51 protein-coding genes and 1 tRNA gene (2 of these 52 cut by a window edge) are annotated in these 57,671 nt (G+C 38.9%); 42 read left to right on the top strand and 10 right to left on the bottom strand.

Going from position 1 to position 57,671, the window contains the following annotated elements; all coding sequences use genetic code 11:
• The 5 genes from EFT72_RS06250 to EFT72_RS06230 form a co-directional block, all read left to right on the top strand.
• Nucleotides 1-957: the 3' portion of a helix-turn-helix domain-containing protein gene (locus EFT72_RS06250; RefSeq protein WP_124066053.1), read on the top strand. It extends 132 nt beyond the left edge of the window; the window shows 957 of its 1,089 coding nt (coding positions 133-1,089); its start codon lies off the left edge, out of view; its stop codon occupies nt 955-957.
• A gap of 488 nt (nt 958-1,445) precedes the next feature.
• The gene (ftsE, locus tag EFT72_RS06245) at nt 1,446-2,132 is read left to right on the top strand and encodes a cell division ATP-binding protein FtsE (protein WP_124066052.1); all 687 of its coding nucleotides are present in this window, start codon (nt 1,446-1,448) and stop codon (nt 2,130-2,132) included.
• Nucleotides 2,122-3,030, top strand: a complete 909-nt coding sequence (gene ftsX, locus EFT72_RS06240; protein WP_124066051.1) for a permease-like cell division protein FtsX — start codon at nt 2,122-2,124, stop codon at nt 3,028-3,030. The genes ftsE and ftsX overlap by 11 nt, the downstream gene beginning before the upstream one ends.
• 12 nt (nt 3,031-3,042) lie before the next feature.
• Nucleotides 3,043-4,245 (top strand): M23 family metallopeptidase, encoded by a 1,203-nt coding sequence (locus EFT72_RS06235; RefSeq protein ID WP_124066050.1) that lies wholly within the window; start codon nt 3,043-3,045, stop codon nt 4,243-4,245.
• Nucleotides 4,246-4,267: 22 nt separating this feature from the next.
• Nucleotides 4,268-5,569: a S41 family peptidase gene (locus EFT72_RS06230; RefSeq protein ID WP_124066049.1), complete on the top strand. Its 1,302-nt coding sequence runs from the start codon at nt 4,268-4,270 to the stop codon at nt 5,567-5,569.
• Nucleotides 5,570-5,651: 82 nt separating this feature from the next.
• Here the strand turns inward: EFT72_RS06230 and EFT72_RS06225 are convergent, their stop codons facing one another.
• Entirely contained in the window at nt 5,652-6,674 is a 1,023-nt protein-coding gene (locus EFT72_RS06225) for a beta-eliminating lyase-related protein (protein ID WP_124066048.1), read from the bottom strand.
• Nucleotides 6,675-6,836: 162 nt separating this feature from the next.
• On the opposite strand from EFT72_RS06225, the gene uvrB reads away from it, so the two are divergent.
• From uvrB to EFT72_RS06200, 6 genes are read left to right on the top strand one after another with little or no spacing between them, the layout of a single operon-like run.
• Nucleotides 6,837-8,825 carry an excinuclease ABC subunit UvrB gene (uvrB, locus tag EFT72_RS06220; RefSeq protein ID WP_347561850.1) on the top strand — a complete coding sequence of 663 codons (1,989 nt, stop codon included), beginning with the start codon at nt 6,837-6,839 and terminating at the stop codon, nt 8,823-8,825.
• A gap of 26 nt (nt 8,826-8,851) precedes the next feature.
• The gene (locus tag EFT72_RS19775) at nt 8,852-8,974 is read left to right on the top strand and encodes a hypothetical protein (protein WP_279221979.1); all 123 of its coding nucleotides are present in this window, start codon (nt 8,852-8,854) and stop codon (nt 8,972-8,974) included.
• Entirely contained in the window at nt 8,961-9,197 is a 237-nt protein-coding gene (locus EFT72_RS06215) for a FeoA domain-containing protein (RefSeq protein ID WP_124066046.1), read from the top strand. The genes EFT72_RS19775 and EFT72_RS06215 overlap by 14 nt, the downstream gene beginning before the upstream one ends.
• The gene (feoB, locus tag EFT72_RS06210) at nt 9,187-11,184 is read left to right on the top strand and encodes a ferrous iron transport protein B (protein WP_124066045.1); all 1,998 of its coding nucleotides are present in this window, start codon (nt 9,187-9,189) and stop codon (nt 11,182-11,184) included. Before EFT72_RS06215 ends, feoB begins: the two co-directional genes overlap by 11 nt.
• Nucleotides 11,185-11,202: 18 nt before the next feature.
• Nucleotides 11,203-11,979, top strand: coding sequence for a threonine/serine exporter family protein (locus EFT72_RS06205; RefSeq protein ID WP_124066044.1), 777 nt, complete (start codon nt 11,203-11,205; stop codon nt 11,977-11,979).
• Nucleotides 11,976-12,395, top strand: coding sequence for a threonine/serine exporter family protein (locus EFT72_RS06200; RefSeq protein ID WP_124066043.1), 420 nt, complete (start codon nt 11,976-11,978; stop codon nt 12,393-12,395). Before EFT72_RS06205 ends, EFT72_RS06200 begins: the two co-directional genes overlap by 4 nt.
• Here EFT72_RS06200 and EFT72_RS06195 read toward each other — a convergent pair.
• The gene (locus tag EFT72_RS06195) at nt 12,358-13,323 is read right to left on the bottom strand and encodes a DUF5688 family protein (RefSeq protein ID WP_124066042.1); all 966 of its coding nucleotides are present in this window, start codon (nt 13,321-13,323) and stop codon (nt 12,358-12,360) included. The two genes, EFT72_RS06200 and EFT72_RS06195, sit on opposite strands and share 38 nt — an antisense overlap.
• 264 nt (nt 13,324-13,587) lie before the next feature.
• Between EFT72_RS06195 and EFT72_RS06190 the strand changes: the two genes are divergently transcribed.
• From EFT72_RS06190 to EFT72_RS06170, 5 genes are all read left to right on the top strand, one after another.
• Entirely contained in the window at nt 13,588-15,828 is a 2,241-nt protein-coding gene (locus EFT72_RS06190) for an efflux RND transporter permease subunit (protein ID WP_243109959.1), read from the top strand.
• Nucleotides 15,815-17,932 carry a hypothetical protein gene (locus tag EFT72_RS06185; RefSeq protein WP_124066040.1) on the top strand — a complete coding sequence of 706 codons (2,118 nt, stop codon included), beginning with the start codon at nt 15,815-15,817 and terminating at the stop codon, nt 17,930-17,932. The genes EFT72_RS06190 and EFT72_RS06185 overlap by 14 nt, the downstream gene beginning before the upstream one ends.
• Before the next feature lie 229 nt (nt 17,933-18,161).
• Nucleotides 18,162-19,109, top strand: a complete 948-nt coding sequence (locus EFT72_RS06180; RefSeq protein ID WP_124066039.1) for an ABC transporter permease subunit — start codon at nt 18,162-18,164, stop codon at nt 19,107-19,109.
• Between the two features lie 13 nt (nt 19,110-19,122).
• The gene (locus EFT72_RS06175; RefSeq protein WP_124066038.1) at nt 19,123-20,037 is read left to right on the top strand and encodes a carbohydrate ABC transporter permease; all 915 of its coding nucleotides are present in this window, start codon (nt 19,123-19,125) and stop codon (nt 20,035-20,037) included.
• A gap of 22 nt (nt 20,038-20,059) precedes the next feature.
• Nucleotides 20,060-21,817, top strand: a complete 1,758-nt coding sequence (locus tag EFT72_RS06170; protein ID WP_124066037.1) for an extracellular solute-binding protein — start codon at nt 20,060-20,062, stop codon at nt 21,815-21,817.
• 27 nt (nt 21,818-21,844) lie between these two features.
• Here the strand turns inward: EFT72_RS06170 and EFT72_RS06165 are convergent, their stop codons facing one another.
• Entirely contained in the window at nt 21,845-23,386 is a 1,542-nt protein-coding gene (locus EFT72_RS06165; RefSeq protein ID WP_243109958.1) for a response regulator, read from the bottom strand.
• Nucleotides 23,383-25,200: a sensor histidine kinase gene (locus tag EFT72_RS06160; RefSeq protein WP_164473094.1), complete on the bottom strand. Its 1,818-nt coding sequence runs from the start codon at nt 25,198-25,200 to the stop codon at nt 23,383-23,385. The genes EFT72_RS06165 and EFT72_RS06160 overlap by 4 nt, the downstream gene beginning before the upstream one ends.
• A 1,319-nt stretch (nt 25,201-26,519) precedes the next feature.
• On the opposite strand from EFT72_RS06160, the gene EFT72_RS06155 reads away from it, so the two are divergent.
• Entirely contained in the window at nt 26,520-26,792 is a 273-nt protein-coding gene (locus EFT72_RS06155; RefSeq protein WP_124066034.1) for a hypothetical protein, read from the top strand.
• A 693-nt stretch (nt 26,793-27,485) separates the two neighbouring features.
• On the top strand, nt 27,486-27,803 hold the full coding sequence (locus EFT72_RS06150; RefSeq protein WP_124066033.1) for a hypothetical protein: 318 nt from the start codon (nt 27,486-27,488) through the stop codon (nt 27,801-27,803).
• 568 nt (nt 27,804-28,371) lie between these two features.
• Here EFT72_RS06150 and EFT72_RS06145 read toward each other — a convergent pair.
• Together EFT72_RS06145 and EFT72_RS06140 are read right to left on the bottom strand one after the other, a co-directional pair.
• A complete protein-coding gene (locus tag EFT72_RS06145) occupies nt 28,372-28,659 on the bottom strand; it encodes an ATP-binding protein (RefSeq protein WP_279221978.1) in 288 nt (95 codons plus the stop codon).
• A gap of 287 nt (nt 28,660-28,946) precedes the next feature.
• Nucleotides 28,947-29,981 carry an ISNCY family transposase gene (locus tag EFT72_RS06140; RefSeq protein ID WP_279221980.1) on the bottom strand — a complete coding sequence of 345 codons (1,035 nt, stop codon included), beginning with the start codon at nt 29,979-29,981 and terminating at the stop codon, nt 28,947-28,949.
• A gap of 769 nt (nt 29,982-30,750) precedes the next feature.
• Between EFT72_RS06140 and EFT72_RS19195 the strand changes: the two genes are divergently transcribed.
• The 4 genes from EFT72_RS19195 to EFT72_RS06125 all read left to right on the top strand — a co-directional run bounded on the left by EFT72_RS19195 (nt 30,751) and on the right by EFT72_RS06125 (nt 32,240).
• Nucleotides 30,751-30,927: a hypothetical protein gene (locus EFT72_RS19195; RefSeq protein ID WP_164473093.1), complete on the top strand. Its 177-nt coding sequence runs from the start codon at nt 30,751-30,753 to the stop codon at nt 30,925-30,927.
• A gap of 59 nt (nt 30,928-30,986) precedes the next feature.
• Nucleotides 30,987-31,211, top strand: a complete 225-nt coding sequence (locus tag EFT72_RS06135; protein WP_124066031.1) for a hypothetical protein — start codon at nt 30,987-30,989, stop codon at nt 31,209-31,211.
• A gap of 68 nt (nt 31,212-31,279) precedes the next feature.
• Nucleotides 31,280-31,480 carry a hypothetical protein gene (locus tag EFT72_RS06130; RefSeq protein WP_124066030.1) on the top strand — a complete coding sequence of 67 codons (201 nt, stop codon included), beginning with the start codon at nt 31,280-31,282 and terminating at the stop codon, nt 31,478-31,480.
• Nucleotides 31,481-31,781: 301 nt separating this feature from the next.
• Entirely contained in the window at nt 31,782-32,240 is a 459-nt protein-coding gene (locus tag EFT72_RS06125; protein WP_243109957.1) for a tyrosine-type recombinase/integrase, read from the top strand.
• A gap of 170 nt (nt 32,241-32,410) precedes the next feature.
• Here EFT72_RS06125 and EFT72_RS06120 read toward each other — a convergent pair.
• A tRNA-Arg gene (locus tag EFT72_RS06120) sits at nt 32,411-32,482 on the bottom strand.
• A 113-nt stretch (nt 32,483-32,595) separates the two neighbouring features.
• Here EFT72_RS06120 and EFT72_RS06115 point away from each other — a divergent pair.
• The 15 genes from EFT72_RS06115 to EFT72_RS06045 all read left to right on the top strand — a co-directional run bounded on the left by EFT72_RS06115 (nt 32,596) and on the right by EFT72_RS06045 (nt 49,631).
• Nucleotides 32,596-33,345, top strand: coding sequence for a hypothetical protein (locus EFT72_RS06115; RefSeq protein ID WP_124066029.1), 750 nt, complete (start codon nt 32,596-32,598; stop codon nt 33,343-33,345).
• Between the two features lie 67 nt (nt 33,346-33,412).
• A complete protein-coding gene (gene queA / locus EFT72_RS06110) occupies nt 33,413-34,477 on the top strand; it encodes a tRNA preQ1(34) S-adenosylmethionine ribosyltransferase-isomerase QueA (protein WP_124066028.1) in 1,065 nt (354 codons plus the stop codon).
• Nucleotides 34,474-36,183 (top strand): ABC-ATPase domain-containing protein, encoded by a 1,710-nt coding sequence (locus EFT72_RS06105; RefSeq protein ID WP_124066027.1) that lies wholly within the window; start codon nt 34,474-34,476, stop codon nt 36,181-36,183. The genes queA and EFT72_RS06105 overlap by 4 nt, the downstream gene beginning before the upstream one ends.
• A 20-nt stretch (nt 36,184-36,203) precedes the next feature.
• The gene (locus EFT72_RS06100) at nt 36,204-36,881 is read left to right on the top strand and encodes a redox-sensing transcriptional repressor Rex (RefSeq protein ID WP_124066026.1); all 678 of its coding nucleotides are present in this window, start codon (nt 36,204-36,206) and stop codon (nt 36,879-36,881) included.
• 2 nt (nt 36,882-36,883) lie between these two features.
• The gene (locus EFT72_RS06095) at nt 36,884-37,801 is read left to right on the top strand and encodes a LysR family transcriptional regulator (RefSeq protein WP_124066025.1); all 918 of its coding nucleotides are present in this window, start codon (nt 36,884-36,886) and stop codon (nt 37,799-37,801) included.
• Between the two features lie 121 nt (nt 37,802-37,922).
• The gene (locus tag EFT72_RS06090; protein WP_124066024.1) at nt 37,923-39,113 is read left to right on the top strand and encodes an iron-containing alcohol dehydrogenase; all 1,191 of its coding nucleotides are present in this window, start codon (nt 37,923-37,925) and stop codon (nt 39,111-39,113) included.
• A 145-nt stretch (nt 39,114-39,258) separates the two neighbouring features.
• Complete coding sequence (locus tag EFT72_RS06085) at nt 39,259-40,056, top strand: sirohydrochlorin cobaltochelatase (RefSeq protein ID WP_124066023.1); 798 nt, start codon at nt 39,259-39,261, stop codon at nt 40,054-40,056.
• Nucleotides 40,053-41,054: an FAD:protein FMN transferase gene (locus EFT72_RS06080; RefSeq protein ID WP_124066022.1), complete on the top strand. Its 1,002-nt coding sequence runs from the start codon at nt 40,053-40,055 to the stop codon at nt 41,052-41,054. The genes EFT72_RS06085 and EFT72_RS06080 overlap by 4 nt, the downstream gene beginning before the upstream one ends.
• Nucleotides 41,055-41,120: 66 nt before the next feature.
• Nucleotides 41,121-41,546, top strand: a complete 426-nt coding sequence (locus EFT72_RS06075; RefSeq protein ID WP_124066021.1) for a GtrA family protein — start codon at nt 41,121-41,123, stop codon at nt 41,544-41,546.
• A 15-nt stretch (nt 41,547-41,561) separates the two neighbouring features.
• Nucleotides 41,562-44,453 carry a YfhO family protein gene (locus EFT72_RS06070; protein WP_124066020.1) on the top strand — a complete coding sequence of 964 codons (2,892 nt, stop codon included), beginning with the start codon at nt 41,562-41,564 and terminating at the stop codon, nt 44,451-44,453.
• Nucleotides 44,454-44,476: 23 nt separating this feature from the next.
• Nucleotides 44,477-45,850, top strand: a complete 1,374-nt coding sequence (gene argH, locus EFT72_RS06065; protein WP_124066019.1) for an argininosuccinate lyase — start codon at nt 44,477-44,479, stop codon at nt 45,848-45,850.
• A gap of 218 nt (nt 45,851-46,068) precedes the next feature.
• Nucleotides 46,069-47,154, top strand: coding sequence for a TRAP transporter substrate-binding protein (locus EFT72_RS06060; RefSeq protein WP_124066018.1), 1,086 nt, complete (start codon nt 46,069-46,071; stop codon nt 47,152-47,154).
• A gap of 68 nt (nt 47,155-47,222) precedes the next feature.
• Nucleotides 47,223-47,744 carry a TRAP transporter small permease gene (locus tag EFT72_RS06055; protein WP_124066017.1) on the top strand — a complete coding sequence of 174 codons (522 nt, stop codon included), beginning with the start codon at nt 47,223-47,225 and terminating at the stop codon, nt 47,742-47,744.
• A 2-nt stretch (nt 47,745-47,746) separates the two neighbouring features.
• Nucleotides 47,747-49,039, top strand: coding sequence for a TRAP transporter large permease (locus EFT72_RS06050; RefSeq protein ID WP_124066016.1), 1,293 nt, complete (start codon nt 47,747-47,749; stop codon nt 49,037-49,039).
• Nucleotides 49,040-49,154: 115 nt separating this feature from the next.
• Nucleotides 49,155-49,631, top strand: coding sequence for a YcxB family protein (locus EFT72_RS06045; RefSeq protein WP_124066015.1), 477 nt, complete (start codon nt 49,155-49,157; stop codon nt 49,629-49,631).
• Nucleotides 49,632-49,651: 20 nt separating this feature from the next.
• Here the strand turns inward: EFT72_RS06045 and sdaAA are convergent, their stop codons facing one another.
• The 3 genes from sdaAA to EFT72_RS06030 are packed head-to-tail and all read right to left on the bottom strand — an operon-like array spanning nt 49,652 to nt 52,052.
• Entirely contained in the window at nt 49,652-50,545 is an 894-nt protein-coding gene (sdaAA, locus tag EFT72_RS06040; protein WP_124066014.1) for an L-serine ammonia-lyase, iron-sulfur-dependent, subunit alpha, read from the bottom strand.
• Between the two features lie 12 nt (nt 50,546-50,557).
• Nucleotides 50,558-51,217, bottom strand: coding sequence for an L-serine ammonia-lyase, iron-sulfur-dependent subunit beta (gene sdaAB, locus EFT72_RS06035; RefSeq protein ID WP_124066013.1), 660 nt, complete (start codon nt 51,215-51,217; stop codon nt 50,558-50,560).
• Between the two features lie 34 nt (nt 51,218-51,251).
• On the bottom strand, nt 51,252-52,052 hold the full coding sequence (locus EFT72_RS06030) for a histidinol-phosphatase HisJ family protein (protein WP_124066012.1): 801 nt from the start codon (nt 52,050-52,052) through the stop codon (nt 51,252-51,254).
• A gap of 225 nt (nt 52,053-52,277) precedes the next feature.
• Here EFT72_RS06030 and EFT72_RS06025 point away from each other — a divergent pair, with 225 nt between their 5' ends.
• The 5 genes from EFT72_RS06025 to gpmI form a co-directional block, all read left to right on the top strand.
• Nucleotides 52,278-53,951, top strand: coding sequence for a Na/Pi cotransporter family protein (locus tag EFT72_RS06025; RefSeq protein ID WP_124066011.1), 1,674 nt, complete (start codon nt 52,278-52,280; stop codon nt 53,949-53,951).
• Nucleotides 53,952-54,078: 127 nt separating this feature from the next.
• On the top strand, nt 54,079-55,110 hold the full coding sequence (gene gap, locus EFT72_RS06020; protein ID WP_124066010.1) for a type I glyceraldehyde-3-phosphate dehydrogenase: 1,032 nt from the start codon (nt 54,079-54,081) through the stop codon (nt 55,108-55,110).
• 145 nt (nt 55,111-55,255) lie between these two features.
• Complete coding sequence (locus tag EFT72_RS06015) at nt 55,256-56,467, top strand: phosphoglycerate kinase (RefSeq protein WP_124066009.1); 1,212 nt, start codon at nt 55,256-55,258, stop codon at nt 56,465-56,467.
• A gap of 20 nt (nt 56,468-56,487) precedes the next feature.
• Complete coding sequence (gene tpiA / locus EFT72_RS06010; protein ID WP_124066008.1) at nt 56,488-57,240, top strand: triose-phosphate isomerase; 753 nt, start codon at nt 56,488-56,490, stop codon at nt 57,238-57,240.
• 111 nt (nt 57,241-57,351) lie between these two features.
• Nucleotides 57,352-57,671, top strand: partial view of a 2,3-bisphosphoglycerate-independent phosphoglycerate mutase gene (gpmI, locus tag EFT72_RS06005; RefSeq protein ID WP_124066007.1) — the beginning only. The gene runs 1,219 nt beyond the window's last position; only the first 320 of its 1,539 coding nucleotides appear in the window; its start codon is at nt 57,352-57,354; its stop codon lies beyond the right edge, outside the window.

The following is a 57,671-nucleotide window of genomic DNA, read 5'->3' as shown; positions in this document are numbered from 1 at the left end:
TCAATCCTGGCATTCGTGGAATCTCCGGCTGACAGTCAGGTGATCCAGGGATATCAGTTTTTTAAAGTGTTCGATGAGCACCAATTGGAATACATTCTCCTTGCAAGAGGTGGAAGTGAAGACGTTTATATGGTAGGGAAATTAGCTTCCTTCCAAATTCAGAGTCTTTTAGTTGCATATAAAGAAAGATTTGACAAAGACAATTTTATAAAGAATCTTTTATTGGACAATCTACTGTTAGTGGATATATATAACAGAGCAAAAAAACTTCATATTGAAACCAATATCAGAAGGGTTGTTTTCATAATAGAAACACAGCATGAAAAAGATGTGAATGCATTGGAAACAGTTCGAAACTTATTTGCAGCAAAGACGAAAGACTTTGTTACTGCTGTTGACGAGAAGAATATTATCTTAGTAAAAGAAGTAAAAGAAGGCGAGACTTACGACGATCTTGAAAAGACAGCCAATACCATTCTTGACATGCTTAATACAGAGGCGATGACTCAGGTACACGTAGCATTTGGTACGATCGTTAACGAGATCAAAGAAGTTTCCAGATCCTATAAGGAAGCCAAGATGGCAATGGATGTAGGTAAAATCTTCTATAGCAATAAAAATGTAGTTGCCTATAGCAAATTGGGAATTGGTCGTTTGATTTATCAGCTTCCTCTGCCTTTATGCCGTATGTTTATCAAAGAAATTTTTGATGGGAAATCACCAGATGATTTTGATGATGAGACATTAACGACGATTAATAAATTCTTTGAAAATAGTCTGAATGTGTCCGAGACATCCAGACAGCTTTATATTCATAGAAATACCCTTGTTTACCGTCTGGACAAACTTCAAAAAAGTACTGGACTTGATTTACGTGTATTCGAAGATGCAATCACATTTAAGATTGCACTTATGGTAGTAAAATATATGAAATACATGGAAAACCAAGACTATTAAAGTTGGCAATGAGCATTGCGAAAAGTGGCACTAATACAGATGCGTTGTGCTTGCACACAAGCATCTGTATTAGTGACAATTTTCATAGGGCGAAGCCCGAAAACCGAGATGAAGCGTAGCGGAATCGAGGTTGCGCAAGGCGGAAAAGAAGCAACGTCGAGATGAAGCGTAGCGGAATCGAGGTTGCGCAATGCGGAAAAGAAGCAGTGCCGAGATGAAGCGTAGTGGAATCGAGGTTGCGCAATGCGGAAAAGAAGCAGTGCCGAGATGAAGCGTAGTGGAATCGAGGTTGCGCAAGGCGGAAAAGAAGCAACGTCGAGATGAAGCGTAGCGGAATCGAGGTTGCGCAATGCGGAAAAGAAGCAGTGCCGAGATGAAGCGTAGTGGAATCGAGGTTGCGCAATAGGAAAAGCAAGGAATGAAGCGGAGCATAGCTAACTATCTCTCATAAGAAAAAGTATGTGAGTACTAATATTCAGAGGACTAAAATGATTGAATTATGGAATGTAAGTAAAACATATGAAGCCGGGAATAAAGCACTTAAAAATATCAGTATGACAGTGGCTGACGGAGAATTTGTGTTTATCGTTGGCCGCAGCGGTTCTGGGAAATCGACTCTTTTGAAAATGTTACTAAAAGAAGTAGAACCCACCTCCGGCAAAATAATTGTTAATGATATGAATTTGGGCAAGATGCCAAGGCGTTTCATACCAAAATACAGACGTAAACTGGGAATGATTTTCCAGGATTTCCGTCTATTAAAGGATCGGAATGTCTATGAGAATGTTGCTTTTGCACAAAGAGTCATCGGTGCATCTACAAGAAGTATAAAAGAGTCGGTTCCCGCTATGTTAAAGATGGTGGGTCTTTCCTCTAAATACAAATTTAATCCCCAGCAATTATCTGGGGGAGAGCAGCAGCGAGTGGCAATCGCCAGGGCATTGATAAACCGCCCTGAAATTTTGCTGGCAGATGAACCAACTGGAAATCTAGACGGACATAACTCCGGAGAGATCATGAAGCTTTTAAGTGAGATTAATAAACGGGGAACTACAGTAATTGTTGTTACTCATAGCCAGGAAATCGTAGATCGGATGAAAAAACGGGTTATTGTGATGGACCGTGGAACCATTGTAAGCGATGAGAAAAAAGGCGGTTATACATATGAGGATTAGTACATTTTTTTATTGCATGAAACAGGGGATTGTTAATATCTGTAAAAATATTCTATTTTCAATGGCATCCATTGCTACGGTTTCTGCCTGTATCTTTTTATTTTGCCTTTTCTTCTCAATTGTAATCAATTTACAGTATATGGTCAAAAATACAGAAAGTACTGTTGGGATTACTGTCTTTTTTCAACAAGGGCTTGATATAAATAAGATCAAAGAAATTGGAAATGAAATCAAGGCAAGAGAAGAAGTAAAAGAGGTAACGTTTACCTCAGCAGACGAAGCCTGGGAAGAGGCAAAGAAGGAATATTTCGGGGATATGCAGGATTTAGCAGAGGGATTTGAAGCTGAGAATCCATTGGCGAATTCATCTTCCTATTCCATATTTTTAAATGATTTGGTCGATCAAGGTCAAATTGTCCAGTGGTTAAAGGGGCTAGATGGAGTAAGGAAAGTAAATTACTCCAAAACTGCAGCAGAAGGACTTAATAGTCTAAATCATGTGATTGGGATTTTATCTATGCTGATCATCGGCGTCTTGCTGGCAGTTGCTATCTTTCTTATAAGTAACACCATTTCGGTTGCAGCGGCATTTAGAAAGACCGAGAATGAAATTATGAAATTGATTGGTGCAACCAATTACATGATTCGGGCACCCTTTGTAGTGGAAGGAGTCATAATTGGTCTGGTGGGGGCCTCCATCCCTTTGATCGCGATCTACTTTTTATATCGGTCAGCTGTTGAATATGTAATAACCAGATTTCAAATTTTATCAGGGCTTTTTCAATTCCTTCCGGTGGAAGCCATTTTTCCGTATATGGCTGCAACTGCCATATCCCTTGGACTGGGAATCGGATTTTTTGTCAGCTTTTTTACCATACGCAAACATTTGAAAGTTTAAGAGGAACTCTTCATGAAATTAGGAAGTTGGCTGTTGGGAGGATTCATTGGATGCCTGATTGCCATATCATGTATATTTCCTTCCTATGCGACAAAGACTGAGATGAACGATGCAAAGAAAAAGGCTGGTTCCATGGAAGAAGAAAAAAAGGAACTGGAGACTACACTGAAACAACTTGACCAGTTAAAATCAAACGTTGCCAAATATGTAGAGAAACTAGATGTTGAGCTTAATTCTCTGAACAAGCAGTTGTCTGCACTAAATTCTCAGATATCCACAAAAGAAGAAGAACGAGCGATTGCCCAGTCAGATTTAGAGGTTGCAAAAAATCTGGAGAAAAAGCAGTACCGGGACATGAAGCTTCGAATTCAGTATATGTATGAAAAGGGTGAGACGAATTATTTAGACTTATTGTTTCGGTCTCAAGATCTCACCCAACTTTTTAACCGGGTGGAATATATACGGTCTATCGCGGCATATGATAGAAAAATGTTAGAGGAATTTAAACGTTCCAAAGAAGAGGTTAAGAAGAGAGAAGCAGTTTTAGAGAAAGAGCATAAAAAACTAATGGAGCTCCGATTGTCCGCAGAGGAAAAGAAAGGCGATATGGAGCGTTTGTTGGTAGCAAAAAACAATGAACTTTCAGGCTATGAAATCCGCATTGACAAAGGCAAGGATCACTTGAGTACACTGGAAAAAGACATTGCTGCTCAGGAACAGAAAATGAAAGAAATAGAGGCTTTGATAAAAAAGAAAGAGGAAGAAGCGCAGAAGGCGGCCCAACAAGCTGGAAAAAGGTATAATACAGTAGGGATCGGGAATATTAATCTTGAATGGCCCTGTCCATCTTCTAGTAGAATCACTTCTGGTTTTGGAGATAGAGAATCACCTACGGAGGGAGCATCCTCCAATCATCAGGGAATTGACATCGGAGCAGCGGTGGGAGTTAATATCATAGCATCTGCATCAGGAACTGTCACCATATCTACATACAGTTATTCTGCTGGTAACTATATCATGATACATCATGGTGGAGGCATTTATACCGTTTATATGCACAGTTCTGAACGTTTGGTTTCAGCAGGTGATGAAGTGTCTCAGGGGCAGGTAATTGCAAAAGTGGGATCAACCGGATATTCGACTGGATCACATCTCCATTTTGGGATCAGAGTCAATGGCATTTATGTAAATCCGATGAATTATGTAAGCCCATAAAGAGCTAGATAGGAGAATAACAGTGGATAGTAAGAATAAATTTTGGAAAGGTGCTCTAGTCGGGGCATTGCTGACAGCTTTGGCTGGCCTTGTAATTGTGGGAATGTCTTTGGGGATCTTTTTGATTGGAAGAGCCGCAATGGATGGAAAGGGGCAGACCGCTGAATCCATTCATGCGGATAATCAGGAACGCAATCTTAACATGGATCGTATCAATGCTAAGATTCAGACCATACAAAGTGTAATTGATAAGTATTACCTTTTTGACGAAGATAAGACAAAGGTAGAAGACGGGATTTATAAAGGAATGCTTTATGGACTAGGGGATCCCTATACTGTGTATTATACGGCTGAGGAATATCAGAAACTTATGGAAGATACTTCTGGAGAATATTGCGGAATCGGAGTAATGGTGAGCCAGAATGTAAAGACTGGACTCATCACAGTTACGAAAGTTTTTGGAGGAACTCCAGGAGCGGAGGCAGGAATGTTACCTGGCGATGTGCTCTATAAAGTGGGCGATAAGGAAGTATCCGGTATGGACGTAGAACTAGTAATAAAGGACCATATCAAAGGAGAAGAGGGAACACCTGTTACCTTAACCGTTTTAAGGAAGGATACTCGGAAATATATTGATATGACAATGGAACGAAGACAGATCACGGTTCCTACGGTAGAATATGAGATGCTGGCAGATCATGTGGGTTACATTGCGGTAAGCCAGTTTGATACGGTGACTCCAGACCAGTTTAAAGGTGCAATTGATGATTTAGAAAAGCAGGGAATGAAAAAAATGATCGTTGATCTTAGAAATAATCCTGGTGGTCTGGTAGATTCTGTCGTGTCTATGCTAGATTACATTCTCCCTGACAATCTTTCTATAAAAGGAGATCCTAATCTTGTTCGTACCAAAAAGAACAAAACACTTTTGGTCTATATGGCAGATAAAAATGGAAATGGGGAACAGTATTATACTTCGGATAGGCATGAAGTGGATCTACCGATGGCAATCCTGGTAAACGGGCAATCAGCCAGCGCATCCGAAGTTTTTTCCGGGGCATTAAAAGCGTATGGAAAAGCAAAGTTAGTTGGAACGAAGACGTTTGGAAAAGGTATTGTCCAAACATCATTTCCATTAGATAAAGGAACTGCCATTAAGCTTACAATTGCTCATTATTATACGCCAAGTGGATTTGATCTTCATGGAAAAGGATTGGAACCAGATGTTAAGGTTGAATTAGACGAATCACTGGAAAGTAAAATCAAAATTGAACATGATGAAGATAATCAGTTGAAAGAAGCGATAAAAACATTACAGCATTAAAATGTAAAAATATAAGCCCTCCGCAGTCATGGTCTTGACGGCGGGAGGGCTTTTTATCTTAAATGTAATCTTTCATTCTGTTTTAGCAGGAGTGAAGTACTTTTATAAACTCGCGGCAGGACGCTTCTTTGGTAGCCCAGGATGTTACCAGACGGATTGCACAATGGCTGTCATCCATACGTTCCTGTATGGAAAAAAGAAATTCTTTTTCCAATTTAGCGATTATATCGTCTGAAAATACTGGAAATAGCTGATTGGTATTCGAGTGGTAGGCAAAGGAATAACCACATTCTTCAATTCCTTTTTTTAGGATTATCGCCATCTCATTGGCGTGGGCAGCCAGATCGTAGAACAACTGATCGGTAAACAGTTCTTCAAACTGGATACCAAGGAGCCAGCCTTTGGCAAGCAGAGCACCGCGCTGTTTTACCATAAATCGAAAGTTTGGTTTTAGTTCTGGGTGACAGATAATAAGAGCCTCTCCAAACAATGCACCAGCCTTTGTTCCTCCGATGTAAAAAACATCTGTTAGTCTGGCAATATCTTGCAGGGTCAGATCATTCTCAGGGCTTGTAAGTGCAGAAGCAATACGAGCACCGTCAAGGAACAGATATAAATCATTCTGACGGCAAAAATGATGAATGGCCTCCAGTTCTGATTTGGTATATTGAGTTCCTATTTCAGTAGAATTTGAAATATAAACCATTTTTGGCTGTACCATATGTTCATCTGTGTGTAAATCCATAGCTTTTTGAATCTCTGCTGGAGAAAGTTTCCCATCTTTGCAAGGCATAGCCAGTACCTTATGACCCGTTGCTTCTATGGCGCCTGTTTCATGGACATTAATATGCCCTTTGTCCGTGCAGATAACAGCTTGCCATGGACGAAGTGCGGTACCGATGGTAATTAAGTTCGTTTGCGTACCGCCTACAATAAAATGAATATCCACATCATAGCGGTGAATCTCTTCTTGAATTAGTTCCCTGGCATGACTGCAGTGGTCATCCATACCATAGCCTGTATTTTGAACTAAGTTTGATTTTATCATAGCATCCAGTATTTTCGGATGTGCCCCTTCGCTGTAGTCATTTTGAAAGCTATACATATCATATCCTCCTACTGTAAGTTTGTATAAGAAGTATGATATAACAAAAAAGGACAAATTACAATTTATTTCTCTTTTTTTAGATGAACAGATGTTCTGTTTGGGCTATACAATTTTCTAGCCCTGTGTTATAATCAGTCAAAACAGATCTTGGAGGTGAAAATCATGGAGTTTAAACTGCAATCAGAATACAAACCCACTGGTGACCAGCCAAAAGCCATAGAGCAGCTTGTTCAAGGGTTTGAAGAAGGGAATCAGTTCCAGACATTACTTGGAGTGACCGGTTCCGGAAAGACGTTTACCATGGCAAACGTCATACAGAAAGTTCAAAAACCAACCCTTATTATCGCACACAATAAAACTCTGGCGGCTCAGCTTTATAGTGAATTTAAAGAGTTTTTTCCCGAAAATGCGGTGGAATATTTTGTATCTTATTACGATTATTATCAGCCGGAAGCCTATGTTCCTTCTACAGACACTTACATTGAAAAAGATTCGGCAATCAATGATGAGATAGACAAGCTGCGCCATTCGGCTACGGCTGCACTTTCAGAACGGGAAGATGTAATCATTGTTGCCTCTGTTTCCTGTATATATGGTCTTGGAAGTCCGATTGATTATCAGGAAATGGTGATTTCCTTAAGACCTGGGATGGAAAAAGATCGTGATGATGTGATTCATAAGTTGATTGATATCCAGTATAGCCGGAATGACATGGATTTTAAGCGGGGAACCTTTCGTGTCAGGGGAGATGTAGTTGAGATATTCCCGTCATACTCTGGAAGTGAGGCTTATCGGATTGAATTTTTCGGAGATGAGGTGGACCGGATCACTGAAATCGATACTCTGACGGGAGAAATCAGATCAGAACTTGGTCATGTGGCGATTTTCCCTGCTTCCCACTATGTAGTATCTAAGGACAAGATGGAATTGGCGACTGAAACGATTTTAACAGAATTAAAGGATCAGGTGGAACATTTTAAAAGTGAGGATAAGTTATTAGAAGCCCAGAGAATAGCAGAACGGACTAATTTTGATGTGGAGATGATGAAGGAAACAGGATTTTGTTCTGGAATTGAAAATTACTCTAGGCATTTAACCGGCAGCAAACCGGGAGAACCTTCCTATACTTTAATTGATTATTTTCCGGAAGATTTTTTGATTATAGTAGATGAATCCCATATTACCCTGCCACAGATAAGGGGAATGTTTGCCGGAGACCGGTCGAGGAAGACTACTTTGGTGAATTTTGGCTTTCGACTACCGTCGGCTTTAGATAACCGTCCTCTTAATTTTGGAGAGTTTGAGACAAAGATCAATCAGATGATGTTTGTTTCGGCAACTCCATCTGTTTATGAGGCAGAGCATGAACTGCTTCGGGTGGAACAGATCATTCGTCCCACGGGCCTTTTAGACCCTGTGATTGATGTGCGACCGGTAAAAGGACAGATTGATGACCTCGTATCTGAAGTGAATAAGGAAATTGAAAAGAAGAACAAAGTTTTAATCACAACTTTGACGAAGCGTATGGCAGAGGATCTTACGGATTATATGAGGGATGTGGGAATCCGGATTAAGTATCTTCACTCGGATATTGACACACTGGAACGATCTGAAATAATCCGGGATATGCGGTTGGATGTCTTTGATGTATTAGTGGGAATCAATCTATTGCGGGAAGGACTTGATATACCTGAAATCACGTTGGTTGCCATATTAGATGCAGACAAAGAAGGTTTTTTGCGTTCCGAGACGTCATTGATTCAGACGGTAGGCAGGGCGGCAAGAAACTCGGATGGACATGTTATTATGTATGCAGATAAAATAACGGACTCCATGAAAGTGGCTATAGGGGAAACCAACCGAAGAAGAGAAATCCAGATGAAATATAACGAAGATCATGGGATTACTCCCACCACCATTAAAAAAGCTGTTCGAGATCTGATTGCCATATCTAAGTCAGTCATAAAAAAAGAGAAGGACTTTAAAAAGGATCCGGAATCTATGGATGCCAAGGAACTGGAAAAACTTTCCAAAGAGCTTACAAAGAGGATGCATCAGGCAGCAGCAGAGCTTAATTTTGAAGAGGCGGCTTTGCTTCGTGATCGTATGGTTCTCATAAAGAAGATGCTGCAGGAGCTAAAAGATTAAAACTGTTTGGTGAGGATTGCCGGTTCATGTTGACAATGATTCTCATCAAGTGTAAAATTTCTATGGATGCGGTCTGGTTCGAGATAGAATCTGACAAACTGAATTATAAAACAGGTGCATCCAGAGGAGATAATTATGAAGCTTTATGAAGGACAGATTGATAAAACCTATCTTGTTTCCAGCATTATGGTAAAAGACGTCATAGGGAGAAGGCTGGAAGCGTTGGGTGTGAATGAGATGACCCCCATAACCCTGATGAATAAAAAGGGAAGTGGAACCGTAATCATTAAAGTGAGAGGAACAAGACTGGCTTTAGGGAGAAAAATCTCAGAAGGAATTGAGATTAAGGAGGCTGTCAGTCATGGGAGATGAGAATAAGTTGATACGGGTAGGGTTTGTGGGTAACCCAAATTGTGGTAAAACCACGCTGTTTAATGCGTTTACCGGTGCAAAACTTAAGGTAGCCAATTGGCCTGGAGTTACGGTGGAACGAATAGAGGGTATGGCAACGTATAAAGGAAGGCCGATTAAGGTGATCGATACACCCGGAATCTATAGTCTGACCTCTTATACAATAGAAGAAATTGTTACTAGAAGATGTCTGGAAGATGGGGAAGTGGATGTAATAGTCAATGTGGTGGACGCTTCCTCTCTTGAGCGGAACCTTTATTTGACGCTTCAGCTGCTTGAGTTGAAAAAGCCGGTGATCCTGGCTCTTAACATGATGGATATAGTGGAAGACAGAGGGATGGAGATCGATCTTCACCGTCTTCCTGAAATGCTTGGTTCCATTCCCGTGGTCCCAGTGTCCGCGAGAAAGAGAACGGGTCTTGATGTTCTATTACATGCAGTGGTTCATCATTATGAGGAAGGCCCTCAGGGAGTGGTAATCCAATATACGCCGAATATAGAGAATAAGCTTTCTAAGATTGAAACTGTCTTGAAAGCACAGTACGGAAAACTTGATAATCTGCGTTGGCATGCAATTAAATTTATGGAATATGATGAAGCTGTGTTCGATGACCACCCAGTGGATTTAAGTTCAATCATTGATCATAACTATGAAAAAGAAATTAACAATCAGAAATACGAATATATCGAGGAAATTATAGAAGAATGTCTGGTTAATAAGGATCAAAAGTCTGCGACCACCGATTTTTTTGATCGTTTTTTTACACACCCCATCTTTGGGGTTCCTATATTTCTGGGAATTATGGCACTGGTTTTCTTTTTCACATTTACAGTAGGGGATTTTTTGAAAGGGTATTTTGAAGGATCTCTGGATCTGCTTTCTTCTTTTGTTCGAGATTTCATGGGACAGATCGGTGCAGCCCATTGGATTATTTCTCTGGTAGTCGATGGGATTATAGCAGGGGTCGGAGGGATATTGACATTTCTTCCTAATATTTTTATCCTTTTCCTAGCTTTGGCATTCTTAGAAGATAGCGGATACATGGCAAGAGTTGCTTATGTGATGAATGAAATTATGGGACGGGTAGGATTATCCGGGAAAGCGTTTCTACCTATGCTGTTGGGATTTGGGTGTACGGTTCCTGCAGTGATGGCAACAAGGGCTCTGCCGAGCAAAAAAGACCGGTTGAGGACTATTTTAGTTACGCCGTTTATGTCTTGTTCGGCACGACTGCCGATCTATGTTTTGTTTTCTCAAATGTTTTTTAGAAAACATGCTCTTTTGGTGGCGTATTCTTTGTATTTGATTGGTTTGCTGGTTGCAATTGCGGTAGCCCATGTGACTCACCATATGGGAAAAGAGGGGGAAGAGGATACTCTTTTGATTGAACTCCCAGAGTATAAAACGCCCAATGCAAGAACCGTGACAATTTATGTATGGGATAAGGTAAAGGATTACTTAGGCAAGGCAGGAACTACGATATTTCTTGCTTCCTTTGTTCTTTGGTTTTTGTTAAATAGTGGTCCGTCCGGATTCGTGACAGAGGTGTCTCAGAGTTTTGCAGCTACCATAGGTCGTTTTCTGGTGCCTTTATTAAGACCCGCAGGTCTTGGAGACTGGAGAATCGCAGTGGCGTTGATTTCAGGGCTTTCTGCCAAGGAAGTGGTAATTTCCAGCTTTGCTGTTTTGTTTGGCATCGGCAATATCAACTCCGCAGCAGGTATGGGAGATCTTTTCCAATCCCTTGGCAATGTTGGCTTTGGAGGAGTGAATGCGTATGCTTTAATGATATTTTGTTTGCTCTATTCTCCTTGCATCGCAGCAGTTGTTACGATTAAAAGAGAAACAGATTCTGCCAAATTGACATTCTTTATGGTGTTGTTTCAGCTTTTTATGGCATGGTCAGCTGCTGTGCTGGTCTATCAGATCGGTAGTTTATTTGGATAAAACATAGAGGGTAAGAATATGAATGATAAATTGCTTGTGGAAACTGCAGTACTTGCAGGAGAGATTATGTTGATAAGTGGTGCCGAAATTTTTCGTGTGGAAAATACCATTGACCATATATTACGCAAAGCAGGTCGTGAAACAGCAGAGGCGATTGTTTTTTCCACAGGTATTTTTGCCTCTCTCAATGATTCTACGATCGAAGCAATAACGGTAGCAAGAAGAGTTACCATTCGGTCAACTAATTTAAATCGGATTTATCTGGTTAATGATATATCCAGAAAATTTTGTGAGGAACTGATTACAGTTGAAGAGGCATATGGAAAGCTGAAAGAAATAAAAAACATTGTGCAATATCATAGAAGAGTAAAAGATATCGGCGTTATGGGAGTCGCTGTATTTTTTACTCTTTTGTTGGGGGGAAGTGCAAAAGATTGTCTGGCCGCTGCTGTGACAGGTGCCGTTTTAGCAGGAGCCATGGAGGTGTCTGCGAAAATCCGGTTGAATGATTTTTGTGCCAATGGTTTTTGTGCGTTTTTACTTGCTTTTATCACTTTGCTAGTGGGTAAGTGGGTAATTCCAGGGATTAATTCTGATATGATAATCATCGGTGCAATTATGCCTTTGGTGCCAGGTGTAATTTTTACAACTGCGATTCGGGATATACTTAATGGGGATTATGCATCTGGGGCGGCTCGAGTTTTGGAAGCTGTTGTAATCGCACTATCAATTGCTGTGGGGGTAGGTGCAGCGATGGGATTGTTCCAGTGGGGAATAGGAGGAAGGCTGATATGATTCTACAGACGATTGGTGCATTTCTTGCAGTGATAAGCTTTTCTTTGATTTTGGAACTTCCTAAAAAGCATCTTCTTTTAGCAGGGGGGATCGGAGCAGTTGGCTGGTTATCCTATCTATTGGTGGTAGCCGCAGTCGGTTCTGTCACCACTGCGGCTTTTATTTCTAGTCTTTTTGTCGCACTATCCAGCCATTTATCTGCTCGGATCTTTAAGGTTCCGGTAACTGTTTTTTTGGTAGCAGGAATCCTCCCTTCCGTTCCAGGTGCATCCATCTATCGGTGTGTTTCCTATATGATCCAGAACAATACGGATCTCTCCAGCCATTACCTTGTGGAAACATTACAGATTTCAGGAGCCATTGCCATGGCAATATTTATTATGGATTCGTTGTTTCGATTGATACAGAAGAAGTAAATGCAAGGGTTAACTGATCCTTAGATAGGGAATAGAGATAGATGTGATTGGACAGGCGGTCTTCGTTTGGAACTTCTTCTTGATTAATGGAATGTACTGTTTCAGCCAGTTCATGGTAGGATATTTTTTTATCGGCTGGGATTATAAGGACTTCGTGGATGCTAGAGGGCAATATAATTAAGTCCTTGCCAAGGTGAGATGCGAAGTCTTTTAGTATACCTTCATAAAACATACAGACAGATCCATTGGTACCAACGTCATTGGTTAAGACATACATGGGTGGATACAATGACGTGCTGTCGAATATATCATCAATATCTTTCTCAACTATTTTTAGATCTGGGGATCTTTTTGTGATGTCACGAATCATCTCGGGAAGTGAAGTGATTCTTGCAGGGAAGAGACGTGGTGTGTTAGACTTGGCCATCTGATATAGATCATCTGTGGATAAGTTCCACATCTTTTGATGGCGTTTGTGGATTAAAGCGGTAAATAGATGATCAGAAGTTTCTGTTATAGATAAATAAAAAATAAGTGATAAATCCAGATTTGGGATCGAAATATGAGGAAGGTCTTCTAGGCGCTTTCGATTTGCTGTTTCATTAATTAGACGATAGATGATGGTGTCTGTAATTCGTTCGGGTTCTAGAAAAACTTCTGCTGAAGGGATTTTTGGAAGGTCGTTATTTTGCAGCAAGGTCAATAAGTTATGAGTGATTGTTTCCAAAGGAGTTCCGCTTAAAAAAGAATGATAGTAGGAGTTTAAATAGACAAAAGGAACCAGAGGTTCTTCTTTTTTTTTGATGGAAATTCCATCATAGGTCAACCCATTATTTTTTGTTACAGTCTGAATGGTGACATTGTAATCAGGCTCAAGCCGTTCCTTTAACGAATTTTGAACTGATTTTAGAAATTGTTCGTATACCATGGTATACCTCCTTAGATTTGTTATATGTAAATCGTAGTAAACGAGTCACATCATATAGATATGGGATAGATTGTAAATAGAAATGATTGGTATGATACTAGTTTCATTATAGTCAAGGTTTTAAAAAAAGGCAATATTTATTAGACATATTTCGACTTTTGTCGAAAAATCATTCAACTGAGAAGATTTGTATAATTACAAAATAGTAAAATCGTATTAAGGTAGGACTGAAATGATAGAAAAGACTAAAAAAGGGTGAGGACAGTGAATACAAAAGAAAAGATAAAAAAAAGACCGCATCACGATGTGATTGATCTGATTGTCGAAAAAGGCAGATGGATTGAAAAAATATTTGCGGTTGTTGTCATTATTTCTGCGATATGCACATGCTTCGTCCAGGTAAATTATGATCTAAGCGAATACCTACCAGACTGGGCTCCAGCGAAGCAGGGGTTAAACGTGATGGAAGAGGAGTTTGGATATCCTGGAACGGCACGGGTCATGGTTGGGCCAGTTACTCTTTACGAGGCAAAGGCATTCAAAGACAGGTTTGCTGATATTGATGGCGTGGACATGGTTATGTGGGCAGATACCACAACAGATGTTTATAAAGCGGATATATTTATTAATTATAAGGATATCGAAGATTATTACAAAGATGGTTATGCAGTAATGGATATTATATTTAAAGAAGGAGATTCGAGCAGCCTTACAAAATCTGCAATCCATGACATGCAGAAACTGACTGGGGGAAAAGGATTTTTTACAGGATCTGCCGTTCAGAATAAGTCTTTAAATGAGACACTGACCAGAGAAATCAGTATTGCTATGGCGATGGGTGTGGTTATGATTGCGCTGATATTGTGCCTAACAACGACTTCTTGGTTTGAACCGGTTCTGTTTTTGATGATCATGGGAATAGCGATTATCATTAATATGGGAACGAATTTGTTTATTGGCACCATATCTTTTATAACATTTAGTGTGGCGGCCATTCTACAGCTTGCGGTGGCGATGGATTATTCGGTATTCCTTCTTGATACATTTACCAAGGAACGAGAGAAGGGAGATGATCCAAAGGCAGCAATGGTTCGTGCCCTTCGTAAGTCATTGCCATCTATACTTGCAAGCGGCGCAACTACGGTCATCGGATTTTTAGCTCTTATGCTGATGCGTTTCTCCATTGGAAAGGATTTGGGCTTTGTCTTAGCAAAAGGAATTGTCATCAGTTTGTTAACAGTTCTACTTCTTATGCCATCGTTGCTTCTTCGCTGGGGAGATCGGATTAAGAAGACAGAACATAAATCCTTTATGCCATCCTTTTACAGACTGGGCAGAATGGTACATAAAGTTCGTTACGTGGTTTTGGCATTTGTTCTTTTACTTATGATACCAGCTTATGTTGCTCAGAATATGAATGCGTTTACATTTGGAAACGGAGCGTTAGGTTCCAGCCCTGGTACCAAGGTATATAGGGATGAGCAGCAGATAAATAGCAGGTTTGGAAAAAGTAATCTGATACTTGCGGTTGTTCCAAATACCAATATGGTATCAGAAAAAAAACTGACGGATGATTTGACCGATTTAAATTATGTACGTTCAGCAACTTCATTGGCTGGTAAATTGCCGGAGGGAATTCCGGAAAAGATCCTGCCCAAAAGTCTCACTAGTTTAATGCATACGGAGGATTACAGCCGTATTATGATTTACGTTAAATCATCGGATGAAAGTGATTTCGCATTTCAGTGCTCGGATGAAATCAGAGGGATCGTGAATGGTTATTATCCTGAGGAGGCATACGTTACGGGTGTAATTCCTTCCACTCAGAATATAAAATCAATTATTACTGAGGATTATAATTTTGTTAATGTTCTCTCAATTTTAGGGGTTGGACTTGTGGTCATGCTTTCTTTCCAATCTTTAATAATTCCTATTGTGGTGTTGATCCCCATAGAAGTGGCAGTATTCTTTAATATGGCGATTCCTTATTTCACAGGGGAGAGTATTTTATATCTTGGTTATATCATTGTTAGTTGCTTACAGCTTGGTGCTACGGTGGATTATTCCATATTAATGACCAACAATTATATGGAAATAAAGAAAGAATATCCAGAAAAATCCAGAGCCGTTATGCACACGGTTTCAAAAAGTGCACTTTCGATTCTCACATCAGGAACAATACTTACGATTGTTGGATATGGACTTTACTTTGTATCATCCGTGTCTGCCATAGCGGGACTGGGGCATTTGATTGGTCGTGGTGCACTGATTAGTGTATTAATGGTACTGTTTCTCCTTCCAGTGCTTCTTACCTTGGCTGATCCCATTCTTATGTGGGAATCTCGGCAAAAGATTAAGTTTCTTGCCTTCCTTCAGGAAACGAAAGAAAAAGGAATCAGAAACTCGATTCAGAAACAGCTAAAAAAATCAGTAAAGATGGAGCTTCAGAAGAAAGACAAAGAGAAACAAGTGAAGAAAGAAGGGATGGACAATGAAGATAAATAAAAACACAACATATCGTTTTATTTCAGCAATCGTTATTACCTCAATGCTTAGTGTTAACACGGTGGGAATTGTATTTGCAGGTCCACCTTCCGTTTCTACGGATGAAGCTTTGTATGTTAATTTAGATTATTATGGAAAAGAAGTCAATTCAAGCATTGTAAAAGGGGTTACGTTAAATGGAATTCAAAAGTTTACGGATTACGGAACTTATACCGATGTTACCAATATGTCAAATTATGCAAAGCCTGAGGTCAAAGAAAATGGTGTTACGTGGCAATTGCCAGAAGATGCCAAAGATCGTTTCTATTATGAATGTCAGTTAAATAACAAAGAAGTGGTGCTTCCATGGGATTTTGACGTATCTTATAAGTTAAATGGAGTGCCTAGTAAAGCAAAGGATCTTCTGCATGCAGACGGACTGGTGGAGATGGATGTTCATTGTATTCCGAATGAAAAAGCAAATTCTTATTATCGGAATAATATGATGCTACAAGTAATTTCCATGGTGGATATGGAAAATGTCAATTCTGTAGAAGCACCGGGATCTCAGACCCAGTCGGTAGGAACGTACAAAGTAGTTCTGTTTGCAGCAGTTCCTGGTGAGGAAAAAACGTTTCATATTGAGATCAGCTCCCATGATTTTGAGTCCACTGGTATTGTGATGATGATGGTTCCTGGAACTTTGGACCAGATCAATGAAATTGCAGATATCAAGGAAGCTAGAGATACATTCCGGGATTCTACGGACCAAATTCTAGACGGTATGAACGAGATGTTGGATACGCTACATAACTTAAATGATGGAATGAATGTTGCTAAAAAAGGGCTGAAGCAGCTACAGGGGGCCAGAGAAAACTTTGATGCTTCTAAGGATGATATCATAGCCAATGCAGATGCAAGCATTGATGGCCTAGAGGCGGCAAACCAGAAGATCAGCCTTCTTGCACCGGATATCAATGCCAACAAACAGGGGCTTGATGAAATCAATGGTAAGGTGAATGGTTTGGTGGAAACACTACAGGATTCTGGAGAAGATTTTTACCATTTATCGGATTCCTTAAGGGATCTAAAAGATTCGATTCGTGATTTGCAATCAGAGATTGACAACTCCGAAGCAGCTGACATAAAAGATGATATCGCAGACATTGAAGGCCAGTTACAAGGCATTGAAGGGACAATTGATAAACTGTCCTCTGTCACTAAAGGTGGAGAGTCATTGAGTCAGGAAGATTTAGAAGAACAGGCACAAAAGATGGGGCAGCTGATGGGAGATATCAATGAAGTGCTTGATGATTTGGAGTTTGCACTTGGGAAAGATGCGGTCAGCAAATTAAGAACTCAGTTGGGTGAAATTGCCTCAGACGGTATGGATGGAAGCAATTCCGCTGCCTTAATTAAAACAGCTCAGGAACTAAGTAAAATTTTAAAATCCATGCGGAGTATTCTTTCAGGTGTACGACAAACGATTTCCGGAATTGATGTAGAAGGCGGACTGAAAAACGGAAGATCCATTTCCAATGATCTGGCATCTATCTCCAACAACATTGATACGACGATTGGTGATCTTGTTAATTTAAATAAGACTAAAAATGACAACAAAGCGGCGTTTGATCTGATGCTTAATGATACAGCGGCATCTGTGGAACAAATTAGTTCCTCAACCAATCAGGTTGTATCTTTGTTTCGAACTGTACAAAATACGATTAAAACCAATCGGGGTGCAGTGGAGAATGGAACCAAAGATACACTAAATGGACTGATTGACATATTGGCGAAAACAGCTGAGACTTCCAATACTACTGGCAAATTAAAGGATGCCAATGAAAGTTTAAGAAATAGTTTAAAGGATCAGCTGGATAAAATCGGAGATGACACCAATGTACTTGAAATGAATGCAGAGGAGGCGCTTGTTTCATTTACTTCGGATAAGAACCCAACGCCTTCCAGTATTCAGATTATATTGCGGACACAGGAAATCACAGAAGATGATATCAATGATAATGCAGTGGACATTGAACCAGCTTCTGTGGACATAGGAGTTTGGCAGAGAATTGTGAATGTGTTTAAAACAATTTGGAATGGAATTACCGGTATTTTTTCTTAACGATATCAATAGAAGGATCCCCCTATACTTGTAGAAATGCAGGATAGGGGGTTTTTTACTGTAAAAAAACGCACAATGATACCTCGTCAATTAGGGATCTTAAAGAAAATCACAGTAATATCTGATTTTATCTGTAAAACAGTCATGAATTCCTGGTATTATTTTTTCTTTCATCTATGCTACTATCTAGTTATATGCAAAAGAAGTATTTGGAAAGGGGCTGCAGCATATGAAACAAATAGGGACATTGAGCAGAGAGTCAAGGGGGTGGAAAAGGAAGGACTGGAATGGATTTCTTTACTTTCTTATGATTTTACCTTTTATTCTATTGGTTTTTCTATTTTCCTATTTTCCGTTACATGGGTGGGTCTATGCGTTCTTTGATTATAAGCCTCCAAGAAGTCTGTTTCAGTGCGATTTTGTAGGAAGTCAGTGGTTTCGGATGCTTTTTCGCAACAAAATCCAAATGAAACAGCTTCTGCAAGTTATGAAGAATACATTTGCAATGAGTTTTTTGAACATTCTAACCTCATTTTTACCGGTGGCATTTGCTGTGTTTTTAAATGAAATAAAATGCAAACGGTTTAAGGCTTTTGTACAGACTTTTACCACACTTCCAAATTTTATCAGTTGGGTACTTGTTTATTCCGTGGCGTTTAGCCTTTTTTCTTCCAGTGGCATGATGAATACCATGATGCAGAACTGGGGACTGGTAAAAGAGCCACTGAAATTTCTAGACAGCGATTCACACACCTATTTATGGATGATGTCCTGGAATGTCTGGAAGAATTTAGGCTGGGGAGCCATTATCTATCTGGCTGCCATAGCAGGAATTGATCAAGAGCTTTATGAAGCTGGCAGAATCGATGGGGCCAACCGGTTTCAACTTATGAAATTCATTACTGTTCCAGCTCTGCTTCCTACTTTTTTTATTATGTTGATGTTAAGTGTTGCAAACTTTCTAAATAATGGGTTGGACCAATACTATGTATTTCAAAATTCTTTTAATAAAGAACACATCCAGGTGTTGGATTTATATGTATACAACATAGGAATGACAGGAAGCAGTTATTCACTTGCTACCGCTATTAGTATGTTAAAAAGCATCATAAGCGTGGTGCTGTTAACCATTGTCAATCTGGGGTCCAAACAGGTGCGGGGAGAGTCCATCATATAGAAAGGAGGTAAGTATGAAGTCGGAAAGTAGAAGCAGACAAATAGGAAAGGACCGGATATTTACCACAGTCAACTATATGTTATTTGGATTGTTTACCGTAATCTGTATTTATCCTTTTTATTATCTGGTGATCAATACCATAAGCGCCAATGACTTAAGTGCGGCAGGAGAGATCAATTTAATACCACAAGGCATCCATTTTGAAAACTATAAAAGTTTGATTGTAATAAGAGGACTTTTACGAGCTACGATAATTTCTTTTTCAAAAATGATAATTGGAACAGGATTGACGGTAGCCGGTTCAGCATTCCTTGGATATATGTTTACGCAGGATAAGATGTGGAAGCGAAAGTTCTGGTACCGGTTTGTTATTATAACTATGTACTTTAATGCAGGGCTCATTCCCATGTTTTTGACCATGAAAAATCTGCATCTGACCAATACTTTTTGGGTCTATGTGATTCCTACAATCGTGCAGCCTTTTTCTATCATACTGGTAAAAACCTATGTGGAGTCCATTCCAAAAGAATTGCAGGAGGCTGCCCAGATTGATGGGGCTGGAATTATAATGATTTTTTTGAAAATTATTTTGCCCGCCTGTACGCCCATTCTTGCTACCGTTGCAATCTTTGCAGCCGTTAATCAGTGGAATAGCTATCAGGACACCTTAATATATATCACCGATCAAAAACTTTATTCCTTACAATATTTGCTTTATACCTATATCAATCAGGCAAATTCCCTGGCAGCTATGGTGAAAAATAGTTCTGGTACTGCGCTTAGTTCTACTGTTATGGCAACAAGGGAGACTGGAACTTCGATCCGCATGACCGTTTCTGTTATGGTAGTATTGCCTATCCTATGTATTTACCCTATGTTTCAAAGATTTTTTGTGAAAGGGATCATGATTGGAGCTGTAAAAGGCTAGTTTATCAATGGAGGAAGATTTTATGAAAAAGTTATTCCGTGTGTGTTTCTGTGTTTCTTTGGTTATAGTCTCACTAGTTGGATGTGTAAAAGCAGGGGAACGGATTACGAATCGCTCAGGTGGAACAGATACCAGTGATAAGGGGATGATTACGGTGGATGTATTTGCTGAACAGGCAAATTACCAGGGCATTCAAAGTGGGTGGTTTGCAAAAACAGTAAAAGATAAGTTCAATATGGAATTAAATATCATTGCAAGAAACGTGGCAGGTGGAGGGGAAACCCTTTACCAGACACGTTCGGCGGCAGGAGATTTGGGAGAATTGATCCTATTAAGTAATTCCAACGGAAAACTAGAGGATCTAGTGACATCGGGACTCATCATGGATTGTACGGAGCTTATGAAGAACAAAGATATCATGAAAAATTATAAAGGGACAATCGATAAGCTAAACAAAACCATATCAAAGGAAGGCGTTTGGGCATTTCCTAGTTCCATCTCATCCCAGCCGGCGACAGAGCCAAGTGAAGGGCTAGAACCAACCTTTGGACCTTATATCCGTTGGGATTACTATAAAGAGCTTGGTTATCCTTCCATGGATTCTCTCGAAGATCTTTTAACTGTGCTAGAAGATATGCAGAATTTGGCACGAAAGAAAGAGGGGAATGATAATATATATGCCATCTCTCTGTTTAAGGACTGGGATGATAGTATGATGAACAATGCCAAACAGCTTTGCTGTTTTTATGGCTACGACGAATTAGGATTTTTACTGGTTAAGGCAGATGGATCGGATTATTCTAGTATCATTGAGTCGGATTCTATCTACACAAAGGTCTTGCACTTTCTTTATGAAGCGAATCAAAGAGGTTTGATTGATGCAGACTCGACGACACAAAATTACGATATGCTTCAGAATAAGTATAAAAAAGGAGAAATTCTGTACTGTCCATGGCCCTGGTTGTCACAGAATGTGTTTAATACTCAGGAGAATAAAGATGCAGGGAAGGGGTATATGCTGGCAACCATTCATGATATGAAGATTTTCTCCTATGGAAATTGTCCGGAAGGAAATTCGAAACAGGTCATTGCCATTGGGAGTCATGCGAAAGATCCCAAACGTTTGGCCGATTTTATCGATTGGCTTTATTCCCCAGAGGGAATTGAAATAAATGCACAGGCTAATGGGGCAGCAGGTATTAAGGGGCTAACCTGGGAATTGGGAGATGACAAAAAACCGAAGTTAACCCCGTTTGGGAAATCTGCTCTGCCCACCAATGAGGTGGATGTGCCAGAAGAATACGGGGGTGGAAACTGGAAAGATGGAATATCTGCTTTAAATTTCAAACCCATAAATCTGGGGGATATAGATCCTAACACAGGAGAGGCTTATGACTGGCAGTTATGGAAACATACAATTGAAGATAATGTGAATCCTCTTAGTAAAGATTGGAGCAGCCATAACCAAGCAGATACAACTATGGAATATTTAAAGAAAAAGGATCTCATAATTGTGTCTCCCGGTTCTAGTTATACCACCCCAGAAGAGGATTCCAATCTTGCAACCATAAGAGGACAGTGTAAAGCAATCATTGTAGAAAATTCATGGAAAATGATCTTTGCAAATAATGAAGAGGAATACAATTCATTATTAAACAATATGCAGGAAACTGCAAAGGGGCTTGGATATGAGGAAGTATTAAACGTAGACAAAAAGAATGCCTTAGATCAAAATGCCCAGAGAGAGGCATCTGCAAAGGCATATCCTTCAAAAAAATAAACAGTATGATCCGTGGGACCAGTTTCTTTAATTACCAATTATAGTTTTTCGGTATTCTGCAGGACTGGTCCCCGTATATTTTTTAAATTTTTTATGGAAATAGTCTACGTTTTTATAACCAACCATCTCTGCGATCGTGTAAACTTTTAACTCATCCTGTGTTAATAGTTTTTTTGATTCCTCAATTCGAAACTGGTCTAAATAAGTATTAAAATTCATACCAGTTCTTTTATATAAAAGTTTTCCAAGGTAAGAACTGGTATATCCATATAATGGGGCAATGGTATCTAGTTTGATGGGTTCTTGATAATTATGCTGGATGTAAGATAAAACTTCATCTATAATCGTTTCACCAGATGGAATCCCAATACACGAAATCCATAATTTAAACTGTTGGGCTAAAAATGAGATGATTTCGTACAGATAATTCTTTCTTTCCAACAAATCAATTACAGATGCATTGGCGATAAATGGGATATCCTCGTAGGGATACCTCTGCATAATATTCTGCTTTACCAGAATATAAATATCGATAAGCACATGCTTGATGTCTGATATTTCTGCTGTTGTATGGGTCAAAAAGGTGGTTAGCTGTTTCAAATATGTGGTAAGGAATGTTAGATTATTTGACTGTATGTAATTAGAGAATTGTGCGGCATAGTTTTGTGCCATGGATTCAGGAATTGTGTTGGTGAAATTGTCCTCTAATATATCCTCGTATCCCATGATATGTTGGTTTTCACAGCAAAAAAACCGTCGCTTGTTTAATTGGCAGACATCTTCATAAGAGCGGTGAATATCCTGGATCCGGGCGGCCTTTTGTCCATATGCCAGAAAGACAGAATCAAGGGGAGATCCTTTCTGGGGACCATTAAGATAATGCCTGCGCAGATTCTTAAATTTTGTTAGGGCATAATCTCCTTTTAGCAATATAAATTTCTGTTGGTTATTCTCAATGATATTAAAGGTGTGATTGTCTTGATTGGTTACTCGGATCAAATCGGAAAAATCCCAGGTGGGTTGAAACAGATTTTGATTGTAATTTTCATAAGAGACCACCTGATAGACATTTGTGTTTAAGTGTAGTTCATCCAGATTAAGGGAGGAATAATCACAGGTGTTTAAAAGAATCTCCTTTAGAATTTCCTGTTTTGCTTTTAACCGGTAATGTTCGTAAGAGGATTGTTTCTTTGTTTCTTCTCCAATCAACTTGGCGATGGAGCCAACGGCTTTTAAAAGTTCTTCTTCTTCAATTGGTTTCGTTAGATAGAAGGTTACACCATATCGCATGGCTGTTTGAGCCAATTTAAAATCAGAAATTCCACTTAATAGGATAAACTTTCCTGGATAACCCTTTGAAACTGCTTTTTGGATTACTTCGATTCCTGTCATAAGTGGCATTTTTATATCCAGTAAAACTAGATCTGGACTGAGTTCTAAGATTTTTTTCAATGTATCCATACCGTCCATGGAAGTATCGCAGATGGAAAAACCCAACTGGTTCCAATTGATGATATGTTTTAAACCGTTTAAAACGATGCTTTCATCATCTGCAATTAATACATTCATAATGAATCCTCCATACTAAAATCAACTGGTATTTTAATCGTGACCAATGTTCCGAAATTTTGTTTGCTTTGAATTACCAACCCGTATTCTTGTCCGTAGAATAGTTTGATGCGGTTGTTGATGTTATAGAGTCCAATTCCTTGTTCTCTGTTTTTTGGTGGAGTCTTTAGTTTAGTCATTACTTCAAAAATGGTTGTCTTAGACATTCCTGCGCCGTTGTCGTAGATAGAGACCTTCAGCCCATTTGATTGATATTTTCTGATTTTAATAAGAAGGTACCCTTTTTTGCCAGTGGGTTCTATGCCGTGAGAGATTGAATTTTCGATGATAGGCTGCATAAGAAGAGGCAAAATCCGGTAACACTTCGGATCTATGGATGCATCCATATCTATGGTGTAATTGAGTCTTTCTCCAAAACGAAATTTTTGGATGGCCAGATAATTTTTTATGTAATCAATTTCCTGATTTAGAGTCACTAATGTTGTTTTTGTGTTATTTAAGACATAACGCAAGGATTTTCCTAGGAGCTTGATGGCTGTGGCCACCTCTTGATTTCCATCGGTAAATGCTTTCATTCGGATGGTTTCCAGGGTATTGTAAAGAAAATGTGGATTGATCTGATTGATCAGTAGTTTGTATTCCATTTGCTGCTGTTGATTGTAGAAGGTTTGTTCTTTCATCTGTGCGGCGTAGATATCTCCTTGCGCTTTCTTGATTTTACGCACCATGTTTTTTAAATCAGAGAAGGTGGCAGATAATTCGTCATCCCCTAAAACAGAGTCAATGATTTCATAATCGTTGTTACTAACTTTATGCATTGCCAGACGTAGAGTTCTGATTCTGGCACTGAAATAGCCCGTAAAAAACACAAAGAGAAGTCCCGGTAGAAAAAGAGCAAACAGCATAATCAAAAGAAAAGAAAATTCCATATGCCGGATGTTGGACATTGCATTGGGATTAACGGAGAGAATATAAATCTTATCATCTGTGCGGTAGGGTTTAAGACTCAAAAGAGAGGAAAGATGAGTGGAACCCTCAAGTTCAAACAAATCAGTATGGTTGTAATTCGGTTTCTGATGGTCGATATCCACCGGAAAATCCTCCCCCTCCTGGTGGCGGATGGTACTATAAAAAACGGGATCTTGATTTACCGAAATATAAATATGGGAGCTGTTATCTTTTATTAAATTTCTTAGATGGTCGTTTGATAGCGTAAGGACCAGTATCGCATAGGAACCCGTCCGGGGCATGGGGATATGGCAGTAATAGGCGAGTTCCCAGTAGGAACTTCCCACCTGATTTTTTCTTAGGGTACTTTGAAAGAAATTTCCTGAAGTTACACTGGCTTTTTGATACCAGTCCTGTGTGCGCACCGTTTTATCGATAGGAAAGAAGAAACGATTGTCTGAGTAGCTATGAAGCAAGTTCGATTGAGTATAGAGCCGAATGCTTGATATGGAAGCATTGGAAGCGAGAATCTGCTTGAAACGGGGGTATCGGCTGCAGGCTTTCATCGCCTCTTGATCGGAAGGGTAATGGGCAGTCATCAGCTTGTTTAAATCCGTATCAGAGGATAGAGATTCATAGATCTCATAGAGAGGGAGGGTTGTTGTTAGGATGATAGAACGCACGCGTATCCCATCGGATTCTGATAAATACTTGTAGTTTTGCAACATTTGCCTGCGTGAAAAATAATAGACCATTCCACCGATTATGGAGACTGGGATCAAGATGGCAAAAATAAAGATCGTAATCAATTGCCGTCTGACGTTCTGCTTCGTAAAAAAATTAATGTAAATCTTCTCCAAAGTCATAGTAAGTCCCATCCCTTTTTTCTAATTATATTCCACGAATGGATTTGTATCAAGTAATTGATGCTGAATTCCCATACCATGTGTTATTACTATCCTATGTGAGGAGGGGAGATGCTATGAAAGCTCTCTGCTATAGGTTGATACGATTGATATAATGATGAGAATTTAGATAATAAATTAGTATTACTAAATAAAAAACGATTGACACATTAATATTAAAGCGATAAATTAGATATATTAATCAAATACTTGTTGTAATTACAAAAAATAAGGTGTCTTAATCAGGCGAGTAAAAAAATAATGAAAGAATTTACCGGTATAAAAATATGGATGATATAATTAGGATAGTTTTAGTGATAATAAATGCTATTGTTGCTTTTGGTATTATTTTAATTACAGATTTATTATTGGAAAAGCTTACTAACAATAAAAAAAGTTTGTTAAATAAATCTGGAATTAGGATGATAGTATCATACTCAATTGGTATAATGATATATATTTTAATACTTAAAATTTTTATATAAGGTGGCATACTTCAAAGCACCTTATGCAGACTATTAGGTGGGCTTATCTGTAAAAATGTAATCCTACTTTTATTGTATGAAAAACCACCTGCCTATAGTAATTACAATAGTATGATATCTTCTTTAGGGGGAGGAATCATAATTGATTGGAAAATCAAATTTTAGGGAATGGACAAAACTAGTATAATATTTAGATTTGCTAATTGAAATTAGGTTTAGAGAAAAGGAAAAGCAGAATATTTATGAAAAATAATAAAATATGTTTCGTTTATATTGGTATTAGCATGATTTCAATTGTACTAATATTAGGTATGGTAGCATTATCAGGTAATAAAATGGAAGACATAATACCATTTGTTGCATATGGGATATTCGTGATGATTCTAATTACAAATCTTTCGTCTTTTGTGACAAGCTTATGTTATAAACACAAAAAAATGACGCTTAAAAATAGCCTACTTGTATTAATATTTATTATTATTAATAGTCTGTTTATTCTCTTTTGTTTCGCCATGATTTTAGTTAATTACCTGTTACATTAAAAGAAGAGAAAAGTTTTTAAAATGAAGAAAATTATAAGTTCCATGACATTATATGCCGATAGTAAAAAACGCACTTATAAGAATCCTTCTTCTGCAAAAGGAGGGGATTTGTATGGTACAGACACATTTACAAATGAGGCAAACGAATATGTTAGTGGTGCTATTATTATTCTATGAGGAGAAAAAAAGTTTAATTTTTTGAGTTCAAAGTATTGACATAGGTCGATATTATAATAAATGAGGAGAGCAGATCATGAAAGCAACTAATTGGAAAATATTAAATTTTTCATTTTATTTTGAAATTCTAATGTCGTATTTTTTACCATTTAAAATTGTTGATGAATATAAATATAAAATTGGGTTTCCGTTTCCAATCATAACAATTTACGAAAAACCAATAATTCATGTTAATCCATGTCTATCAATGCAACTAAATGTTTTAAGTTTAATAGTAGATTTGGTCATAATATCTTTTGTAACGGCATTACTTATAAAACTGTATAGGAAAATAAAACATATTAAATAAAATGAACATTATAATGAAAGTTGCACCAAATTAATGTAGCTTGTATTTTTGTTATTATTCCCAGATAAAATCCGTGTAAAGATATTTGCAGGAAACAAATCTATAGGGTGTATTGCCCTATTTTTTTGTATCATTCCGTAAGGATGCGGGGGAAAGCAAATGTCTAGAACAAGTAATATTACGGTTACCCCTAAACCATTGATGGATAAGGAATAGGGTGCTTTCGTTTAGAGGCAGGAGTATATGACAAACTAGATTAAATCTAATCCACACAGGACTAAGTTTAACTTAGGGGTACGATTTGCGTACGAAAAATCTAATAATACAAGGGTTTCATGGAGGTAAGGGAGATATATTGTAATAATAATAATTACAGTTCGGTAATGATTTTAAAAGTGTTGTGTGTGACCTACTATATAAGGGATTTAAAAACAAAATATTGACTCTTAATACAATTAAGAATATTAAATATAATACTAAGATTATTAGCTTTAAAACACTATTTCTGTAATTTTATTATGCAATACAAAAAAGTTTTACATGAAAGGTGGGGTATTTATTACATGAAAATAATTTATGGGTTTAAAGGAGTATAATATACATTTAGATTAGCTAATCTAGGTAAATTCAATTTAGTAAGGTGTAATATCCTAGTAAACATTATTAAATAATTTAATTTAAAGGAGAATTTGTATGAAAACATTAAAAAAGCTATTAGCAATAGCATCATCTGTATGTTTACTGATGAGTTTTATGAGTATGACTGCTTTCGCAAGTAATACTGGAATAGGCCTAATGAATGCTAACCCTATTAACAGTAGTACTCCAATAAATACAAGATATGTATATAGGGCTTTACAGCCTCAAGTCAAATTAAATTATTATCATCACTATGGTAGTAGTTCGATAAACAGTCTTAACGCAAATGATGAGAATAACAAACCATATAAGACTGAATGCTATAATTATGTTAATGGTAAATATGTTTTAGCTGAAACAACATATAACTAGAAAGGATTTACTATTTTGAAAAAATTACTAGGAATATTTATCATTGTTTTATCTATGCTGACTATATCTATAAATATAATGCTTGCACAAATATCAATGCTTATTGATAAACTGCAAGGTGGATTTTGGTCTAACATGTTTAAGTACTTGCCTTATTATGTTTGGATTTTTATGATTATTCCAATTTTTATAGGAGTATATCTTATCTATAAGGACTATAAAAAGAATTAAAACTTTTTTTGAAGGTGTGCATCATAGCACCTTTTGTATTCAACTATTAATAGTGGGTTTATCTAATTATGGATAAGTCCATTATTTATGTCTAATTGATATCAACCAATCGGAGTAAAAACAGTAAGGGTTCGAGGAAAATTACATATAATCATGACAGATATACCATTAATCCTGTATTTAAGAGAAATTTTGGCTTTTTTATATTGCTATAAAATTAAATTTCATGATAGGAACGCTACATTGTTTTTTGCAACCCCAAAGTGCAAAGAAAAAGTGTAACACCCTAGAGAGTTTATTTAGTTGCTGAATCTTTCATCAGTGAATGTTCAAATCTCTAGCTATCTCTGTCAAATACGATGAGGTGGCTGTGATGAACCAGACGGTCGATAAGTGCGGCTGTCAGCTGATCATCATAGAAGATACCATTCCATTTACTGAATTCTATATTTGTTGTAATAACCAGGCTGCGTTTTTCGTAACAGTCTGCAATTACCTGAAATAATAACTGGGAACCTTCCGCGTCAAACGGAAGATATCCCCACTCGTCACAGATTAGCTGATCAAGCTTACTGAGACGTTTTAGAAGTTTGGTAAGTGAACCGTCTGCTTTTGCATCTATCAATTCATTTACCAGTGTGGCGGTTTTGGAAACCGTACTTTTTTCCCCTGCATGCAGGCTTCTACGCCTACAGCAGTTGCCATATGGCTTTTATCGGCTCCATTTCAGCCATAAAGAATCAGATTTTCATTTCGATTCATAAAGTCAAAATTTTGATACATCCTGTCAACCGTTTTTGAAAATGTCCCGAAAAAGTTTTAACATAAGCACCAGTTTTCTGGTGCTTGATTTAACTAGGTACTATTAGTTTTTGGGTAACTTTAATAAAACTACAGTTACCTGCTTGTAAATTAGGCTATTTCTTTTCTGTGTCGTTGTCCTTTTGCATATTTTTCAAATGATGCCTGCCTCCATGGATGGTTCATAGGAGGTATGTATTTCTTTTTTGGGACTGCCGGAATGGTCGCTAAATCAAATGCCTTTGAAGATGGCTTGTGTTCCGGAAGTAACTCAAGTGCATAAACCTGCTCACCAATACAACTGAAGAGTTCACCGTTGAATGATCTGATTACCATTGCTGTGGTGCCCTTACGATGGTGTACAGCGATCCCTTGATTGTTTACAGGAAGATAGTATTCATTTTGATATTTCAGGCAGCTTCCATTATCTATCTTTCTAGAAGATAACACCGCCAACGTCAGATTGATTTTATCACTATCTGGTTGCATTTCGAACACAGATTTGATACTATCAATAGGTAATGCGAACTGCTTATTAAATTTCTTTATATAGGTGAGGAGAAATTGATTGGCTTGCTGAATGCTTGTTACATTCGCAAGTCGGAGTTCAACAGGAAGGCGGGATTGAAGAGTGCCAAACATTCTTTCAACCCGCCCTTTTGCTTGTGCAACGCTGGATGTACGAATGTCGATTCCTAATTGTTTACAGGCATAACCAAACTGAGTAAAAGTATCCTTCTCTACAGAGGTTTCATGTTTCTTTTTGTATTCAAATACAGTTCGTTTATCTGTGAAAAACTGATATGGAATGCCATAATTACTTAGAACCTGATAAAGAACATGATAATAGCCATTTAAAGTTTCCTGCTCATCAAAATATGCACCAACAATCTGTCCTGAGGCATCATCAACAGCGATGTGAAGCTGTGTTTTGGTTTCTCCAAACCAAAGGTGTAGGGACGCATCCATTTGAAGCATTTCACCGAAATACGTACATCTGGGGTGCCTTGGATGGGAATCCTCAAGATCCATGATGGAACTTTGAATAATAGCTGCTTTCTTTTTGGACTTAGTCCTTGATTGGATAGCCTTTAATGCTTTCTTTACCGCTTTCTTTGATGAGCGGTTTGCTTTAGGAGAAAGGATATATATACCTATGATTCATGATCAAATTTTGGTATGGATATTTATTGGCATTAATGTGCTTCGAGTTAACAGGTTGCGCGGATAAAACCGCACCGACTAAAACCGCTAAGGAAACAATCGTATATAATGAAGAAACGACTGAATTAAATGAGCCGGATACAGCGGAAACTTCTGAAACACGTGATAATACAACCTTTAGATACACATGCTGGGGAGATGATAAAGGAACCGTGAAAAGATGTGAGACGGACGTATCTTGGCTAGGTGAAAGTAATGACGAACTGAATGGAATGGTAACTTTGTTTGATAGATCCGAAAGCTTATAGATTCTATACAGTAACTGATACTTATTTAAGTTGTGAGTTCTTCTAATTCTTTGTTTAAACGCTTTGTTTCAGCATATGCGTTGGGTTCTTCTTGTTTTATTGGATTGTTCTTGCATTCTTTGCGGTATTGATGTAACCAGTATGTGATTGTGCCGCTACCAAGATTGTATTCTTCAGTAAGGCTTTTTTTAGTTATTCCCTCTTCCGATAGAGGCGAAGTACTTTTTCTTTAAGCTCAGGCTCATAACGATTGTTTGACATGTTGTAACTTCTCCTTTGATGTAGGTTATTTTACCAAACCATACCGGGGTGTTACAACTTAATTATACAACGTCAGTGTTATTTGGGGAAAGACGACGTTTAGATTCCCTTATACATTTATTAAAGATATTCTTAACAATTATTTTGTTAATTCAGAAGTATGGTATCCGCTTGGCGAAAGTATGGATAACCCCACGTTGGGCGGATTAGGAGAATATATATCAGAGAATAATAAAAAATTTACTTCTCGTTATGCTTCAGCAATAGCCCCAATTATGGTGAACGAAGGTTTTGTTGAATATAAAAAAGAGGGTAATGCGATATTTTTGAGAAAGTTGGCAAATGAATTTGAAGCTTAAAATATAAAGGAGATCTTGATATAGAAGGTAATGTTATTAATTATTTATTGGTGTTAAAAATGGCAGACATAGATCTCATAGATGGCGAACGCATATGTAGAAGTCTAAATAAAGGTACTTTAGAACGACTCACTAAAGCGGGAATTGACAGGAGAATAATAAAACCTATTATAGACGAAGCGATTAGGCTAAATACTTGTGATAAATTAACATATGAAAAAATTAATTTATTATTGGATAATCAAAACTTTTATATTATGGCATATTTCCAGATATTGCAATAAAATTTAAGATTATAGGAGTAATCGTGTATGTTTAAAAGTAAAGTATCTAAGAAAAAATAGCAGGAATTATGATTGCTGCGCTGGCAATTATAACAATCACCTCTACCGTAAATGAATCAGAAAAATTAAAAAGGATAGACACCAACCACAACGGGAAAGTGACTATTGCTGAAGCAAAAGCTGCTGGTTACTCAATGCCAATATATGAATCTGAGTGGTTGTATAAATATATGACTGATAGGGATCATGATGGTATGGTTGGAGAGTAAAAGCTACTATAAATTATAAAACCAGATTGGAGCTGATTATTATCAAGACCACAAATGAAACAATGGAAGAGATATGGCGTTTATATTCTACATACGAGTAAGAAGTTAGAGAAATGAATGAGCAAGGTGTTCTTAAGGATAGTACAGCAAAAACATATTTAGTTCATGCTCACGATTTTGTAAAATGGTGTAATGATGAATTCGTTCCTGGGATAAAAAACAGACGGTCAAATTAAAAAGTAAAAATTAGGAAATAGAAGAGTACTTAAACTCAACTATTCCCTTTAAGATTGTTTGACTATTGGAAACCAACATTCGTCAGCGTGGCGATGTTGGTGGTTCCGCCAAGAAAGTAGGATTAAGAATAAAGAAGTTAGAGAGATTGTATGGGGTAAGAGAGGGTTCTGCTTTCCAACCGTTAAATGATATGGCGGTATCTCTTTTAAAACAGATACAAGATTATAATAGTAGAAAGAAGATCAAAACGGACTATGTTGCAAGTACTGCCGATGGAGGTTACGTGTCTGAACGAAACATATTGAGAACATTTAAAAGTGTTTTAGGTCTTGTAGGAGCAGAAGATTATACGATACACGCACTCAGACATACATTTGCTTCCAGGTTACTAAAAGCAGGAACAGAAATAAGCATTGTTAGTAAACTACTAGGACACGCAGATATTAACACAACATACAGCACATATATTCACGTTTCAAACGATCAAATAACAGATGTAATGTCTGGTATTTCGAAGATTTAAAGGCATATTTTTGACCACTTATTTACTACTTATATTTCAGCAATAATCAGCAAAAACCAGTAATAAATAGTGAAATCTGGGAACTAGCTTAGATTAAGTAAAGACGATAAATGTAAGAAAACCCTTATAAAATAAGGGCTTTTAGTGAATGATTCCAAATAAAAAAATAGTGCACCTGATAGGAATCGAACCTACGCACGCAGCTCCGGAGGCCACTGCTCTATCCACTGAGCTACAGATGCATCTTTTACATTCTACTATAAATTGTTTTAAAGCGCAATAGTTATTTGTTGATTTTTGGCTGTTTTTTTGTTAGAATGGAGAGGAGATCGATTCTCTAGGAGGTCAAGCCTATATGAAGGACTTATTGGAAAAATGGAAGAAGCTTCCGAAAGCGGAAATGGAACGATTTCTCAAATTTCTTGCGATTCCATTGGCTGTAATTGTACTGATGATTGTTGTAGTTGTATTAGATAAGCCGAAAGAAGTTAGTAATGATAAGGATACGGTTGTTTCAGAGACAGTTGATTCACAAAAAGAATCAGAATCCATACCGTCTAAAACAGCAGTAAAACTGCAAAAAGAGGCAGTTCCTGAAATCCATGACTTAATGGAAGCTTATTTAAAAGCAAGAAAAACCTGTGACTATGAGACACTCTCTCAAGTATACGGCGAAAAAGTATCAAAAGATGAATTAGAACAACAAAAGGCCAAATTTGAAGAAGAAGTAAAGTTTTATCAGGATTTTGAAAATCTGGAATGTTTGACGACTCCCGGAGTCGCAGATGGAGATTATGTGATTTACGCCAGATTTGATATTAAATTCAGACAGGCGGATACGTTAGCCCCTACGATGATTGTATGCTACGGAAAGACTGCCCCAGATGGAAGCTGTTATCTGGTTGTTAATACCAATACAGAAGAAACACAGAGTATGGAAGAAGCAAATCAATCGGATGAAGTGCAGAAAATTGCAAAAGAGGTAAACAAAAGTCTGCAAAAGGCTTTAAAGTCTGATGAGAATCTTCTGGCAGTTTACCATACACTGATGAATGGGGAAGAGGAGACGGCTGCTGAATCAGTCGATGAATCCAACAATAGTTAAAGAAAGATGCTTCTCTGCGTAGCACCGTGCAGAGGAGCATTTTTGGTAAAGGAGAAAATGAATAGACATGAACGTGAAAGATTTTTATTTTGATTTACCTCAGGAACTGATTGCACAAGATCCACTAGAAGACCGTTCAGCTTCCAGACTTCTGGTTTTGGATAAAGAAACAGGTGAGATTGAACATAGACATTTTAGAGAGGTTCTTTCCTATTTAAAACAGGGAGACTGTCTTGTTATTAACGACACAAAGGTGATACCAGCAAGGCTTTTTGGCGTGAAAGAAGGAACAGAAGCTAAAATTGAGATTCTTCTATTAAAAAGGAAAGAAAACGATATTTGGGAGACGCTTGTAAAACCGGGAAAGAAAGCAAAAGTCGGAACTGTAATTTCCTTTGGGGATGGTTTATTAAAGGGAACGGTTGTAGACGTGGTGGAAGAAGGAAACCGGATGATTCAGTTTTCTTACCAAGGTATTTTTGAAGAAATTTTGGATCAGCTTGGACAGATGCCCCTGCCTCCTTATATCACACACCAGCTTCAGGATAAGAACCGGTACCAGACAGTCTACGCCAAACACGAAGGATCTGCAGCAGCGCCTACCGCTGGATTGCATTTTACAAAAGAACTCTTAGAAGAGATCGAGCAAAAAGGCGTAACCATCGCTCACGTAACGCTTCATGTTGGGCTTGGAACGTTCCGGCCGGTTAAAGTGGACGAGATTGAAAACCACCACATGCATTCCGAATTCTATGTCGTAGAAGAGTCAGAAGCAGAGAAGATAAATGCCACCAAAAAGCAGGGCGGCCGTATTATCTGTGTGGGTACAACAAGCTGCCGGACGGTAGAGTCTGCGGCAACAGAAACAGGTTTGATTAAAGCGGGAACTGGTTGGACAGAAATCTTTATCTACCCCGGCTATCAGTTTAAAATCCTGGATTGTCTGATTACGAACTTCCATTTGCCAGAATCAACCCTTGTTATGCTGGTTTCAACCTTAGCAGGACGGGAGCATGTTCTACATGCTTATGAAGAGGCGATAAAAGAACGGTATCGTTTTTTTAGTTTTGGTGATGCGATGTTACTAACGGATATTAGAGAAAAAGAAAGCAGACGGGAGGAAGGGGAATGAAACAATCAGAAGAGCTGAGACAGTTTCTTCGTTCCATTGACCATAAAGGATATCCAGCCTATAAAGGAGCGAAAGGAACGTACCGCTTTCCGGATTATATTCTTTCCATTGATCATGTTCAGGGAGATCCGTTTGCCTCTCCCTCTAGAATCAGCATTCTGATTGATGGGAAAAAGGCAGGATTCCCGACCTCTTATTTTGACCAATTTTATAAGAAACTAGCTTTGGAAGATTGCTTGTTGCGAACATTTGGAGAGGAGATAGAGCCTTTTAACTTTCGGGCGAAGGGGTCAGGAAAAAGTGGACTCCTTTCTGTGAGTCACCCCGGTCAGGAAATACTAAAAAGGACCGCCTGTTCGGTAGATGAAAACAATGGCAGCATCTTAGTGCGGTTGGAGGCAGGGTTCCCAGCCAGAGGAAGGACCATTGATTCCCAGGAATTGATCCATATTTTATTCGATTTTCTACCAATATGTGTGAAGAAGTCATGTGTTTTTGGAAACTATTCTATAGAAGGAAAAGAAAAAGTAGAACAGGGGATACAGCTTTCAGAAGATCAGTTTGCGTTACGGGAACAACTGTCTGAAAAAGGTTTGATTGCTTTTATTGCAAATGGTTCTATTCTTCCAAGATGTTCTGGTGTTTCAAAGAAACCCATGAAACAAGCCGTTGCATTTGAGTCTCCCCCTAGTATGGAAGTGTCAATGAATTTGCCCATACGAGGAAACGTAAAAGGAATGGGGATTCCAAAAGGTGTGACTTTGATTGTAGGCGGTGGATATCATGGAAAGTCGACCCTTTTGGAAGCGCTGGAAAGCGGAGTATACAATCACATCCTGGGAGACGGGAGAGAACTGGTGGTAACGGATTCCTCTGCGGTGAAATTAAGAGCAGAAGATGGAAGAAGCGTAAAACAGACAGACATTTCCCTGTTTATTGGTAATTTGCCAAACAAACGGGATACCATACATTTTTGTACCGAAGATGCGAGTGGTAGTACATCCCAGGCAGCTGGTGTGGTAGAAGCAGTAGAAAGTGGGGCTGGTGTATTTTTAATGGATGAAGATACCAGTGCTACTAATTTTATGGTTCGCGATCGTTTGATGCAGCAGGTAGTTAAAAGAGACAAAGAACCCATTACTCCATTTATCGATAGAGTCAGAGGTTTGTATGAACAAGAAGGAATTTCCACTGTTTTGGTAGCGGGCAGTTCCGGAGCATTTTTTCATGTAGCAGATTTAGTGATCCAGATGGATGCTTATGTTCCTTTGGAAATCACTGCATTTGCAAAAGAGACAGCGCAAGCCTATGAGGATAAGACCGGATTAAGGGAAATGAAAAAATTAACGTCCCTTCATATTCCGACTCTTTTGCGCACGGGCGGAAAAGATGATCGGGGGAAAATAAAGATACTGGGACGGGACAGTCTTCAGATCGACAAAGAAATCATTGACCTCCGGTGCGTAGAGCAGATTGTGGATGCGGAACAAATTGCAGCACTTGGATATCTTTTAAAATACGGTGGTAAAAACTTGATTGACGGGAAAAAGACACTGGGAAAGATCGTTGACGAACTGGAACTGAAAATCAAAAACGATGGATTGGCTTCTTTAGCAGAAGGCGGGTATCTTCCGACTGACTTGGCACTTCCCAGAAGACAGGAAATATTTTCCGCCTTTTTAAGGTGCCGTAGTTTGATGTATTAAGAAGGGCGGGGTGTACATTCATGGGAGATAAAAAACATATGGTTGGAGGGATTTCCAGAAAAACTCTGGAACGGCTTCCTATCTATCATCATTACCTGGAACGGAAAAGCCGGGAAGGGTGTAAGAACATATCTGCTCCAGTCATCGCATTGGATTTACAGCTTAATGAGGTGCAGGTACGAAAAGATTTGGCTATGGTGACAAAGACAGCTGGTAAACCGAAGATGGGGTACCAGGTCTGTGATTTAATCCTGGATATAGAAGAATTTTTAGGATTTCACAATACCAATCAGGCAGCATTAGTGGGGGTGGGATCTTTGGGAAAAGCGCTCATTTCTTATCAAGGGTTTGAACAGTATGGAGTAGAAATTGTTATGGCATTTGATTCGGATGGCAGAAAAGTAGATGCCAAAATTGGTGGAAAGATGGTTCTGCCCACGAATAAAATGGTAAATCTATGTCAGAGGATGAATATACACATAGGAATTATCACCGTACCTGCCCAGTTTGCCCAGGAAACATGTGATCTTTTGGTAGCAGGAGGCGTGAAAGCGATCTGGAATTTTGCACCGATTCATCTATCCGTTCCGCCTCATGTATTGGTGCAGAATGAGAATATGGCAGTCTCTCTTGCGGCATTATCCAAATATCTTTATGAGACAGACAAGAAAGGCTTGCAGTATACGAAGGAGGAATAAGATTGAATACTGTATTGTTGCAATACGCCGTAGAAGTAGAGAAAACGGGATCCATTACCCAGGCGGCGGCCAACCTATATATGGAACAACCAAATCTTAGTAAGGCAATTAAAACCTTAGAAGAGAGTCTTGGTGCGCCCATATTTAAACGTACCTCAAAAGGGGTGGTGCCAACGGCAAGAGGAAGAATTTTTCTGGAGCATGCAAGAAGCGTACTGGTTCAGATAGATGAGATGGAGCACCTTTACAAAACAGATCAGGAAAACGGCGTAGAGTTTTCCCTTTCCATGCCAAGAGCAAGTTATTTAAGTGCTGCATTCTCAAGGTTTATTTATAAAATCGGAGGAGAAAACAGTATGAATGTCTGGCTTCGGGAGACCAATTCAGCAGATACCATAGGATCGGTAGAAACAGGGGAATATAATTTAGGAATTATTCGATATCAGTCTGGAACAGAGAAATTCTTTGAGAAAGAGATAGGGTCAAAGGGGCTTTCTATGGAACCGGTTTTTGAATACGCTCCGAGGCTTCTTATGTCCAAAGAACACCCACTGTCAGGCAAAGAAGAGATAACACCAGGGGATCTGATCCCGTTCGTTGAAATTGTTCATGGGGATGGAATCAGAAGCCGAAGAGAAGAAACAGGAAAAAAAGGAGAGACAGAATTTAAAAAACGGATTTATGTGTTTGAAAGAGGAAGCCAGTTTGACCTTTTGTGGAAAAATCCAAACACATACATGTGGGTGTCTCCGATGCCTTCAGAGATTCTTTGCAGGTATCAGTTGGTCGAATATCCATGTAAAAAGAATACGAAGTCTTATTGTGATTATTTAATCTATCGAAAAGGGTATTCCTTATCGGATTGGGATAAAGAATTTTTATACCAGCTTGATGAGGTAAAAGGAGAATGGGCAGAATAAGACTGTTAAATATATATCAGTATCTATATACTGATATATATTTTTTTACCTTTGAAATTCTTGTACACATAGACTACAATATTTATAGTAGGAATTTGAAACTTATGAGGAGGGTGTTAAAATGGCTAGATTTACGTTACCGAGAGATTTATATCACGGAAAAGGATCCTTAGAAGAACTGAAAAATTTAAAAGGAAGTAAGGCAGTCGTGGTAGTCGGCGGTGGTTCGATGAAACGGTTTGGATTTCTTGAGAAGGTTGAAACTTATTTAAAAGATGCAGGTATAGAAGTGAAACTGTTTGAAGGGGTTGAACCGGACCCAAGCGTGGAGACCGTTATGAAGGGCGCTCAGATGATGCAGGAGTTTGGTCCTGACTGGATTGTCGCAATCGGTGGAGGCTCTCCCATTGACGCAGCGAAAGCAATGTGGACATTCTATGAATATCCAGATACCACATTTGATGATCTCTGCATTCCATTTAATTTTCCTTCATTAAGAACGAAAGCTAGATTCTGTGCAATCCCATCGACTTCGGGTACTGCAACTGAGGTGACGGCATTCAGTGTAATTACAGACTATAACAAGGGAATTAAGTATCCGCTTGCGGACTTTAACATAACTCCGGATGTTGCAATTGTAGATCCAGAACTGGCAGAAAAGATGCCTCAGAAATTGACTGCACATACTGGTATGGATGCATTGACTCATGCAATTGAAGCTTACGTTTCCACGCTTCATTGTGACTATACCGATCCTCTTGCACTTCATGCGATCAAGATGGTACATAATGACTTAATTGATTCTTATCATGGAGATATGGATGCCCGTGACCGTATGCATAATGCACAGTGTCTCGCAGGAATGGCATTCTCCAATGCTTTGTTAGGAATCGTTCATTCAATGGCTCATAAAACAGGAGCTGCTTATACAGGAGGTCATATTGTTCATGGTTGTGCCAATGCAATGTACCTTCCAAAAATTATTAAATTTAATTCGAAAAATCCAGAAGCGTTAATACGTTATGGTGAGATTGCTCGTTTCATTGGTTTAAAAGGCAATAGCGATGAGGAATTGGTAGATGCATTAATCGCAGAAGTCCGTTCCATGAACGAAAAACTGAGTATTCCTACCTGTATTAAGGAATATGAAGGAGGAATCATTGACGAGAAAGAGTTCAATGACAAAATAACGAAAGTAGCTGAGTTAGCTGTTGGTGATGCATGCACCGGCTCCAATCCCAGACCGGTTACACCGGCGGAGATGGAGAAATTGTTAACCTGTTGTTACTATGATAAAGAGGTAGATTTTTAATAATCTCCTGAAATATTTGCAATGTGTATTGTAGGCGCAGAACCTTTTGGTTTTGCGCCTATGGTGCGTGAAAAGGCGTTTGACAGTAAATTTCATCTGTGATATGGTATTCAAGAAAAAGATTAGTTAGTATGGGAGTATAAGGATGAAACAGGCGATTTTAGTAGTTAGTTTTGGGACAAGTTACAATGAAAGCAGAAAGAAAACAATTGAAGCCATAGAAAAAACTTTGCAAGAAACATTTAGGGATTATGATTTTTATAGAGCCTTTACCAGCCGTATCATAATTAAGAAATTAAAAGAACGGGACAATCTTTCGATTGATGGAGTTTCGGAAGCTCTGGAGAAATTGGTTTTAAAGGGATATAGACGAGTGATCATACAACCAACTCTTGTTATGGGAGGAGAAGAATATGATCGAATTTTGAGTGTAGTCGAACAATACAATCATAGATTTGATAAGATCGAGATGGGAATGCCCCTCCTAACCGATGAGAAAGATTACTTATCCCTAGTCTCTATATTGATTGAGGATACAAAGGAATACATGGAAGTAGGAACGGAGATTTTATTCATGGGTCATGGGACAGAACATGAAGCGAATCGTACCTATTCACATCTTGCGGATGTCTTAAAGACAAAAGGATATTTAAATTGTCATGTGGGAACAGTGGAAGCAGTACCTACATTTGAAATGGTGAAGCAGGAAATAGATAAAAAAGTATCCAAACAGGTAATTCTACAGCCTCTTATGGTTGTTTCTGGGGATCATGCACATAATGATATGGCAGGCAAAGATGCAGATTCCTGGAAAAGCCAGTTAGAAAAAGATGGATATGAAGTAACTTGCCGGTTAAAAGGTATGGGAGAATTAGAAGGCGTTCGGGAAATGTTTTTGTTGCATGCACAAAGGGCAAAGAAAAACATGGAGGAAATACAATGAAAAAAGGGAAAATCATACTCTTGTTTGTCGGCCTAACTGCCTTAATGCTGACTGGCTGCAAGCGGAAGATAGAACCGATTACGAAATCAGGATTTATGTTAAATACATTTGTAACGGTAACCTTATATGATAAAGACGATCCCGAGATTTTGAAAAAATCCATGGATTTATGTCGTTCCTATGAAAATATATTTAGTACGACCATTGAAGGAAGTGAAGTTTATCGGATCAATCACAGATCCAAGGAGGCAACATCTATAAAAGTATCACCGGATGTGGCGGCTCTTTTATCCAGGGGGCTTTATTATTCTAAAGTATCAAACGGAGACTTTGATTTTACGGTAGAACCTTTGACCTCCCTATGGGACTTTACAGCTCAAAATCCAGTGGTCCCACCACAAAAAGACATAGAAGAAGCCGTAAAAAAAGTGGATTATAGAAAGTTAAAATTAGAGGATGATACTCTTACTTTTTTATCCCCAGATACTACGATTGATTTTGGTGCCATTGCAAAAGGATACATTGCTGACCGAATGAAGGATTATCTACAGGAACAAGGGGTTCAAAGTGCAGTCATAAATCTGGGTGGAAATGTTCTTTGTGTTGGAAAAAAACCGGATGGGTCCCCTTTTAAAATAGGGCTTCAAAAACCTTATGCGGATCGAAATGAGACCATTGAAACCTTGATTATAGATGATATGTCAGTGGTATCTTCCGGGGTCTATGAACGTCATTTTGTAAAGGCTGGAATTAACTATCACCATATCCTTAATCCAAAGAGTGGATATCCTTACGAGAATGGTCTGGTTTCTGTTACCATTATATCGAAGTTGTCCATAGATGGGGATGCGTTATCTACGACTTGTTTTTCCATGGGACTAAAAAAAGGCATGGAACTAATTAATTCTATGGATGATATTTACGGGGTTTTTATAACCGATGACGATAAAGTTCAATACACCAATGGAGCCCAGGGATTTCTGGAAAACCAGCCATAGATTCCCTTTACAATTACGAATCCCTATAATACAATAGAGGGATACAATGGAACAGGAGAACTGAAGATGATTAAAAAAATATGGGACAAGGTCATGAACCGGGAAGTCATATCTTATTTGATATTTGGTGTGTTGACAACGGTTGTAAACTGGGTGGTTTACGGTGCCATGATAAAGTCTGGAATCGATTATCGGATTGCAACGGCTATAGCCTGGTTGGTATCTGTTCTGTTTGCTTTTGGTGTAAATAAAATTTATGTATTTCAAAGTTATGAACGACGCATGGAATATGTGATAAAGGAAATGGTTTCCTTTACCTTATGCCGTGTAGCTTCTGGTATCATGGAGATGTTTCTTATGGTGATAATGGTTTCCTTACTTCATATGGGTGAATATATAAGTAAAGTACTGGTATCCATAGCAGTTGTGATTGTAAACTATATATTCAGTAAATGTTTCATATTTCGAAAGAGTGAGGAAAAACCCCTGTAAAGAGAGGTAGATGGAATGGAACACGATGACGAGATTGAAAAGATTTCAAAAGAACTTGAGGATATGCTTAGAATGACAACAGAGAAAAGGAACTCCATACCAAAAGAGAAGAGTATGGAAGAAGAACAGCAGCAGCACCAAACAGAGAGATATGACAAAGAGGATTCAATTGAACTTGATTTAAATTCGATGCCAAAGATACATCTTGATATTCCCGTGGAAGGGATGGAAGAATTGTATGAAGAGTCCTACTTTGAGAAGGAAGATTCTGGTGTGGGAATAGAGCCTGACTTTGAGCCTGATTTGGTAGAAGAGGCAGATGTAAGAAAACACGTTTTAGAAATCGTGGAACCGGAATTGGAACAAGAGGAAGAGAAGGCATCCTTTCGAAAAAAAAGAATGCATCAAAAACCGGACCATAAGCAAACCTGCTTGATTAAGTCTTCGGACGGACTGATAGCGGCTTTTTTTGTACCAATGGTTGTTATGATCATCATATTTGCGCAGAGAGGAATCTTCCCTTTTGGAGAAGAGAGTTTTCTACGAACGGATATGTACCATCAATATGCACCGTTTTTTTCTGAGTTTCGATATAAACTCGCCCATGGCGGTAGTTTATTGTATAGTTGGGATATTGGTATGGGAGTTAATTTTGCGGCTCTTTATTCCTATTATCTTGCAAGCCCTTTAAACTGGTTTTTAATTGTATGCCCCTCTAAATATATAATAGAGTTCATGACTTATATGATTGTATTTAAGATTGGGTTGAGTGGGCTGACCTTTGCATGGTATCTGCGCAAACATTATAAAACCAATGATTTTGGGGTGGCTTTCTTTGGGGTTTTTTATGCTTTATCTGGGTATATGGCAGCTTATAGCTGGAATATTATGTGGCTGGACTGCATTTTTTTGTTCCCCCTTATTATGCTTGGACTGGAGCGACTGGTTAGAAAGAAAAAGTGTTTTCTTTACTGCATAACTTTGGGGTTATCAATTTTATCGAATTATTACATATCAATTATGATATGTATTTTTATGGTATTATATTTTATTTCACTTCTTGTATTAGAAGGGAAAAAGCCATGGAAAGAAACGGGATTACACATAGGTAACTTTACACTCTATTCTCTGCTTGCAGGTGGCCTTTCCGCTGTTGTCCTGCTGCCAGAGATTTATGCATTGCAGATGACTGCGTCAGGGGATTTTAATTTTCCCCAGACGTTTAGTGCGTATTTTTCCATTTTTGATATGCTTGCCAGACATCTTCCCGCGGTTGAGACAGAGATTGGATTGGATCATTGGCCTAATATTTACTGTGGAGTCGCAGTTTTAATGTTCTTTCTTCTTTATTTGGGCTGTGACAGGATCCGTCAGAAAGAGAAGATTGTTGTGTGTTCGCTAATCCTTTTTTTCTTTGCTAGTTTTTCCGTTAATGTTTTAAACTTTATCTGGCATGGATTTCACTTTCCCAACAGCTTGCCTTGTAGACAGTCGTTTATTTATATTTTCCTATTATTGGCAGCATGTTATCATGCATACATTCATTTGGATCACATTCCCTGGAAGCATGTCGTAACTGCTTTTTTTGCCTCCGTGATTTTTGTTTTGATGGCGCAGAAATTGATTACAGATGATGCCTACCATTTTTCTGTATTTTATGTTTCCATTATTTTTCTATCCTGTTATGCAGGAATGATCTGGCTGTATCAAAAAGGAAGAAGCAGGAATATGCTTGTACTACTTGCTCTTGGACTGGTTTCTTTAGAAGCAGCAGTGAATACCACGGTTACAAGCGTAACGACAACGAGTCGGATCAATTATGTATCCGATAATCAGACATCTAGGGATCTGGCATCAAAGCTGGTTCCCAACGATTCTTTTTACAGGGTGAAGAAAAAGTCCTATAAGACAAAGAATGATGGGGCGTGGCTTAACTTTCCCACGGTATCCTTATTTTCATCAACAGCCAATGCAGATCTATCAAAATTTTTTAAAAAAATAGGATGTGAAAGTTCCACCAATGCTTATAGCATAACAGGAAGTACCCCCCTTGTGGATGCCTTGTTTGGTGTGAAATACTTTATTTATTCGGATGAAGAAGATGGATATTCCAAATTAATCACCAAGGAAGAGGACTTGCAGCTTCGGGAGAACCCCTATGCACTATCCTTGGGATTTATGGTTTCGTATGATCTGGAAAACAACTGGCAACTGGATTTGTCCAACCCAGCTGATGTTCAGAATGATTTTTCCGTTGTACTAGGTGCAGATCCGGTCCTTTCCAAAGTCACAGGAGAGATAACGGGAACCAAATATACCTTTACTCCCGATCAGGATGGAGATTATTATGTGGCTGTAAACAATAAAAAAGTAGAAAAGGTATATGCGGTTTTAGGAGAAGAGACAAAGACCTTTGATAATGTGAACCGGGGATATTTACTTGACCTTGGATTTTTAAAGGCAGGGGAAGCGGTGACATTAAATAACAATGACAATGAACAAGATCTTGTGGCACAGTCCTATCGGTTATCACCCGAAGGACTAAAATCTGTGTATGAGATTTTAAATAAGAATCCGTTAAAGTTAACCCGTTGGTCTGATACGAGGATACAAGGTACCGTTAATGCGGACCAGGCAGGCCTTTTGTATTTGAGCATTCCATTTGATAAAGGCTGGTCCATCAAAGTGGATGGAAAGGAAGTAGAGCCTTATAAGTTATTTGATACATTTTTAAGTGTTCACGTAACAGCAGGAACGCATGCTATTACCTTAGAATATATGCCTCAGGGCCTAAATACCGGAGCAATCATAACTTCGGTTAGTGTTCTAATATTGCTTCTGATTGCCGTAGGGACAAGGAACAAGAAACGTAGACGCAAACCGATGCGGAGTCATACAAACAAATAATCGAAAAAGAGGAGATCAGAATTATGAAATTATGGGGCGGACGCTTCACAAAAGAGACCAACCAGCTAGTGCACAATTTTAATGCATCCATATCCTTTGATCAGAAATTTTACCACCAGGATATCGAAGGAAGCATTGCACATGTAAAAATGTTGAAAAAGCAAGAAATTATATCGGAAGAAGATGGAAAACAGATTATAGAAGGTTTAAAGGAAATTAGCAAAGATTTAGAAAGCGGAGTGCTTGCGATTACGGCGGAACATGAAGACATTCATTCCTTTGTTGAAGCGGAATTAACAAAGAGAATTGGGGAAGCAGGAAAGCGGCTTCATACAGGAAGAAGTAGAAACGATCAGGTTGCTCTTGATATGAAACTGTATACCAGAGATGAAATTGACGAACTCTCCTCTTTATTGAAAGAGTTACGGAAAGAGCTGGTAAGGCTTATGGAAGCAAATTTGGATACGTATATGCCAGGATTCACCCACTTACAAAAAGCACAGCCTATTACGTTGGCACATCATATCGGTGCTTATTATGAGATGTTTGACCGGGACTATTCTAGGCTTCATGATATAAGAAAAAGAATGAATACCTGTCCCTTGGGATCTGGCGCTTTGGCAGGAACTACGTATCCTTTGGATCGGGAATTTACAGCAGAACTCTTAGGGTTTGATGGTCCAACAAGAAACAGTATGGATTCTGTATCTGATCGGGATTATCTCATAGAACTCTTAAGTGCATTGTCAACGATTGCCATGCATTTGAGCCGATTCTGTGAAGAGATTATTATTTGGAATACCAATGAATATCGGTTCGTAGAGATTGATGATTCTTATAGCACTGGAAGCAGTATTATGCCACAGAAGAAGAATCCGGATATAGCAGAATTAATTCGAGGCAAAACCGGCAGAGTCTATGGTGCTTTGATTTCCATGCTTACCACAATGAAGGGGATTCCTCTTGCTTATAATAAGGATATGCAGGAAGATAAGGAACTTACGTTTGATGCCATTGATACGGTAAAGGGGAGTCTTGCCTTATTTACTGGAATGATCTCTTCTATGACATTCCGAAACGATATAATGGAGAAAAGTGCGAAAAATGGATTCACCAACGCAACCGATGCGGCGGATTATCTGGTCAATCATGGAGTGCCTTTTCGTGATGCCCATGGAATTGTGGGACAGCTGGTTTTGTTTTGCATTGAAAAAGGAATTGCCCTTGACGATATGAGTCTTGCCCAGTATCAAGCCATCAGTCCTGTCTTCAAAAAAGATATCTATGATGCCATTAGCTTAAAAACTTGTGTAGAAAAAAGAATGACAATTGGCGCACCAGGGCAGGAAGCGATGAAAAAAGTCATAGAAATATATAAGAGAGATTTGGTGGATTAATAGTCATGTATGGCAGGAAATGATCATTTATTTTGAAAAAATTGTTCAAAACTGATAAAGAATGTATAGGGGATTTCAAAAAAGATGTTAAAATAATACTAGGATTCGCAAAATATTACCGTAGTTATGTCTATTTTTTTGTGCTAAAATTGTCTCTGTTGGGGAATATAAAGATAAAATATTTCTACAGTCAACGAAATTTAGAGGAGGGTTATAACATGAAAAAAAGAGGATTGAATGCACTGATTCTTGCTGCAATTGCAGCAGTATCTCTGACCGCCTGTGGGGGTTCTGGCAAGAATGCAGAGACAAAAGACACAAATACTACGGCAGCAGTTTCTGAATCAACAAGCGAAGAGGAAGCCAAAGCAGATTCTTCATCTGATGAAGCAGTAACCTTAGTGTTTGCGGAAGTGAATCCATTGGATACCATTGTAGGAAAGACCGACCAGGCATTTAAAGAAAAGGTGGAAGAACTCTCTGGAGGATCCATACAGATTGATATACAGGCAAGTGGAGTTTTGGGCGCTGAAAATGATGTTCTTGATACGATGCTTGGCGGAGGTGGAACCATCGATATGTCTCGTATTTCTGCATTTGCACTGACTAGCTATGGTGCGAATAAGTCGAAACTGTTATCCATTCCCTATACGTTTGCAGGTCGTGATCATTACTGGAAATTTGTAAACAGTGACCTTTCTCCTGAATTCCTTATGGAACCGCATGATATCGGACTTGGTGTAAGAGGATTATTTTATGGAGAAGAGGGATTTCGTCATTTCTTTTCAAAGACACCGATCAATAGTATGGAAGATTTAAAAGGATTAAAGATTCGCGTATCCAGTGATCCAGTTATGACTGGCATGGTGAGCGCTCTAGGTGCGAATCCGACTGTCGTAAGCATGAATGAGCTTTATTCTGCTCTTCAAACTGGAGTTGTAGATGCAGCAGAACAGCCAATTGCTAACTATAAAGGCAATGCGTTCCAAGAAGTTGCTCCTAATTTGATCTTAGATGGTCATACCTTAGGTGCAATTGAAGTAATTGTTACAGATGAAGCATGGGATAAACTTTCCGGTAGTCAGCAAAAGGCAATGACCGAAGCGGCTCAGTATGCTTCTGATTTTAACAAAAAGGCATCCGAAGAAGAAGAAAATAAGGTGTTAGAAGATTTAAAAGCCAATGGAGTTAAGGTCACAGAAGTAACCGATATAACGAAATGGCAGGACGCTTGTAAAGATGTCATTGCTGAAAACACAAAAGAAAATGCAGAATTATATCAAAAAATTCTTGATATGAAATAATCAGTTTTGATAAGAAGGGCACAGAAGCCTTAGCCTTCTGTGCCTTGTTCTTTAGAAAGGGGATTTCTATGCCTAAACTATTTTCGGAAATTGATCGATTAAAACCGGCTTATGACAAAACGTATCAATTTGTATTATTACTGTGTAAGATACTTTTGATTGGTGATGTTTTGATCACTACCATGTCAGTTGCAGGCCGTTATATACCATTTATCCCCGATCCTGCATGGAGCGAGGAGGTTATATTGACTTTTATGTCTTATATGGCGGTATTGTCAGCAGCCCTTGCAATCCGAAAGGGATCTCATATTCGAATGACGGCTTTTGATGCTTATTTGCCTAAAAAATTACTAAAAGGACTAGACTTAATTGCTGATCTGGCAATTTTTGTACTTGCTTTTATTATGCTAACTGTAGGTTGGAGGTATGCAACTGGAATTGGAGCGAAAGGATTTTATACCAGTATGCCTTCTCTTTCTAGATTCTGGATGTATCTTCCCGTTCCACTGGCAGGCTTGGCGATGCTTATTTTTGAGACAGAAGCAATCTATCGCCATATAAAAGGCTTTTTTACAAAGGAGGAAATTTGATAATGAGTGCCAATCTAGCAATTATGGTTTTACTTGCAAGCTTTTTTTTAATGGTGCTTCTCCGGTTTCCCATTGCCTATGCAGTTGCTCTTTCCGCCGTATTCTGCTTGCTGGCACAAGGAAAACCCCTTACGATTATTTGTCAGCAGATGGTAAAAGGGATTAGTTCTTTTAGTCTTATGGCAGTTCCATTCTTTATAACAATGGGAGTCTTAATGGGATCTGGTGGAATCTCTCAAAAACTCATAGCCCTTGCCAATGCATGCGTAGGCTGGATGAGGGGTGGGATGGCCATGGTTAATATCGTAGCGTCCTATTTTTTTGGAGGAATTTCTGGCTCTGCAGCAGCAGATACGGCCTCTCTGGGTTCCATTCTTATTCCCATGATGGTGGATCAGGGCTATGATGATGATTTTTCGACGGCAATAACCGTAACGTCTTCCTGTGAAGGCCTTTTAGTCCCTCCAAGTCATAATATGGTTATTTATGCAACGACCGCTGGAGGGATCTCCGTTGGGAGCCTGTTTCTTGCAGGATATGTTCCTGGTGCGATCCTGGCAGTTTCTCTCATGATTGGGTCTTACATTATCTCAGTGAAACGCAATTATCCCAAGGGAGAAAAATTTAGTGTGATCAATCTGATCAAACAGCTTGCTGTTTCATTCTGGGCTCTGGCCGCCGTTTTGATTGTTGTATTTGGCGTAGTGGGTGGTGTCTTTACGGCTACCGAATCTGCTGCCATCGCTGTCATTTACAGTCTTCTTGTCAGCGTTTTTATCTACAGAGGATTAGACTGGAAAGGGGTCTGGAAGGTTATGGAAGATTGCGTGAATACACTCGCAATTGTATTAATCCTGATCGCAACATCCAATGTATTTGGTTATTGTCTGACGACCCTGCATGTACCAGAACTAGCGGCAAGTACAATTACAGGGATCACATCCAACCCGATACTTTTGGCACTGCTTTTAAATTTAATTCTTTTAGTTCTAGGATGCATTATGGATATGTCGCCAATTATTTTGATTGCAACTCCAATTTTGCTTCCGATTGCGACCTCAATCGGGATTGACCCGATACAGTTTGGTATTATAATGATACTTAACTGTGGTATTGGACTTTTGACGCCTCCAGTTGGAGCCGTACTGTTCATCGGCTCTGCAGTTGCAAAGATCCCTATGGAAAAAGTGGTAAAAGCAGCATTTCCTTTCTATATATGTATGATTGTTACACTTTTGCTGATCACATTTGTTCCGGCTACTAGTATGTGGCTTCCATCATTGATGGCAAAATAGAATTGTGATTGTTTAAGAAAGTGATTGATTTACAGAACGAAATAAACAGATGTGGGATCAGGCATTGAAATTTGATGCCTGATTCTCTATATTTAAAGCAGAAGGGGGAAATCTTATGCAATATGAATACACTTACCGCAATACGGGAAAAGATATCTGGCAGTTATCCATGTATTCTATTTACAGTTCCATGGCTGGAATGTGCAACGGGATTTTTACAGTGGCAATGATTATGCTGGCTTATGTCAGATGGGACTTGTCAGGGGGTATATTTAAAATATTGGTCCTGCTTGGCGTCTTTTTGTTTCCAGTCATTCAACCTCTTGTTATTTATTGGAGGGCTAAAAAAGTAGTGTCTGGAATTCGGCAAGACACTCAGATCGGATTTAATGAGGCCGGAATCCACATAAAAAGTGGATCAGAAAGTCATATGATTTTATGGAATCATGTAAAACGAATTGTAAAAAGACCTACGATGATTCTCATATTTTCTGATTCCACTCATGGATTTGTATTGACAAACCGTGTACTAAAAGGGCAAAAAAATAATTGTTATCAATACGCTATATCTAAAATGAAAGAAAGAAAATAATAAGGGTCCTTATTTTAGAATCAGGTGTTCGTTTCCGATCCGAATATTTGATGGCATAAACGACAACCGGTTTTCGTTGCAGCAAGTCCCCCTTCTGCAGTTTCTTTCAGGGAAGAGGACATCTGCTGTCCCACCTGTTTCATGGCGAGAATGACTTCGTCTGCCGGTATGGCACTTTGGATGCCTGCACAAGCAAGCTCGGAAGCGGTGAAGGCGTTTGTAACTCCCATTGCATTGCGTTTGATGCAGGGCACTTCCACCAATCCGGCAACTGGATCACAGACCAGTCCTAAGGTGTTTTTTAAGGCGATGGCACAACTGTCGGATACCATCTGGGGAGTACCCAAAAACAGCTCTGTCAGGGATCCTGCGGCCATCGCAGAAGCGGACCCTACTTCTGCCTGGCATCCACCCTCAGCTCCAGAAATGCTGGCACACGTTGCAATGACCATACCGATGGCAGAGGCGGTAAAAAGTGACATTACAATATCTCGCTTCGGAATCTTATATTCTTCCATAACAGAGATAAGTGCTGCGGGAATAACCCCGCAGGAACCTGCAGTGGGTGCGGCAACGATCTGCCCCATACAGGAATTAAATTCAGCGACTGCTAAGGCCATACTAATGGCATTTCCAAAGAGATGTCCATAGTGGTTTTGACCTTTGTCTACCGCATATTTCAACTTAGCAGCGGCACCTCCGGATAGTCCGCTGGGGGAGCGAAGGGTTTCATCCATTCCATTTTTAACAGCCTCTTTCATTACGTCAAAGCTTTTTTCCATTGTGTGATAAACGTCTTCTGTTGTAGTTTCCATATCTTCAGCCTGTTGATTTAGAACTATTTCAGATATTTTTTGATCGGCAGCTTCAGCGGCCTCTACTAGTTCCTGAATGGAACGAAATTTTAATCTCATTAGTTTCTCCAATCATCTTAATTTTAAAAGTATGGTGTTATAGACATGAGGCAAAACCCGAATTTTGGATACCAGGGATAGATCGAAATCAGAATCCATTTCAATGGTCATAATCGCAAGTCCCCCCTTTTCCTGTCTGTTTAATCGAAAATTACAGATATTGGATTTGTTTTCAGCGACCAGATTTGTAACCTTGGCAATCACACCAGGGAGATCTTGATGCATAACGATCAAAGTGGTGTTTTGCCCATTAAAATCAACCTCCATATCGTTGATTCGATTTATGACAATATTTCCTCCCCCTACAGAAGCTCCCTGAACGGAAAGGGTTGTTCCATTTTCTGCTGTGAGTGTGACGAGAGCTGAGTTGGGATGAGCATTTTCTAATATACCGGTGTGAATCTTAAGCTCAATGCCCATATCTTTCGCTGTATCAAGACTTGTGCGGATTCCAGGGTCCCATGGATCCAAGGTTAAGATTCCGCCAACAATGGCTTTGTCAGTTCCATGGCCTTTATAGGTTTTAGCAAAGGAACCGTGAAACAAAATGTCCGCTTTTTTTACAGGTGCTCCTAGCAAAAGGGCAGCTGTTTTTCCGATACGTGCTGCACCAGCAGTATGGGAACTAGAAGGACCGATCATAATAGGTCCTATGATGTCAAATACATTCATATTTATTCTCCGATGTCAAATTGTTTTTTAAATACTATATCAATGGTTTAAATTCCGGTTTTCTATTTCGAAATTCTGCGTAATAAGAAAACCCACATTCTAATAGCAGATCCTTAGCTCTCAAAAAATCAGAACCCAGATCTCTTGGGGTATGGGCATCGGAACCAATGGTTATGATTTCTCCGCCTAATTCCCTGTAACGAACTAGAATTTCTTTAGAGGGATTTGGTTGATGAATTCCTTTCCGGTATCCAGCTGTGTTACATTCAATTCCTTTGCCATGCCTGATAATAGCCATCAAGATCGCATCAAGGGTTTCCCGGAATGCATCATAGTGATAGCAGGCTGTCTTTGTCGGACCGTAACGCACAATATAGTCAATGTGGCCAGCCACATCATAAGTATTAAGTTTTTTTACATTATCCAGTGTAGCCTTAAAATACTCAAGATATGCTTCTTCTTCTGATCTGCCTTCGAAAAAATCGGAAGAGACAACATCTATTTTATGAATCGAATGAGTAGACCCTAATATGAAGTCAAACGGATAGGTTTTTATCAGTGTTTCAAAATAAGTTTTAAGATGTGGCTGCAGGCCAAGTTCAATCCCGATTCGCAGGTCGATCCGAGACTTATATTCTTCTTTTATCGCATTCATCGTTTGAAAGTATTGGTCTAAATCAAGGGTAAAGTCCAAATCCGAACTCATATCGTAATCGTGATGATCTGTAACACATACGGATTTCATGCCCAATAAAATCCCCTGCTCTAATTGATCTCGAATGGGAGTATCGGAGTCGCCTGAAAAGCTTGTATGGAAATGATAGTCTGAAAGCATTTAATTCTCCTCTCTAAAATTACATTCATTATAATCAATCATAAGAAGAATTGCAATCCAGTGATTCGTGTGTTTTACCTAAAATTCACCAAAACTTTACAATAATTATAAAAATCATTGATAAATCAATTCTGACTATGCTATTATTTTAAACGGTATGGTTTTTCATTGAAGAGAAGCTGTACGTAAATTAAAATACATATTGTGGTTACAAGGAGGTAACGGATGTCTGTAAATGACATATCAAGTCTGTTTGGATTTATCGGAGGCCTGGGAATGTTCCTATATGGAATGAATCTTATGGCAGACGGCATGCAAAAAGGTGCAGGAAGCCGTATGAGCCAGTTTCTAGGAATGCTTACGAATAATCGTATTATGGCAGTTCTACTGGGAGCGCTAATTACGGCAATTATTCAAAGCAGCGGAGCAACTACGGTAATGGTGGTTGGCTTTGTAAGTGCAGGAGTCTTAAATTTAACTCAGGCAGTAGGCGTTATTATGGGAGCAAACATTGGAACCACCATTACTGCATGGATTGTATCAATGAATCAGCTTGGAGATGCATTTTCCATCTTCCAACCATCATTTTTTGCTCCTTTGGTTATCGGGATCGGAGCCATTCTTTTGCTTTTTGCAAAAAAGCAAACCTATAAGACTGCAGGTGAAATTCTGGTTGGGCTTGGAATGTTATTTGTCGGACTTGATTTTATGTCAGGAGCAGTTTCGCCCTATACGAAAGCACCATTTTTTTCGGAGGCGTTTCGTATGCTTGGAAACACCCCACTCCTTGGGATGCTAGTCGGTGCTCTCGTTACGGCGCTGTTGCAAAGTTCTTCCGCTTCCGTTGGGATTTTACAGACCCTTGCTTTGAATGGAGTAGTTACCACAAATGCTGCGATTTATATAACGTTAGGACAAAACATCGGTTCCTGTGTAACCGCTATGATTTCTAGTATTGGTGGTTCCCGTACAGCAAAACGGGCGGCTGTCATTCATCTGTCCTTTAATATCATTGGATCATTGTTATTTGGAGTATTGTCTTTCATTGTTTTTATGATTCTACCAAAACTTGCTCCTCATTCGATTACACCCGTTCAGATTTCCGTGTTTCATACTATTTTTAATATATCAAATACCTGTCTTTTATTTCCATTTGCGAAACAATTGGTAAAACTGTCTGGAGTGATTGTACCAGATGGAGAAGCAGAGGAGAAAGAACTTTTAAAGAATCAGGAAGCAGTAACCTTGAAACGTCTGGATGAAAGAATTTTTGAATCGCCTGCCTTTGCTGTAGAGACTGCTTCCATGGAAGTGGTACATATGGGACAGATTACAATGGATAATGTAAAACGTGCCATCGATGCAGTTTTGGATAAAAATATTGAATTAGCGAAAGAAGTGTATAAAACGGAGCAGACAATCAATAATATGGAAAGAATGCTGACCGAATATCTGGTTAAAATTAACAATTTATCGTTAACAGAAGAACAAAAGATAACCGTAAACAATTTATTTTACAGCATTAATGATATGGAACGTGTAGGAGATCATGCAGAAAATCTGGCAGAACAGGCAGAATACATGGTAAATCATGACGTGAACTTTTCAGAAACAGGGATCTTAGATCTATCTATTATTAGTAAAGCATCGCTCCAATCCTTTTACCATTCGGTTGAGGCAAGAAGAAAAGGGGATATGGATGAGGCCAGAAAAGTGAGCCAGTATGAAGATGAGGTTGATTCCCTCGAAGAGGAGTTGCGGGAGAAACACATCGATCGTCTCTCTACCGGAGAATGTGATTCTTCTGCTGGTGTGGTGTTTTTAGACCTGATTAGCAATCTAGAACGGATCTCGGATCACGCTTATAATCTGGCTGGTTATGTGAAGGATGAAATGTAAAAGGAAAGACAACAAATGACAAAATTCAAAAAAGGACTTGCTATTTATTGGAAACTTAGGTAGAATAAATAGTAGTTGATTAAAATTTAACAATCAAATTAATTTTATTCTTAGGAGGAATTGAATTATGGCAGTAAAAGTAGCGATTAATGGTTTTGGACGTATTGGCCGTCTTGCATTCAGACAGATGTTTGGGGCAGAAGGCTATGATGTAGTAGCAATCAATGATTTAACTGATCCCAAGATGTTAGCACATTTATTAAAATATGATACTGCACAGGGAGGATATGCTGGACACTATGGTCAGAATCTTCACACAGTGGAAGCTGGAGCAGATTCAATTACAGTAGATGGTAAGAATATCAAGATCTATGCAGAAAAGAATGCTGCAGATCTTCCATGGAGCGAGGTTGGTGTAGATGTAGTACTTGAATGTACTGGCTTCTATTGCTCTAAGGAAAAATCTCAGGCTCATATTGATGCAGGTGCGAAGAAAGTTGTTATCTCTGCTCCGGCAGGCAACGACCTTCCTACCATCGTTTACAGCGTAAACGAAAAAGAATTAAAAGCAGAAGATAAGATCATCTCAGCTGCTTCTTGTACAACCAACTGTTTAGCTCCTATGGCTAAAACATTGAATGACTTAGCACCAATTCAGTCTGGTATCATGAGCACAATTCATGCTTACACAGGAGATCAGATGATCCTTGATGGACCTCACAGAAAAGGTGATTTAAGAAGAGCAAGAGCAGGAGCTGCTAATATCGTTCCAAACTCTACCGGTGCTGCAAAAGCAATCGGACTTGTAATTCCAGAGTTAAACGGTAAATTAATTGGTTCCGCACAGCGTGTACCGGTTCCTACAGGCTCTACAACCATCTTAGTAGCAGTTGTTAAGGGAAAAGATCTGACAGTAGAAGGAATTAACGAAGCAATGAAAGCAGCTTCAAGTGAGTCCTTTGGCTACAATACCGATCCTATCGTTTCTTCCGATGTTATCGGTATGAGATTCGGTTCTTTATTTGATGCGAATCAGACTTTGGTATCTAAGGTCGGCGATGATTTATATCAGGTTCAGGTAGTTTCCTGGTATGACAACGAAAATTCTTATACAAGCCAGATGGTTCGTACAATCAAGTACTTTGCTGAATTAGGCTAATGATCCACCCAGGGTCCGGTCGTTATGGACCGGACCCTGTATTTTTTTTGATTCTAAAAACAGAGCTTCGAAAATTGAATCGTTCCAAAAGATTCTTTTTTTCGTTGTTTCATTCTAAATATATTCTGAAAGGGGCATAAAACCAATGCTTAATAAGAAAACAATCGATGATTTGACTGGATTACAAGGCAAAAAAATCTTAGTAAGATGTGATTTTAATGTACCATTAAAAGATGGAGTGATCCAGAATTTTAACCGGATTGACGGAGCGATTCCAACTATTAAAAAGTTATTAGAACAGGGCGCAAAGGTTATTTTATGTTCTCATCTTGGGAAACCAAAGGGAGAGCCACTTCCTGAACTGTCCATGGAACCAGTTGCTCCGGCTTTAAGTGAACGGCTTGGCGTTGAAGTTAAGTTTGTAAATGATCCAAAAGTAACCGGATCAGAGACACAGAAGGTAGCAGCTGAATTAAAGGATGGAGAAGTTCTGCTTCTGCAGAATACACGTTACAGAGCGGAAGAGACAAAATACGGAAAAGATGACAATGCAGATGCTTATGCAAAAGAACTGGCATCTCTATGCGACGGTATTTTTGTAAACGACGCATTTGGTACTGCTCATAGAGCCCATTGTTCGAATGTAGGAGTTACCAAATATACTACGACCAATGTAGTTGGATATTTGATGGAAAAAGAGATTAAATTCTTAGGTCAGGCGGTTGAGAATCCAGTGCGTCCTTTTGTGGCTATTCTGGGTGGTGCAAAAGTATCTGACAAAATCAACGTGATCAACAACCTACTTGACAAAGTAGATACTTTAATTATTGGTGGTGGTATGGCTTATACCTTTGCCAAAGCGCAGGGAAAAGAAATTGGAAATTCTTTGTGTGAAGAAGATAAACTTGACTATGCTTTAGAAATGATCAAAAAAGCAGATGAAAAAGGAGTTAAACTTCTTCTTCCATTGGATAACGTAGAGGGGAAAGAATTCTCGAATGATACCGACAGAAAAGTAGTTACCTCTATTGATGCTGGATGGTCCGGATTTGATATTGGTCCTAAATCCATCGAAGCATTCAAAGATGCTTTAAAGAGTGCCAAAACAGTTGTATGGAATGGACCGATGGGTGTTTTTGAATTTTCCAACTTTGCAGAAGGTACATTAGAGATTTGCCGTTCCGTTGCAGAACTTAGTGATGCGACTACCGTAATCGGTGGCGGAGATTCTGTTAATGCAGTGAAGAGACTAGGATTTGCAGATAAGATGACCCATATTTCCACTGGCGGCGGTGCTTCTCTTGAATTCCTAGAAGGAAAAGAACTTCCAGGTGTTGCGGCAGCTGATAACAAATAATGGAATAAGAGGGGAATCTAATGTCAAGAAAAAAAATTATTGCAGGAAACTGGAAGATGAATATGACACCTACCGAAGCGGTAGGACTAGTAAATACTTTAAAGCCACTCGTAGTGAACGATGACGTAGATGTGGTGTTCTGTGTTCCAGCCATTGATATCATACCAGCGGTAGAAGCGGCTAAGGGCTCTAATATAAATATTGGTGCTGAAAATATGTACTATGAAGACAAAGGTGCTTATACAGGTGAGATCTCACCAGCTATGTTAAAGGACGCAGGGGTATCCTATGTGGTAATCGGTCATTCCGAACGCAGAGAGTACTTTGCAGAAACAAATGAAATTGTGAATAAGAAAGTGCGAAAAGCCTTTGAATATGGAATGACTCCTATCGTCTGCTGTGGCGAATCTCTAACGCAGAGAGAACAGGGGATTACCCTTGATTGGATTCGTCAACAGATAAAAATTGCATTCCAGCAAATTCCAGCAGAGAATGCAAAAAAAGCTGTGATTGCTTATGAACCCATCTGGGCCATCGGAACTGGAAAGGTTGCTACGACCGAACAGGCACAAGAAGTTTGCAAAGCCATTCGCGACTGTATTGCAGAGATCTATGACAAAGTAACCGCAGAAGCAATCCGTATCCAGTATGGTGGATCCGTATCTGCAAAAAGCGCACCAGAATTATTTGCTCAGCCAGATATTGATGGTGGACTTGTTGGAGGCGCTTCCTTGAAACCAGATTTCGGTGATATTGTAAATTACAAAAAATAAGTGAATAGGAGCTGCTGCATCCTGATAGATTGTAACGGGATCGGCAGCTTTTTATCCGTTTTAATTACAATCATAACAGCTAGGAACGTACATGGAAAAGGAGAATTCAATATGAGTAAAAAACCTGTTGTATTAATGATACTTGATGGTTATGGATTAAATGATAACTGTGAACATAATGCGGTCTGTGAAGCGAAAACCCCGGTTATGGATCAGCTTATGAGTCAGTGTCCCTATGTAAAGGGAAACGCAAGTGGTCTGGCAGTCGGCCTTCCGGATGGACAGATGGGGAACTCTGAAGTTGGTCATTTAAATATGGGCGCTGGACGTATCGTATATCAGGAATTAACCAGAATAACAAAATCCATAGCAGACGGTGACTTTTTTGAAATCCCAGAATTTTTACAGGCAGTGGAAAATTGCAAAAAGAA

It is taken from the genome of Clostridium sp. E02 (assembly GCF_003833015.1).
GTDB lineage: Bacteria > Bacillota > Clostridia > Lachnospirales > Lachnospiraceae > Lacrimispora.
The sequence above is the reverse complement of the archived record's forward strand: the minus strand, read 5'-3'. Positions and strand labels throughout refer to the sequence as shown.

What these genes read in the sequence shown, in the direction of transcription:
- EFT72_RS06115 (WP_124066029.1), top strand. Translation starts at nt 32,596, where the DNA reads ATGAAGGACTTATTGGAAAAATGGAAGAAGCTTCCGAAAGCGGAAATG.
- EFT72_RS06200 (WP_124066043.1), top strand. Translation starts at nt 11,976, where the DNA reads ATGATTCTACAGACGATTGGTGCATTTCTTGCAGTGATAAGCTTTTCT.
- ftsX (WP_124066051.1), top strand. Translation starts at nt 2,122, where the DNA reads ATGAGGATTAGTACATTTTTTTATTGCATGAAACAGGGGATTGTTAAT.
- EFT72_RS06105 (WP_124066027.1), top strand. Translation starts at nt 34,474, where the DNA reads ATGAAACAATCAGAAGAGCTGAGACAGTTTCTTCGTTCCATTGACCAT.
- EFT72_RS06090 (WP_124066024.1), top strand. Translation starts at nt 37,923, where the DNA reads ATGGCTAGATTTACGTTACCGAGAGATTTATATCACGGAAAAGGATCC.
- EFT72_RS06160 (WP_164473094.1), bottom strand. Translation starts at nt 25,200, where the DNA reads ATGACTTTGGAGAAGATTTACATTAATTTTTTTACGAAGCAGAACGTC.
- EFT72_RS06180 (WP_124066039.1), top strand. Translation starts at nt 18,162, where the DNA reads ATGAAACAAATAGGGACATTGAGCAGAGAGTCAAGGGGGTGGAAAAGG.
- EFT72_RS06075 (WP_124066021.1), top strand. Translation starts at nt 41,121, where the DNA reads ATGATTAAAAAAATATGGGACAAGGTCATGAACCGGGAAGTCATATCT.
- EFT72_RS06025 (WP_124066011.1), top strand. Translation starts at nt 52,278, where the DNA reads ATGTCTGTAAATGACATATCAAGTCTGTTTGGATTTATCGGAGGCCTG.
- EFT72_RS06130 (WP_124066030.1), top strand. Translation starts at nt 31,280, where the DNA reads ATGATTGCTGCGCTGGCAATTATAACAATCACCTCTACCGTAAATGAA.
- EFT72_RS06100 (WP_124066026.1), top strand. Translation starts at nt 36,204, where the DNA reads ATGGGAGATAAAAAACATATGGTTGGAGGGATTTCCAGAAAAACTCTG.
- EFT72_RS06155 (WP_124066034.1), top strand. Translation starts at nt 26,520, where the DNA reads ATGAAAGCAACTAATTGGAAAATATTAAATTTTTCATTTTATTTTGAA.
- EFT72_RS06150 (WP_124066033.1), top strand. Translation starts at nt 27,486, where the DNA reads ATGAAAACATTAAAAAAGCTATTAGCAATAGCATCATCTGTATGTTTA.
- EFT72_RS19195 (WP_164473093.1), top strand. Translation starts at nt 30,751, where the DNA reads ATGGATAACCCCACGTTGGGCGGATTAGGAGAATATATATCAGAGAAT.
- EFT72_RS06175 (WP_124066038.1), top strand. Translation starts at nt 19,123, where the DNA reads ATGAAGTCGGAAAGTAGAAGCAGACAAATAGGAAAGGACCGGATATTT.
- EFT72_RS06170 (WP_124066037.1), top strand. Translation starts at nt 20,060, where the DNA reads ATGAAAAAGTTATTCCGTGTGTGTTTCTGTGTTTCTTTGGTTATAGTC.
- EFT72_RS06215 (WP_124066046.1), top strand. Translation starts at nt 8,961, where the DNA reads ATGAAGCTTTATGAAGGACAGATTGATAAAACCTATCTTGTTTCCAGC.
- EFT72_RS06080 (WP_124066022.1), top strand. Translation starts at nt 40,053, where the DNA reads ATGAAAAAAGGGAAAATCATACTCTTGTTTGTCGGCCTAACTGCCTTA.
- EFT72_RS06235 (WP_124066050.1), top strand. Translation starts at nt 3,043, where the DNA reads ATGAAATTAGGAAGTTGGCTGTTGGGAGGATTCATTGGATGCCTGATT.
- EFT72_RS06070 (WP_124066020.1), top strand. Translation starts at nt 41,562, where the DNA reads ATGGAACACGATGACGAGATTGAAAAGATTTCAAAAGAACTTGAGGAT.
- gap (WP_124066010.1), top strand. Translation starts at nt 54,079, where the DNA reads ATGGCAGTAAAAGTAGCGATTAATGGTTTTGGACGTATTGGCCGTCTT.
- EFT72_RS06085 (WP_124066023.1), top strand. Translation starts at nt 39,259, where the DNA reads ATGAAACAGGCGATTTTAGTAGTTAGTTTTGGGACAAGTTACAATGAA.
- EFT72_RS06045 (WP_124066015.1), top strand. Translation starts at nt 49,155, where the DNA reads ATGCAATATGAATACACTTACCGCAATACGGGAAAAGATATCTGGCAG.
- sdaAB (WP_124066013.1), bottom strand. Translation starts at nt 51,217, where the DNA reads ATGAATGTATTTGACATCATAGGACCTATTATGATCGGTCCTTCTAGT.
- EFT72_RS06205 (WP_124066044.1), top strand. Translation starts at nt 11,203, where the DNA reads ATGAATGATAAATTGCTTGTGGAAACTGCAGTACTTGCAGGAGAGATT.
- EFT72_RS06165 (WP_243109958.1), bottom strand. Translation starts at nt 23,386, where the DNA reads ATGAATGTATTAATTGCAGATGATGAAAGCATCGTTTTAAACGGTTTA.
- EFT72_RS06225 (WP_124066048.1), bottom strand. Translation starts at nt 6,674, where the DNA reads ATGTATAGCTTTCAAAATGACTACAGCGAAGGGGCACATCCGAAAATA.
- EFT72_RS19775 (WP_279221979.1), top strand. Translation starts at nt 8,852, where the DNA reads ATGTTGACAATGATTCTCATCAAGTGTAAAATTTCTATGGATGCGGTC.
- tpiA (WP_124066008.1), top strand. Translation starts at nt 56,488, where the DNA reads ATGTCAAGAAAAAAAATTATTGCAGGAAACTGGAAGATGAATATGACA.
- EFT72_RS06030 (WP_124066012.1), bottom strand. Translation starts at nt 52,052, where the DNA reads ATGCTTTCAGACTATCATTTCCATACAAGCTTTTCAGGCGACTCCGAT.
- EFT72_RS06055 (WP_124066017.1), top strand. Translation starts at nt 47,223, where the DNA reads ATGCCTAAACTATTTTCGGAAATTGATCGATTAAAACCGGCTTATGAC.
- sdaAA (WP_124066014.1), bottom strand. Translation starts at nt 50,545, where the DNA reads ATGAGATTAAAATTTCGTTCCATTCAGGAACTAGTAGAGGCCGCTGAA.
- EFT72_RS06060 (WP_124066018.1), top strand. Translation starts at nt 46,069, where the DNA reads ATGAAAAAAAGAGGATTGAATGCACTGATTCTTGCTGCAATTGCAGCA.
- queA (WP_124066028.1), top strand. Translation starts at nt 33,413, where the DNA reads ATGAACGTGAAAGATTTTTATTTTGATTTACCTCAGGAACTGATTGCA.
- EFT72_RS06050 (WP_124066016.1), top strand. Translation starts at nt 47,747, where the DNA reads ATGAGTGCCAATCTAGCAATTATGGTTTTACTTGCAAGCTTTTTTTTA.
- ftsE (WP_124066052.1), top strand. Translation starts at nt 1,446, where the DNA reads ATGATTGAATTATGGAATGTAAGTAAAACATATGAAGCCGGGAATAAA.
- EFT72_RS06135 (WP_124066031.1), top strand. Translation starts at nt 30,987, where the DNA reads ATGGCAGACATAGATCTCATAGATGGCGAACGCATATGTAGAAGTCTA.
- argH (WP_124066019.1), top strand. Translation starts at nt 44,477, where the DNA reads ATGAAATTATGGGGCGGACGCTTCACAAAAGAGACCAACCAGCTAGTG.
- feoB (WP_124066045.1), top strand. Translation starts at nt 9,187, where the DNA reads ATGGGAGATGAGAATAAGTTGATACGGGTAGGGTTTGTGGGTAACCCA.
- EFT72_RS06185 (WP_124066040.1), top strand. Translation starts at nt 15,815, where the DNA reads ATGAAGATAAATAAAAACACAACATATCGTTTTATTTCAGCAATCGTT.
- EFT72_RS06015 (WP_124066009.1), top strand. Translation starts at nt 55,256, where the DNA reads ATGCTTAATAAGAAAACAATCGATGATTTGACTGGATTACAAGGCAAA.
- EFT72_RS06195 (WP_124066042.1), bottom strand. Translation starts at nt 13,323, where the DNA reads ATGGTATACGAACAATTTCTAAAATCAGTTCAAAATTCGTTAAAGGAA.